60 protein-coding genes, 5 tRNA genes, 1 other RNA gene, 2 pseudogenes and 1 riboswitch (1 of these 69 cut by a window edge) are annotated in these 56,739 nt (G+C 39.5%); of the genes and pseudogenes, 35 read left to right on the top strand and 33 right to left on the bottom strand.

All coding sequences use genetic code 11. From position 1 onward, the window contains the following. The first annotated feature begins 60 nt into the window (after positions 1–60). Positions 61–777 (top strand): GNAT family N-acetyltransferase, encoded by a 717-nt coding sequence (locus F908_RS05050; RefSeq protein ID WP_005158428.1) that lies wholly within the window; start codon positions 61–63, stop codon positions 775–777. Between the two features lie 14 nt (positions 778–791). On the opposite strand, the gene F908_RS05045 is transcribed toward F908_RS05050, so the two are convergent. Next, on the bottom strand, positions 792–1,409 hold the full coding sequence (locus F908_RS05045) for an L-threonylcarbamoyladenylate synthase (protein ID WP_005158425.1): 618 nt from the start codon (positions 1,407–1,409) through the stop codon (positions 792–794). Between the two features lie 91 nt (positions 1,410–1,500). Beyond that, positions 1,501–2,163: an elongation factor P hydroxylase gene (locus tag F908_RS05040; RefSeq protein ID WP_005158418.1), complete on the bottom strand. Its 663-nt coding sequence runs from the start codon at positions 2,161–2,163 to the stop codon at positions 1,501–1,503. 95 nt (positions 2,164–2,258) lie between these two features. Here F908_RS05040 and F908_RS05035 point away from each other — a divergent pair, with 95 nt between their 5' ends. The 6 genes from F908_RS05035 to acpP (F908_RS05010) all read left to right on the top strand — a co-directional run bounded on the left by F908_RS05035 (position 2,259) and on the right by acpP (F908_RS05010) (position 5,745). Continuing rightward, on the top strand, positions 2,259–2,819 hold the full coding sequence (locus F908_RS05035) for a YceD family protein (RefSeq protein ID WP_005158415.1): 561 nt from the start codon (positions 2,259–2,261) through the stop codon (positions 2,817–2,819). Between the two features lie 74 nt (positions 2,820–2,893). Continuing rightward, positions 2,894–3,079, top strand: coding sequence for a 50S ribosomal protein L32 (rpmF, locus tag F908_RS05030; RefSeq protein WP_004638135.1), 186 nt, complete (start codon positions 2,894–2,896; stop codon positions 3,077–3,079). Positions 3,080–3,276: 197 nt separating this feature from the next. Further along, the gene (gene fabD / locus F908_RS05025) at positions 3,277–4,263 is read left to right on the top strand and encodes an ACP S-malonyltransferase (protein ID WP_005158395.1); all 987 of its coding nucleotides are present in this window, start codon (positions 3,277–3,279) and stop codon (positions 4,261–4,263) included. Continuing rightward, a complete protein-coding gene (fabG, locus tag F908_RS05020; protein WP_005158393.1) occupies positions 4,260–4,994 on the top strand; it encodes a 3-oxoacyl-ACP reductase FabG in 735 nt (244 codons plus the stop codon). Before fabD ends, fabG begins: the two co-directional genes overlap by 4 nt. 86 nt (positions 4,995–5,080) lie before the next feature. Next, a complete protein-coding gene (gene acpP, locus F908_RS05015) occupies positions 5,081–5,317 on the top strand; it encodes an acyl carrier protein (RefSeq protein WP_005158388.1) in 237 nt (78 codons plus the stop codon). 185 nt (positions 5,318–5,502) lie between these two features. Beyond that, complete coding sequence (gene acpP / locus F908_RS05010; protein ID WP_005158385.1) at positions 5,503–5,745, top strand: acyl carrier protein; 243 nt, start codon at positions 5,503–5,505, stop codon at positions 5,743–5,745. A 162-nt stretch (positions 5,746–5,907) separates the two neighbouring features. Here the strand turns inward: acpP (F908_RS05010) and F908_RS05005 are convergent, their stop codons facing one another. After that, positions 5,908–6,456, bottom strand: coding sequence for a TetR/AcrR family transcriptional regulator (locus tag F908_RS05005; protein WP_005158381.1), 549 nt, complete (start codon positions 6,454–6,456; stop codon positions 5,908–5,910). A 76-nt stretch (positions 6,457–6,532) separates the two neighbouring features. On the opposite strand from F908_RS05005, the gene F908_RS05000 reads away from it, so the two are divergent. Beyond that, complete coding sequence (locus tag F908_RS05000) at positions 6,533–7,129, top strand: glutathione S-transferase family protein (protein ID WP_005158378.1); 597 nt, start codon at positions 6,533–6,535, stop codon at positions 7,127–7,129. Between the two features lie 10 nt (positions 7,130–7,139). Next, complete coding sequence (locus F908_RS04995; RefSeq protein ID WP_026315751.1) at positions 7,140–7,832, top strand: SDR family oxidoreductase; 693 nt, start codon at positions 7,140–7,142, stop codon at positions 7,830–7,832. A 57-nt stretch (positions 7,833–7,889) separates the two neighbouring features. On the opposite strand, the gene F908_RS04990 is transcribed toward F908_RS04995, so the two are convergent. Continuing rightward, positions 7,890–8,657: a hydroxymethylpyrimidine/phosphomethylpyrimidine kinase gene (locus tag F908_RS04990; RefSeq protein WP_026315750.1), complete on the bottom strand. Its 768-nt coding sequence runs from the start codon at positions 8,655–8,657 to the stop codon at positions 7,890–7,892. 93 nt (positions 8,658–8,750) lie between these two features. Between F908_RS04990 and F908_RS04985 the strand changes: the two genes are divergently transcribed. Beyond that, positions 8,751–9,425, top strand: coding sequence for an HAD-IA family hydrolase (locus F908_RS04985; RefSeq protein WP_005158364.1), 675 nt, complete (start codon positions 8,751–8,753; stop codon positions 9,423–9,425). A gap of 47 nt (positions 9,426–9,472) precedes the next feature. On the opposite strand, the gene ribB is transcribed toward F908_RS04985, so the two are convergent. The 12 genes from ribB to F908_RS04925 form a co-directional block, all read right to left on the bottom strand. Beyond that, positions 9,473–10,132 carry a 3,4-dihydroxy-2-butanone-4-phosphate synthase gene (ribB, locus tag F908_RS04980; protein ID WP_005158362.1) on the bottom strand — a complete coding sequence of 220 codons (660 nt, stop codon included), beginning with the start codon at positions 10,130–10,132 and terminating at the stop codon, positions 9,473–9,475. 98 nt (positions 10,133–10,230) lie between these two features. After that, a riboswitch (FMN riboswitch) is annotated at positions 10,231–10,386 on the bottom strand. 219 nt (positions 10,387–10,605) lie between these two features. Then, a complete protein-coding gene (panD, locus tag F908_RS04975) occupies positions 10,606–10,986 on the bottom strand; it encodes an aspartate 1-decarboxylase (RefSeq protein ID WP_004655255.1) in 381 nt (126 codons plus the stop codon). 146 nt (positions 10,987–11,132) lie between these two features. After that, entirely contained in the window at positions 11,133–11,714 is a 582-nt protein-coding gene (gene pth, locus F908_RS04970) for an aminoacyl-tRNA hydrolase (RefSeq protein WP_005158359.1), read from the bottom strand. Positions 11,715–11,733: 19 nt separating this feature from the next. Then, on the bottom strand, positions 11,734–12,030 hold the full coding sequence (rplY, locus tag F908_RS04965) for a 50S ribosomal protein L25 (protein ID WP_004663523.1): 297 nt from the start codon (positions 12,028–12,030) through the stop codon (positions 11,734–11,736). Positions 12,031–12,127: 97 nt separating this feature from the next. Then, the gene (locus tag F908_RS04960) at positions 12,128–13,081 is read right to left on the bottom strand and encodes a ribose-phosphate pyrophosphokinase (protein ID WP_004663520.1); all 954 of its coding nucleotides are present in this window, start codon (positions 13,079–13,081) and stop codon (positions 12,128–12,130) included. Between the two features lie 37 nt (positions 13,082–13,118). Next, a tRNA-Gln gene (locus F908_RS04955) sits at positions 13,119–13,193 on the bottom strand. Positions 13,194–13,278: 85 nt separating this feature from the next. Next, a tRNA-Gln gene (locus F908_RS04950) sits at positions 13,279–13,353 on the bottom strand. Positions 13,354–13,371: 18 nt separating this feature from the next. Beyond that, positions 13,372–13,446: transfer RNA gene (locus F908_RS04945), tRNA-Gln, on the bottom strand. Positions 13,447–13,471: 25 nt separating this feature from the next. Further along, positions 13,472–13,546 (bottom strand) — tRNA-Gln (locus F908_RS04940). Then, positions 13,545–14,378, bottom strand: a complete 834-nt coding sequence (gene ispE / locus F908_RS04935) for a 4-(cytidine 5'-diphospho)-2-C-methyl-D-erythritol kinase (RefSeq protein ID WP_005158355.1) — start codon at positions 14,376–14,378, stop codon at positions 13,545–13,547. The genes F908_RS04940 and ispE overlap by 2 nt, the downstream gene beginning before the upstream one ends. A gap of 13 nt (positions 14,379–14,391) precedes the next feature. Beyond that, entirely contained in the window at positions 14,392–14,973 is a 582-nt protein-coding gene (gene lolB / locus F908_RS04930) for a lipoprotein insertase outer membrane protein LolB (protein WP_005158352.1), read from the bottom strand. Positions 14,974–14,977: 4 nt separating this feature from the next. Then, positions 14,978–16,696 carry a tetratricopeptide repeat protein gene (locus F908_RS04925; RefSeq protein ID WP_005158349.1) on the bottom strand — a complete coding sequence of 573 codons (1,719 nt, stop codon included), beginning with the start codon at positions 16,694–16,696 and terminating at the stop codon, positions 14,978–14,980. A 79-nt stretch (positions 16,697–16,775) separates the two neighbouring features. Between F908_RS04925 and hemA the strand changes: the two genes are divergently transcribed. Next, positions 16,776–18,059 (top strand): glutamyl-tRNA reductase, encoded by a 1,284-nt coding sequence (hemA, locus tag F908_RS04920; RefSeq protein ID WP_005158348.1) that lies wholly within the window; start codon positions 16,776–16,778, stop codon positions 18,057–18,059. Positions 18,060–18,065: 6 nt separating this feature from the next. Here hemA and F908_RS04915 read toward each other — a convergent pair whose 3' ends face one another. Both F908_RS04915 and F908_RS04910 read right to left on the bottom strand, forming a co-directional pair. Further along, positions 18,066–19,952, bottom strand: coding sequence for a DNA primase (locus tag F908_RS04915; protein ID WP_005158345.1), 1,887 nt, complete (start codon positions 19,950–19,952; stop codon positions 18,066–18,068). A 129-nt stretch (positions 19,953–20,081) separates the two neighbouring features. Next, the gene (locus F908_RS04910) at positions 20,082–21,161 is read right to left on the bottom strand and encodes an outer membrane protein assembly factor BamD (protein ID WP_004663507.1); all 1,080 of its coding nucleotides are present in this window, start codon (positions 21,159–21,161) and stop codon (positions 20,082–20,084) included. 71 nt (positions 21,162–21,232) lie between these two features. Between F908_RS04910 and rluD the strand changes: the two genes are divergently transcribed. The 3 genes from rluD (at position 21,233) to F908_RS04895 (ending at position 23,764) form a co-directional block, all read left to right on the top strand. Beyond that, entirely contained in the window at positions 21,233–22,282 is a 1,050-nt protein-coding gene (gene rluD, locus F908_RS04905) for a 23S rRNA pseudouridine(1911/1915/1917) synthase RluD (RefSeq protein ID WP_004663505.1), read from the top strand. An 86-nt stretch (positions 22,283–22,368) separates the two neighbouring features. Next, entirely contained in the window at positions 22,369–23,109 is a 741-nt protein-coding gene (gene pgeF / locus F908_RS04900) for a peptidoglycan editing factor PgeF (protein ID WP_005158340.1), read from the top strand. A gap of 82 nt (positions 23,110–23,191) precedes the next feature. After that, positions 23,192–23,764, top strand: coding sequence for a flavodoxin family protein (locus tag F908_RS04895; RefSeq protein ID WP_005158337.1), 573 nt, complete (start codon positions 23,192–23,194; stop codon positions 23,762–23,764). 40 nt (positions 23,765–23,804) lie between these two features. On the opposite strand, the gene smpB is transcribed toward F908_RS04895, so the two are convergent. Further along, positions 23,805–24,281 carry an SsrA-binding protein SmpB gene (gene smpB / locus F908_RS04890; RefSeq protein WP_004663490.1) on the bottom strand — a complete coding sequence of 159 codons (477 nt, stop codon included), beginning with the start codon at positions 24,279–24,281 and terminating at the stop codon, positions 23,805–23,807. A 128-nt stretch (positions 24,282–24,409) separates the two neighbouring features. Between smpB and coaD the strand changes: the two genes are divergently transcribed. The 4 genes from coaD (at position 24,410) to F908_RS04875 (ending at position 25,684) form a co-directional block, all read left to right on the top strand. Then, entirely contained in the window at positions 24,410–24,901 is a 492-nt protein-coding gene (gene coaD / locus F908_RS04885; protein ID WP_005158335.1) for a pantetheine-phosphate adenylyltransferase, read from the top strand. Further along, entirely contained in the window at positions 24,902–25,177 is a 276-nt protein-coding gene (locus tag F908_RS04880; protein ID WP_005158333.1) for a YfhL family 4Fe-4S dicluster ferredoxin, read from the top strand. Positions 25,178–25,190: 13 nt separating this feature from the next. Beyond that, positions 25,191–25,546: RNase P RNA component class A (rnpB, locus tag F908_RS15255), an RNA gene on the top strand. A 61-nt stretch (positions 25,547–25,607) separates the two neighbouring features. After that, positions 25,608–25,684 (top strand) — tRNA-Met (locus tag F908_RS04875). Positions 25,685–25,904: 220 nt separating this feature from the next. Here the strand turns inward: F908_RS04875 and F908_RS04870 are convergent. Both F908_RS04870 and F908_RS04865 read right to left on the bottom strand, forming a co-directional pair. Further along, positions 25,905–26,936: a hypothetical protein gene (locus F908_RS04870; RefSeq protein WP_005158331.1), complete on the bottom strand. Its 1,032-nt coding sequence runs from the start codon at positions 26,934–26,936 to the stop codon at positions 25,905–25,907. Then, positions 26,929–28,554, bottom strand: a complete 1,626-nt coding sequence (locus F908_RS04865) for an NAD+ synthase (RefSeq protein ID WP_005158329.1) — start codon at positions 28,552–28,554, stop codon at positions 26,929–26,931. Before F908_RS04865 ends, F908_RS04870 begins: the two co-directional genes overlap by 8 nt. A gap of 699 nt (positions 28,555–29,253) precedes the next feature. Between F908_RS04865 and F908_RS16070 the strand changes: the two genes are divergently transcribed. Further along, positions 29,254–29,418 (top strand): hypothetical protein, encoded by a 165-nt coding sequence (locus F908_RS16070; protein WP_005158326.1) that lies wholly within the window; start codon positions 29,254–29,256, stop codon positions 29,416–29,418. 55 nt (positions 29,419–29,473) lie between these two features. Here the strand turns inward: F908_RS16070 and F908_RS04860 are convergent, their stop codons facing one another. From F908_RS04860 to F908_RS04850, 3 genes are read right to left on the bottom strand one after another with little or no spacing between them, the layout of a single operon-like run. Then, positions 29,474–29,998 (bottom strand): hypothetical protein, encoded by a 525-nt coding sequence (locus F908_RS04860; RefSeq protein ID WP_005158317.1) that lies wholly within the window; start codon positions 29,996–29,998, stop codon positions 29,474–29,476. A 60-nt stretch (positions 29,999–30,058) separates the two neighbouring features. After that, positions 30,059–30,511, bottom strand: a complete 453-nt coding sequence (gene hemJ, locus F908_RS04855; RefSeq protein WP_005158314.1) for a protoporphyrinogen oxidase HemJ — start codon at positions 30,509–30,511, stop codon at positions 30,059–30,061. A gap of 18 nt (positions 30,512–30,529) precedes the next feature. Beyond that, positions 30,530–31,759, bottom strand: a complete 1,230-nt coding sequence (locus tag F908_RS04850; protein WP_005158311.1) for a beta-ketoacyl synthase N-terminal-like domain-containing protein — start codon at positions 31,757–31,759, stop codon at positions 30,530–30,532. Between the two features lie 289 nt (positions 31,760–32,048). On the opposite strand from F908_RS04850, the gene F908_RS04845 reads away from it, so the two are divergent. The 12 genes and pseudogenes from F908_RS04845 to rimI all read left to right on the top strand — a co-directional run bounded on the left by F908_RS04845 (position 32,049) and on the right by rimI (position 43,458). Beyond that, on the top strand, positions 32,049–33,398 hold the full coding sequence (locus tag F908_RS04845; RefSeq protein WP_005158309.1) for an EcsC family protein: 1,350 nt from the start codon (positions 32,049–32,051) through the stop codon (positions 33,396–33,398). 170 nt (positions 33,399–33,568) lie between these two features. After that, positions 33,569–33,943: a 30S ribosomal protein S12 gene (rpsL, locus tag F908_RS04840; protein WP_004638184.1), complete on the top strand. Its 375-nt coding sequence runs from the start codon at positions 33,569–33,571 to the stop codon at positions 33,941–33,943. 160 nt (positions 33,944–34,103) lie between these two features. Continuing rightward, positions 34,104–34,574: a 30S ribosomal protein S7 gene (gene rpsG / locus F908_RS04835; RefSeq protein WP_004638185.1), complete on the top strand. Its 471-nt coding sequence runs from the start codon at positions 34,104–34,106 to the stop codon at positions 34,572–34,574. Between the two features lie 178 nt (positions 34,575–34,752). Further along, positions 34,753–36,891, top strand: coding sequence for an elongation factor G (gene fusA, locus F908_RS04830; RefSeq protein ID WP_005158306.1), 2,139 nt, complete (start codon positions 34,753–34,755; stop codon positions 36,889–36,891). Between the two features lie 93 nt (positions 36,892–36,984). Further along, positions 36,985–38,175 (top strand): elongation factor Tu, encoded by a 1,191-nt coding sequence (tuf, locus tag F908_RS04825; RefSeq protein ID WP_004680739.1) that lies wholly within the window; start codon positions 36,985–36,987, stop codon positions 38,173–38,175. A 203-nt stretch (positions 38,176–38,378) separates the two neighbouring features. Next, the gene (locus F908_RS04820; RefSeq protein ID WP_005158303.1) at positions 38,379–39,260 is read left to right on the top strand and encodes a metal-dependent hydrolase; all 882 of its coding nucleotides are present in this window, start codon (positions 38,379–38,381) and stop codon (positions 39,258–39,260) included. A gap of 210 nt (positions 39,261–39,470) precedes the next feature. Further along, a pseudogene (locus F908_RS15895) lies at positions 39,471–39,611 on the top strand (metal-dependent hydrolase); the annotation flags it as partial. 81 nt (positions 39,612–39,692) lie between these two features. Then, positions 39,693–40,121, top strand: a complete 429-nt coding sequence (tnpA, locus tag F908_RS04815) for an IS66-like element accessory protein TnpA (protein WP_005157149.1) — start codon at positions 39,693–39,695, stop codon at positions 40,119–40,121. Continuing rightward, positions 40,118–40,453: an IS66 family insertion sequence element accessory protein TnpB gene (gene tnpB / locus F908_RS04810; protein WP_005157151.1), complete on the top strand. Its 336-nt coding sequence runs from the start codon at positions 40,118–40,120 to the stop codon at positions 40,451–40,453. The genes tnpA and tnpB overlap by 4 nt, the downstream gene beginning before the upstream one ends. 74 nt (positions 40,454–40,527) lie before the next feature. Next, a complete protein-coding gene (gene tnpC / locus F908_RS04805) occupies positions 40,528–42,114 on the top strand; it encodes an IS66 family transposase (RefSeq protein WP_005158297.1) in 1,587 nt (528 codons plus the stop codon). A 7-nt stretch (positions 42,115–42,121) separates the two neighbouring features. Beyond that, positions 42,122–42,895 (top strand): annotated as a pseudogene (locus F908_RS04800) (metal-dependent hydrolase); the annotation flags it as partial. 101 nt (positions 42,896–42,996) lie between these two features. Next, a complete protein-coding gene (rimI, locus tag F908_RS04795) occupies positions 42,997–43,458 on the top strand; it encodes a ribosomal protein S18-alanine N-acetyltransferase (protein WP_005158290.1) in 462 nt (153 codons plus the stop codon). Here rimI and F908_RS04790 read toward each other — a convergent pair. The 3 genes from F908_RS04790 to trxB form a co-directional block, all read right to left on the bottom strand. Then, a complete protein-coding gene (locus F908_RS04790; protein ID WP_005158286.1) occupies positions 43,444–44,259 on the bottom strand; it encodes an arginyltransferase in 816 nt (271 codons plus the stop codon). The genes rimI and F908_RS04790 overlap by 15 nt on opposite strands. A 26-nt stretch (positions 44,260–44,285) precedes the next feature. Continuing rightward, positions 44,286–45,017 (bottom strand): leucyl/phenylalanyl-tRNA--protein transferase, encoded by a 732-nt coding sequence (gene aat, locus F908_RS04785; protein WP_005158283.1) that lies wholly within the window; start codon positions 45,015–45,017, stop codon positions 44,286–44,288. Positions 45,018–45,110: 93 nt separating this feature from the next. Further along, positions 45,111–46,061, bottom strand: coding sequence for a thioredoxin-disulfide reductase (trxB, locus tag F908_RS04780; protein WP_005158280.1), 951 nt, complete (start codon positions 46,059–46,061; stop codon positions 45,111–45,113). Between the two features lie 281 nt (positions 46,062–46,342). Between trxB and F908_RS04775 the strand changes: the two genes are divergently transcribed. Beyond that, entirely contained in the window at positions 46,343–49,426 is a 3,084-nt protein-coding gene (locus F908_RS04775; protein ID WP_005158277.1) for a DNA translocase FtsK, read from the top strand. Between the two features lie 128 nt (positions 49,427–49,554). Further along, positions 49,555–50,172: a threonine export protein RhtC gene (gene rhtC, locus F908_RS04770; protein WP_004663452.1), complete on the top strand. Its 618-nt coding sequence runs from the start codon at positions 49,555–49,557 to the stop codon at positions 50,170–50,172. A 43-nt stretch (positions 50,173–50,215) separates the two neighbouring features. Here the strand turns inward: rhtC and F908_RS04765 are convergent, their stop codons facing one another. The 6 genes from F908_RS04765 to F908_RS04740 all read right to left on the bottom strand — a co-directional run bounded on the left by F908_RS04765 (position 50,216) and on the right by F908_RS04740 (position 54,620). Continuing rightward, the gene (locus tag F908_RS04765) at positions 50,216–50,503 is read right to left on the bottom strand and encodes a PA4642 family protein (RefSeq protein ID WP_005158274.1); all 288 of its coding nucleotides are present in this window, start codon (positions 50,501–50,503) and stop codon (positions 50,216–50,218) included. A 125-nt stretch (positions 50,504–50,628) separates the two neighbouring features. Further along, positions 50,629–50,901, bottom strand: a complete 273-nt coding sequence (gene minE / locus F908_RS04760; protein WP_004663449.1) for a cell division topological specificity factor MinE — start codon at positions 50,899–50,901, stop codon at positions 50,629–50,631. 2 nt (positions 50,902–50,903) lie between these two features. After that, the gene (gene minD, locus F908_RS04755) at positions 50,904–51,716 is read right to left on the bottom strand and encodes a septum site-determining protein MinD (protein ID WP_005158270.1); all 813 of its coding nucleotides are present in this window, start codon (positions 51,714–51,716) and stop codon (positions 50,904–50,906) included. Positions 51,717–51,781: 65 nt separating this feature from the next. Then, on the bottom strand, positions 51,782–52,501 hold the full coding sequence (gene minC, locus F908_RS04750; protein WP_005158267.1) for a septum site-determining protein MinC: 720 nt from the start codon (positions 52,499–52,501) through the stop codon (positions 51,782–51,784). Positions 52,502–52,619: 118 nt separating this feature from the next. Beyond that, positions 52,620–53,678 (bottom strand): hypothetical protein, encoded by a 1,059-nt coding sequence (locus tag F908_RS04745; protein WP_005158264.1) that lies wholly within the window; start codon positions 53,676–53,678, stop codon positions 52,620–52,622. Between the two features lie 24 nt (positions 53,679–53,702). Then, complete coding sequence (locus F908_RS04740; RefSeq protein ID WP_005158260.1) at positions 53,703–54,620, bottom strand: acyltransferase; 918 nt, start codon at positions 54,618–54,620, stop codon at positions 53,703–53,705. Between the two features lie 390 nt (positions 54,621–55,010). Between F908_RS04740 and F908_RS04735 the strand changes: the two genes are divergently transcribed. Together F908_RS04735 and rep are read left to right on the top strand one after the other, a co-directional pair. Beyond that, positions 55,011–55,676, top strand: a complete 666-nt coding sequence (locus tag F908_RS04735; RefSeq protein ID WP_005158256.1) for a YiaD family glycine zipper/OmpA-like lipoprotein — start codon at positions 55,011–55,013, stop codon at positions 55,674–55,676. A 182-nt stretch (positions 55,677–55,858) separates the two neighbouring features. Then, positions 55,859–56,739 carry the beginning of a DNA helicase Rep gene (gene rep / locus F908_RS04730; RefSeq protein WP_005158248.1) on the top strand. It continues 1,159 nt past the right edge of the window, so the window shows 881 of its 2,040 coding nt (coding positions 1–881); it begins with the start codon at positions 55,859–55,861; its stop codon lies beyond the right edge, outside the window.

Raw genomic sequence — 56,739 nt, 5'->3', positions numbered from 1 at the left:
TATAAAAATCTTATGCTTAAATCGATCATTCAACATCGCATTTCTAAACTATAAGTCACCATGAAAAATTATTTAAAAACACAACAGAATCAGTTCGGACAAACGATAGGTTTTTCGCTTGAAGAAAATGTGACAGCTTCACCCGTGCAGGGAAATATATTTGGACAATACGTTCAGTTGGTTGATGTAGCTGATGGCATAACAGATCAGGCGGCAGGGCAGTTATGGGAAGCGGTATCCACAGAACCCGATGAACAATGCTGGACTTATCTGCCTTATTCAGCTCCACAGAGCCAACATAGTTTAAAAGATTCATTAGACAACTTATTCGGCTTTAAAGATTCCACTCATTTTCTAATTCAAGTTGCTGAAGAGATACAAGGTTGGGTTGCATTGTTAAATCCGAGGCTTGGGCATGGCGTGATTGAGATTGGTAATGTTTATTTTTCACATAAAATGAAAAAATCAAAGGCGTCAACTGAAACAATTTTCTTACTCCTAGAACAATGTTTTGCACATGGTTTTAGACGTATTGAATGGAAATGTGATGATTGTAATGCGCCGTCTAAAGCTGCCGCTTTACGCTTCGGTTTTCAGTATGAAGGCGTGTTTCGCCAAGATCGGATCATAAAAGGACGAAATCGAAATACTGCATGGTTTTCGATTGTTGATGATGAGTGGTCGGAATTAAAAAATGCTTATCAGCAATGGTTAAATCCAGACAATTTTGATTGGCAGGGTATTCAGAAACAGAAGTTGTCTGATTTTTTTGATTGAATAAGGATCAGTGCTTATTCAAAAGCACTGACATCGCCAACGCCACAACGGATAATCACAGGATTTTCTCCAGATAAATCCACGATACTGGTGGTGGACAAGGTACCGAAGCCGCTGTCAATAAACACATCAATGCGTTTACCGAGCTGATTTTCAATATCATAAGGATCATCAAGCGGATCTTTTTGATCAGGCAAGATCAATGTACTGGTGAGTAACGGTTCGCCAAGTTCTTGTAATAAAGCTTGTGCAACAGGATTACTTGGAATACGCAGACCAATTGTTTTTTTCTTTGGGTGCATTAAGCGTTTTGGCACTTCACTGGTAGCAGGTAAAATAAATGTGGTAATAGCAGGGGTATTGGCTTTTAACAGTCTGTACATCGCATTATCGACTTTTGCATAAGTTGCAATATCAGATAAATCACAACACATAATTGCATATTGATGTTTAGGACCTAAGCCACGAATCTGAGCTATTCGCTCCATCGCACTTTTATTCCCAATCTGACAACCAATCGCATAGGCTGCATCAGTTGGATAAACCACCACATCACCCGCACGAATACGTTCAACCGCCTGAGTGATTAAGCGAGCCTGTGGATTTTCAGGATGAATATGTAAATGTAACATTATTATTGTAACTCCCTGATCTTTATGGCTGAATTAAGTATGAAACTTGTTCTAGTAAAGATGCAAGTCCTAGATGTGTTAATTTTGTCATTCAATCAAGTAATTCACGTTTAAATTCATTTAGTTGTAATGGTAATTCATTACGGGTACAAACACAGATATAGTGAATAAAAAGTGCAGCATCTCGTGGCAAAGTGGCTTCACCTGAAAAATAACGTTGTACTTGAGCAAAAACATTATCTTTAAATTGTGTCCCATTGCCGCTATCACCGGTTAGGTTATCTAAAGAGACACGAAACTTTCGACCAAAGGCTGTTGCAAATAACCATTCAATGGCTTGAGGCTTAATTTCAACTTGTTCAAATAAAGCTTGCTGTTCTGCAGTACGACCATCGGGTGCATACCAATAACCTAAATCAGGTAAAAGGCGACGTTTTTCACCTGAAATACTCCAATGACTAATTTCATGCAAGGCACTGTTAAAGAAACCATGTGCAAATTGGATTTTTGCAGGCTGTTGATTTATCGCTGGGAAATATTCTGGTTCAAAATCACCTTTAACAAGCATGACATTATGGTGGGAAAACCAGTGATTAAAGTGTAAAATAAGCCAATCAACCTGTTCTGGTTCTGTTGTTAACGTTTTCCAAGATGAGCGTTGCACTTGATCTGGTGTTAACATAGGAGCAGTGATTGAATGGGGGCTAACAAGTGATGAAGTTGTTACTTCAAGTTGCGGCTGCAACAGATGCATTGCTGTGTTACCACGAGTTCTGTCTAAAGAAGTGCAAAATTGTATCTTAATCTTTGACAGAGTACCGATGAATTTGTAGAATTGCCGCCTTAATTATGTCAGCAAATACTTTTCCAAGCCAAATCGAGCCATTTAAATGGGCTGAACAGGGCTTTACATGGTCAGGAACACTGCCATTGTCTCGCTTTGCTCGTATTGCTCGAGAAGCTGTTGGTTCAATTGATGATCAATTGATCAACATAGACTGTAAGCTATCAATGGATATCTATCATCGTATTGTATGGTTAGATGGACATACTGAAGCAAAAGTTCCAATGGTGTGCCAACGTTGTTTGGGACCTGTTGAAATTGAATTGGTTTCAGACTTTCATTTAGCTTTAATTGATGATGAGTCACTGATAGAGCGATTGGATGAGGATGCTGATTTCATCGTTTTAGGTGAAAGTGAATCTTCGAAGAAAGGTGATTTTGATGCACCTGCATTAGTTGATTTACTCGCATTACTAGAAGATGAACTGTTATTGTTGATGCCTTTATCTCCTAAGCATGATGCTTGTGAGCATAAGCACCAACCTACCATTCAGGACGTTGTCGAAGAGAAACGGGATAATCCGTTTGATGTTTTGGCAAGTTTGAAGGGTAAACTTAACTCATAATTTGTGTTATAATGTTGAGTTAAGACAACTGAATTTGTTCTGATCCATTTTTTCGATCTTTGTAAGGAGCCATCATGGCCGTTCAGCAAAACCGTAAAAGTCGCTCTCGCCGTGACATGCGCCGTTCACATGACGCTTTAACCGAGAATGCATTATCTGTAGACCAAACTACGGGTGAAACTCATCGTCGTCACCACGTGACTAAAGATGGTATTTACCGTGGTCGTCAATTATTCGCTAAAGCAGCTGATGCTGAATAATTGAGTTATATGCATTAAGCGTTAGCTTAAAGTATAGAAAAAATGGGAGCGAAAGCTCCCTTTTTTGTTGTTTTTCGCAATTAAAAAACGAATTAATAAATGGTAAATTGCCGCATCGGAAAAGAGTCTGTTGTCATTCTCATGTAAAATCATGGGTGTTGATGAAATTGGCGATAGACCATTTTAAGGATTTTTATATGTCGACTAAACGACTTGAGCAGGCTGCTCAAGCAACAAAAACAGTATTTGTTTTTCCTGGTCAGGGTTCACAAAAAGTAGGCATGTTGGCTGAACTTGCAGAGCAGTTTAGTGTCGTTCAAGATACATTTGCAGAAGCATCTTCAGCGTTTGGCTTCGATCTTTGGCATATTGCCCAAAGTGGTGAAGGTTTAGATCAAACTGAGAATACGCAACCTGTATTACTGACTGCGAGCATTGCATTATGGCGTGTTTGGTTAGAACTCGGTGGTATTGCTCCCAAATACTTGGCTGGGCACTCTTTAGGAGAATACAGCGCGCTTGTTGCAGCAGAAGCAATGACTTTAGCCGATGCGGTTAAATTGGTACATGTACGTGGAAAATTGATGCAGAGCGCTGTTCCTCAAGGTGAAGGTGCAATGGCTGCAATTCTTGGCTTGGCAGATGAGAAAGTCATTGAGCTTTGTAAGAATGCATCTGCTACGGGTCAAGGTTCAGTTGACGCTGCAAATTACAATGCACAGGGTCAGGTTGTTATTGCGGGCAGTGCTGCTCTAGTTCAGCAAGTCATGGCTGAAGCCAAAGAACAATCAGGTAAAGCGATTGCATTGCCTGTTTCTGTACCGTCACATTGTACTTTAATGAAACCAGCCGCAGAAAAGTTTGCTGAAGCTTTGGAACAAACTGCCATTGAGCTACCACGCCTTCCTGTAATACAAAATGTCAACGCGGAAATTGCGACAGATGTTGCTCAGTTACGTCAGGCATTAACGGCTCAGTTATACCAGTCAGTTCAATGGACACGTACCATGCAGTATCTACAAGATCAAGGTATCCAGTACGTGGTTGAATGTGGACCAGGTACAGTACTCAGCAATCTTGCCAAGCGATTACCGAACATAGAAAAAGCATTTGCGATTGATAGCAAAGCACGTATGGAAGATGCCCTAAACGCAGTGTTAGTGGCAGAAGGAAAAATTGCATGACACAACAACGAAAAGTTGCGTTAGTGACAGGAGCAAGCCGAGGTATTGGCGCAGCAATTGCACAGCAACTCATTCAAGACGGTTTTTTTGTAGTTGGTACCGCGACTTCTGAATCAGGCGCGCAAAAACTCACAGAAAGTTTTGCTGAACATGGAGCAGGTGCTGTACTCGATGTTCGTGATGGCACAGCGATTGATGCACTGGTTTCAGACATTGAACAAAAATATGGTTCAGTGTTGGTATTGGTCAACAATGCAGGCATTACCAAAGATAATTTGCTACTTCGTATGTCTGAAGATGATTGGGATGACATTCTCAATATTCACCTGAAAGCTGTTTATCGCTTGTCTAAGCGTGTGCTTAAAGGTATGACGAAAGCACGTTTTGGTCGCATTATTAATATTAGTTCAGTGGTTGCACATTTTGCTAACCCTGGACAAGCCAACTACTCGGCAGCAAAAGCAGGGATTGAAGCATTCGGTCGTAGCTTAGCCAAAGAGATGGGTAGTCGTCAGATTACAGTGAACAGTGTTGCACCTGGTTTCATTGCCACTGAAATGACTGATCAGTTAAGCGAAGATGTTCGTAAAAAAATGAGTGATCAAGTAGCTTTAAATCGTCTAGGTGAACCTCAAGATATTGCGAATGCAGTGAGTTTCCTTGCTGGCGATAAGGCTAGTTACATTACTGGTACAGTTTTACACGTAAATGGTGGTTTATACATGGCCTAAGTGGCGATGTATAAACTTTTAAAAAATTTTATATTCAATTAAACTAGTGGCAAATTAAAACGCCACAAGCAATGAGGAGAATTCCTGTGAGCGATATCGAACAACGTATCAAACATGCAGTAGCTGAACAATTAGGTATTCGTGCTGAAGAGATTAAAAACGAAGCATCTTTCATGGATGATTTGGGTGCTGACTCTTTAGATCTAGTTGAATTAGTTATGTCTTTTGAAAATGATTTTGATATCACCATCCCTGATGAAGATTCAAATGAAATCACGACTGTTCAATCTGCAATTGATTATGTAAGTAAAAAACTTGGCTAATCATTTTGTATGACCAAAAGCCACCGCAAGGTGGCTTTTTTATATGCTCAACTTTCGCTTGAGAGGATTTATACATATTTTTACAAGAAAAAGTAAACTCTGAATATGAAAAGAGTTTATTTAGGCGTATAAAATTTATGCTATTTAAAATAATTTATGGAACCATAACAACAAAAGGGAATTTTATGAATATAGCAAAACGTGTTAAAGAGATCATTATTGAGCAACTTCGTGTAGATGAAGACACGGTTTTGCCTAATGCATCTTTTACAGATGATTTAGGCGCTGACTCATTAGCTGTAGTTGAGCTTATTATGGCTTTGGAAGGAGAATTTGGTATTCAAATTCCATATGAAGAGGCAGAGAAAATTATCACAGTTCGATCTGCAATTGATTATATGGCGAATATTGTGGGAGAAGATGCGTAAATTGCATAATGCTTTGAGCTGATCGAAAGCAGCATGGAGTCGTTTTTGTGGTTCTCTATGAAGAATTAACTTAAAAATATACATAGATTTACAAGACGTATTTAAGATGATAATTGCGTCAAGTCAAGCAAGAAGGCGCACTATGCGCCTTTTTTATAGAATTCAAATATTACTTAATAATTGTTTAGGTAGTTTATCCATCAATTGTAAAAAAGGTGTTGGGCTTTGTAATGCTCTAGATAAGATTAAAGCCCCTTGAATGCGTATCACGGTATCTTGTGCCCGTTCTAAAGCTTGATCCTCTGTCATTCCTGCATCTTGTAAAACGAGTGCAATGTTTTCAATCAATCTTAAAAAGACAGGTTGGATTTGAGGTAAGAAGATTTGGTGAGCTTCACTCAAGGTCAAAACTGCCAAAATACATGCCACATGACCATTTTCATACACCTGCTTCAATGAATTTGTTAAAGCTTCTAAACGTTCAATGGGTAGGGTACTGCTTTGTAGATGAATAAAAATATTGTCTTCGCGCCATTGTTCTAAATAGCTCAAAACTTCTTGTGCCATTTGTTGTTTTCCATTTGGAAAATGATGGTACAAACTGGCTTTACCTAAACCTGTACGTTCTGAGATTTTAGATAAAGATGCACCTTCATAGCCATATTCTCTAAAAATACTTAACAAAGATCGAATCAATGTTGGTTTATCCATAAAAAATTACTCAGATTACTTGTTTTTGTACCGATCGTTCGGTACAGTGAAACTATAACCACAAAAGAAGATGACAATGAAACTTTATAATACTGTAATCTCAGGAAATTGTTACAAAATCAGATTATTACTTTCATTTTTGAATTTGGACTATGAACAAATCTCCGTAAATTTACTTCATCAAGAACAAAAAACGGCAGAGTTTCTAAAGCTCAATCCTTTAGGGCAGATTCCTGTTTTAGAGGATCAGGGGAGATATATCCATGATTCACAGGCAATTTTATGCTATCTAGCCAAAACATATGATGCTCATCAGCTTTGGTTTCCACAAGAAACAATCACAATGACACGTATTTTAGAGTGGCTGTTTTTTGCCAATCAAAGAATTGCTTCTAGTTTATCGGCAGCTCGGGCATTTTATTTGATCAAGAAACCGAACATTGATATCGAGCATGCCACTGTGATGTCACATGCATCATTAGCAGTGGTGAATCAACATTTAAAAACAAGACATTGGTTGGTTGGTGAATCAGCTACGATTGCAGACATTGCCTGTTATCCCTACATCGCTTTAGCGCATCAAGGAAACATTGAATTAGACCCATATCCAGATGTCCAAGCTTGGCTAGCACGTTTCCAACAATTACCGCATTTTATTGAATTAGAGGAATAATAAGTTGATGATGAAAAAAATGGTTATCACTGGAGCAAGTCAAGGGATTGGGCAAGCAATTGCCCAGAAATTCTTAGATCAGCATTATGAGGTGCATAATATTTCTCGCCATGTACCACAATATACCCATGCTCATTTACATCATTGGCAAGCGGATATGTTGCAATATAAGCAACTTAAAAGTGTTATGGAGCAGATCGGACGATTTGATATTCTGATTAATAATGCAGGTTATATGAATACACTTACAGCAAGTTCATATACGTGGGATGAATTGTATAACATTATGAATGTGAATTTGATTCATACCATGCAATTGAGTATAGATGTGGCTGAGAATGTGTTTAAAACACAGCAATCTGGGCGAATCATTAGTATTGCATCAATTGCAGGGCAAATTGGGCATCCTGATATTTGGTATGGAATTTCAAAAGCAGGGTTGATAAATGGGATGCGTAGTTTAGCTCGAAGTCATGCCCAGTATCATATTCAAACCTTTAGCATCGCACCTGGTCCTGTTGAAACTCAGATGATGCAAAAGATTCCGATTGAGAGACAGAAACGTTTAAAAGAAGCCACTTTGAATCAGCAATTTTGCCAAGCACAAGAAATTGCAGATATGGCATTTTGGTTAGCAGATGCTGCCCCCACTTGTTTAAGTGGTGAAGTTTTTGATTTGAATAATGGTGTGAACTATCGTTAGTGTAGCTTGAGCAAATGAATAGAAATCTGCATATTTCTATTCATTTCCACTAAAGTATTAAAAGCGTTTTGGAACCTTTTGCCCATTGGGTACAGGTGTCTCAGCCTGTTTTAATACGCCAAATAACCATGTTTCAGCATGTTGAACGGCAATTTTGAGTGAATCACCCTGAGCTAATCGCCCCGCAGTAAAACTTGCCAAAGAACAGCCAGAGCCATGATATTGCCCCTCTAGGCGTGGGCAACGGCTTTCCGCAATCATTTTGCCATCAGCATAAAGGACATTGCGAATATGATCAGGTGTATCTTCATGTCCACCTTTCACTAGTACAGCTTTTGCGCCCATTTCAAATAATTTTTGAGTGGCTTGCTCAATATCATCAATACCTGTTAAGGCTCTTAATTCAACGGTATTGGGGGTGATCACGGTTGCCAATGGAATTAATTCAACAAATGCTTTGACTAAAGTGGCTTGGTCACCCAATGAACCCCCGCTATTTGCCACTAAAACTGGATCAAGCACATATAGATAATCTGGATACCCACGTAAAAACTCAGCTAAGGCTGCGATATTATCTGTCGTGCCTAACATGCCAGATTTCACACATTTAATCGGTAAATCACCCACCACCGCATTGGCTTGAGCAAGTAGTAACTCTTTTGACGTGGCTTCAAAACCAAACACTTGTTGCGAGTTTTGAATGGTCAATGCTGTGCAGGCAATGGCTGCATGTGCGCCACTTTGCCCAATAGCCTCAATATCTGCTTGTAAGCCAGCACCACCTGATGGATCTAAACCTGAAAAACATAGTACGGTAGGACGCACAGCCATTTCCTTTTATTCTCTCATTTAAGCTAGTATATGGGAGTTTCGAGAAACTCTCGACTATGTTATGTAAGGCTTTAAGAGATTGAACGAATGACGATCAAAAATATTCTGATTGATTTAGATGGGACTTTAACTGACCCTAAAGCGGGTATTCATCGCTCAATTCGTTATGCTTTAGAAAAACTGGGCCACCCTTTAGCGGATGGAGTTGATTTAGATTGGACGATTGGACCTCCGTTGAAAGCTTCTTTGGCAAAGTTATTAAATACTCAGGATGATGATTTTGCTGAACAAGCGTTACTTGCTTATCGTGAGCGTTTTTCAGTGACGGGTTTATTTGAAAATGAAGTTTATGCAACAGTGGTAGAAACGTTGCAACAGTTACAACTACAAGGTTATCGATTATTTTTAGCGACGGCGAAGCCAACAGTTTATGCGAAACGTATCCTTGCCCATTTTGGTTTGGATCAATTTTTTACTGAAATGTATGGCAGTGAATTAACAGGTGAACGTACCAATAAAGTAGATCTAATAGCTTATATTCTTGAAAAAGAGCAATTGGATGCGCAGCAATGCATTATGGTGGGAGACCGACAATATGATGTGATTGGTGCACGTGCCAATAGTATTGAAACCATTGCTGTAAATTATGGTTACGGCACAGCAGAAGAACTCGCTCAAATACAACCGATTGCTCAAATCGCACAATTTAGCCAATTGCTTAATACGGTGAATCAACTGAATTTAGAACGAAAAGTATCATAATCATGAACGCAATAAAGCCTCGAATGATCGAGGCTTTTTTTGTTTCATTAAATATTATGTTTTAAGCGATATTGAACCAATTCTTCGATACTAATTACGGTAAGGCCATGTGTTTGAGCATAAGCTAGAACTTGAATACCTGATGCCATAGAGCCATCAGGATTAGTCAGTTCACATAATACGCCAGATGGTTTTAAACCAGCCAAACGGGCTAAATCTATTGTTCCTTCAGTATGTCCTCTGCGAGTTAATACGCCACCATTACGTGCACGTAATGGGAACACATGACCTGGTCGACTGAGGTCACTTGCAATAGCGCCATCTTTAGTGGCAGCTAAAATTGTTGTTACGCGATCTTTAGCAGAAACACCGGTGGTCACACCTTGTGCAGCTTCGATCGTTACCGTGAATGCTGTTTTAAATTGGCTAGAATTGTCGACCACCATTGGTGGGAGTGCTAGATGATCGGCCAACTCTTCTGTCAGACATAAGCACACAATACCAGAACCATCACGAATCATTCGTGCCATGGTTTCGACAGTGAGTGTTTCAGCAGCAATAATAAGATCAGCTTCATTTTCACGATCGAAATCATCCATTACCAATACTGGTTTGCCTTGGCGGATGTCTTCTAAAGCTTGTTGAATACGTTGTTCAGCAGGGGAAAGGACTGAAAAGAAAAGTTCGGGTTGAATTAAACTCGACATAATGAAACGCTCTCGTAAATAGGATACGGTTGAACATTTCAGGACTGATGTAAAAAATAAGCGTACACCAAAACAACGCGAAAAGCGTATTTCAGTGGTTTCGTCTTCTTTCATCCGGACTATACCGTCGGCTTTGGTCTCTCACCAAATCTGCGAGTATATAAATATATACAGGCTCGTGGGCTGATTAGGTCACTTGATTGCAAGGCCCAACTTACCACCGGTGGGGAATTACACCCCGCCCTGAAGCGATGTGCTTTGATTATAGCTAGTTTTTTGAGAGGAAAGGGAACTATTTATGAAATGGATCGTTCTATTGAAATATGAATTTAAGCAAATGAAGTTTCGGTTTTGTCGTGGAGAAGTCATTGTTTTTGAATTGTTTTGATGAGTTCTATTCAGCAATTAGTATCGACTTAGCCATAAAAAAAGCCAGTTCATATTGACTGGCTTTTTAGAAATCTTTTAAATATTTATGCAATTTGTACAGGAATACAGTTTGCCGTGTGATTGACTGTATTGTCCGGATTTGCATAAACCAAACGTGGTTTGTGAAGGTTTGCTTCTACTTCAGTGAAATCACCAAAAGTTGCAATAATGACTAAATCACCGACATCAGCTTGGTGTGCTGCGCCACCATTCACTGAAATAATACCTGAGTCATCTTCACCACGAATTGCATAAGTTGTGAAGCGTTTGCCGTTGGTTACGTTCCATACGTGGATTTCTTCGTATTCACGAATCCCTGCTAAGTCCATTAATACACCATCAATTGCACAAGAACCTTCATAATGAAGTTCTGCATGAGTGACAACTGCACGGTGAATTTTACATTTTAATAAACGAGATAGCATGGCTAGCGTCTCCTGAGTAAGACCTAAGATGAATATCTTATTGGTTGACTTGTCACGTTTCCCGCTGGCGATAGGCGGTTTGATGCGCATTTTGCGCTTAAAAATGCAATATGGCAAGCGTGATTGATCAACAATTCAGTTTAAATTTAAGCGGGTTTGTATGCATTAATTTGATTCATTGCCTGTGAAACTTGTCCATCGACAAGCATTTTCACTTTTGATAAAGCATGATCAATCGCAGCATCCATTAAAGCTTGTTCACTGCTAGGAGCTTTGCCAAGCACATGACCAGAAACACGTTCTTTAGAACCAGGATGTCCAATTCCTATACGTAAGCGATGGAAATTAGCACCAATATGTGGAACGATGTCGCGAAGACCATTATGTCCGCCATGTCCACCACCTGATTTTAAACGAATAATACCAGGATCCATATCGAGTTCATCATGAGCAACAAGAATTGCTTCAGGTGCAACTTGATAAAATTTGGCAAATGGTACGACACTTTGACCAGAACGGTTCATGAAAGTGGTAGGTAAGAGTAAACGTACGTCATGACCATCAATTTGACCACGACCGCTGTATCCATGAAATTTTGGATCAGCCTTTAAAGAAATACCATAACGATCTGCAAGCTGTTCTACGAACCAGAAACCTGCATTATGGCGGGTTTGGGCATATTCCTTACCAGGATTACCCAAACCAACAATTAGCGAAATATTTGACACTAATTTACGCCTTTAACACTTATGCGCGTTTGAAGTCAGCGTGCATAGGTGTGTTTTTAGCTGGGTGACGTTGTAACGCTTGGATTTTAACGTTTTCAACTTTATCACCGATTTTGATTTCGATAACTTCTTCGAAGAAAGCATTGTTTTCTAAAGCTTTAACGATTTCACGAAGCTCTAAAGTAACAGCTACAGGCTCAGCGCTACCACCATAGATGATTGCTGGGATTTGAGCAGCGTGGCGAAGGCGGCGGCTCGAACCTTTCCCTTGTTGTGCTACTTCACGTGCTTGAGCGTTTAATACGAAGTTTGCCATGGGCATATCCTCATTGAGTTTGAGTAACTAAACTTGCGACCAGTTTAGTGATAGAAAAACCCTAGCGAGCTAGGGTTTAAGAAAAAAAGCTGGGCTATTATAGATAACTATCGAACATAGCGCTAATAGATTCTTCGTTATTGATACGACGAATTGTTTCAGCAACCATGCTTGCAACAGAAACTTGGCGAATTTTACCTAAGTTTGCTGCTTCATCTGAAAGAGGAATCGTGTCAGTAACAACGAGTTCATCAATAACAGAGTTACGAAGGTTATCAATCGCTTTACCTGATAAAACAGGGTGAGTCGCATAAGCAATCACTCGACGAGCACCAAATTGTTTCAGTGCATCCGCAGCTTTGCAAAGCGTACCTGCTGTATCGACCATGTCATCAACAATGACACAGTCACGATCTTTTACATCACCAATCAAATGCATCACTTGTGACTCATTTGCTTTTTGGCGACGTTTATCAATGATAGCTAAATCGATATCGCCTAACTGTTTTGCAACAGCACGTGCACGAACAACACCACCTACGTCAGGAGATACAACCATTAAGTTGTCATGTTGTTGTTGACGTAAATCAGCTAACAACGCTGGCGTACCATAGATGTTATCAACTGGGATATCGAAGAAACCTTGAATTTGGTCTGCGTGTAAGTCGATCATTACCACACGGTCAATACCTACAGTTGTCAGCATGTCTGCAACAACTTTTGCAGTAATTGGAACACGAGCAGAACGTGGACGACGATCTTGACGTGCATAACCGAAATACGGAATGACTGCAGTGATACGACCAGCACTTGCACGACGCAAAGCATCAGCCATGACCAAGATTTCCATCAGGTTATCGTTGGTAGGCGCACAAGTAGATTGAACGATAAAAACGTCTTTACCACGAACATTTTCAGTAATTTCAACTGAAATTTCACCATCAGAAAACTTACTTACAGAAGCAGCACCGAGAGGGATATGTAAATGGCTTACGACTTTTTGGGCGAAATGTGGATGAGCACTTCCACTAAAAACGACAAGATTGGGCATGAAGCACCCTTGGCGGTTGGCTTATAATGAATTTGGATGGCAGGGGCGGCTGGATTCGAACCAACGGATGGCGAGATCAAAACCCGCTGCCTTACCACTTGGCGACGCCCCTAATGCGGCAGAACTTTAATCGTTTTGCATGATAATGTCAATATGATTGAACAGGTATCAATATAAAACAAGTCTGTCTAAAGATATGGCAGGGGCGGCTGGATTCGAACCAACGGATGGCGAGATCAAAACCCGCTGCCTTACCACTTGGCGACGCCCCTAAATTTGATGATATGTAATGGCAGGGGCGGCTGGATTCGAACCAACGGATGGCGAGATCAAAACCCGCTGCCTTACCACTTGGCGACGCCCCTATTACATACATCTACAGGTGAAAATTGGCAGGGGCGGCTGGATTCGAACCAACGGATGGCGAGATCAAAACCCGCTGCCTTACCACTTGGCGACGCCCCTAACGTGTAACTTTGAAATGTCTTAAAGGTGATTCTGCTAAACTGTTGACCAAGTAAGCTTTACAAGGTGCGTTTTGCAAAATCTTCTTCGTATCCATTTCACTGGTTACTTCAGTAAAAACACAAGCACCTGTACCTGTAAGCTTTGCTAGACCAAATTGATCTAAATATTGCATCGCTTCTTCAACTTCAGGGTATAACTGTCGAGCCAGAGGTTCGAAGTTATTTCCAAAGCTAGAAGGTTCTAACTGATAGGCGCAAAATGTAGTGATCTTAGAATCTCTTGTCAATGTTTTTTGTGAAAAAAGTGCTTGAGTGCTGATAAAACAATCAGGTTTTAAAATTATGAATTGTTTTTGAGCTAAGTCTATGAATGATAAATGTTCACCTATGCCTTCTGCCCATGCATTTCGACCAAAAATAAAGATAGGCACATCTGCACCCAGTTGCACACCATAATCAGCTAATTGCTGTTCATTTAAACCGCATTGCCACAGTTGATTGAGTACAATGAGTGTAGTGGCTGCATTAGATGAACCGCCGCCAAGACCAGCACCCATCGGAATATTTTTCTCGATTTGAATATTTAACCCACATGGTTCTTTTGCATGGGGTTTGAGTAATTGTGCTGCACGATAGATTAAGTTTTGTTCAAGAGTAACCTCATTTAAGCCTTCAATATGAATCATTCCATCCGCAATTGGCTCAAAAGTCATCCAATCATATAAATCAATCAGTTGAAAAATAGTTTGTAATTCATGATAACCATTGTCTCTACGACCAGTGATGTGCAGAAATAAATTCAATTTAGCAGGGGAAGGTACTCTAATCATAAAAGAATCTAATCTATCGGTTTTGAATCACCATTGTAATACGGTTTTCTTTATCGTCAGCAAGTGCTTGCTTCAACAAAAGTTTATTTGGAAGGATTTGCTTATCGTTATAGCTGAAATCAACAGTCCAGCCATCTTCAATGAGCTGTTTCAAGCGATTTTGTTCGTCTTTGCTCGCTTGAGCATTTTGTGTCGCAGGCTTCGCTTGTACCCAGTAGGCAAGGTGCATAATCGGTGCCTGCCAACCTGTTGCTTTTTCTAATAATTCTTCAGGTGTAGCTGCCGTAATCAGACCTGTTTTGGCGCTATTTAAGGTGACTTGACCTGGTTTGCCTTCAATTTGGGTTTTCCCAACACCTAAAATTCCAGTCAGTTCAATATCAAATTGATCTTGTTGTTGAACCCATGTAAAAAAAGCACTGCCAGACTGTTGAGGTGTACGTACACCTATTTTACCTTGTAAGCTAAAGTTATTTTCATCTTGCACTTGTGGTGAAGCAATGATCTTATTTGGTTGGCTTAGATGTTGGCAGCCTGTTAATACTAAGACACTACTGCTACATATCGCGACACATAATTTTGAAAACAAGCGCATGTATTTAACTCTTTTTTACAGTGATAGGTAAGATTAAGCTATCAAGTTGTTGTAATTGTGGGGCATTTGCATGTTTTTGTTTCAATTGCTGTAACACCTCACTAAATTGTGTGAGTGCGCCTTGCATATACAGCGCTTTAGCATAGCGAACTCCAATATTGATATTTTGGCTAATTGAATAGGCTTGTCCCAAGACTTTGGTTGCGGTATCAAAATCATTTTGTAGAAAAGCGATATAGCCCAATGTATCAAGAATAGAGGCTTGTTCAGGTGCAAAGTTGAGCGCTAGTTCTGCATATTTGCGCGCTTCTTTTAGGCGACGATTTTGCAATGCTAAGGTATAGGCATAAGCGTTTAAATAGGTCGGGCTATTGGGTTCAATAATTAAAAGTTGCTTCAAAGTTTTATCTAATTTATCCCGATCGGTATAAGGATCCAGCAATAATACTTCTGCATAAATCAGTTCAGGATCATCGGGTAAGCTCTTAATCGCTTCATCTAGCAATACTAAAGCTGCTTTTTTATTATCCATCTTTTTTAAAATATCAGCTTGAGCTTGATAGAGGAAACTTGCATGTTGTGGATAATTCACCCGTTCTTGTGTCAGAAAGCGTAAAGCATCATTTAATTGCCCTTGCTTTTCGAAAATAGTGACCATATTGCGTCGAGACACAATATATAAGCTGCCATCCACGAGTCGATAGTATGCTTTTGCTGTTTCATAATGCTGTTTGCGCTGTGCATTGATTGCAAGATAGTAATAAGCTTCATTCTGATATTTTGCTGAAGAACGCAATTCAACTAAATATTGTTCAGCTTTTTCGTATTTTTTTAAATCAATACTGGTTAAGCCAGCAATAAATAAAGCTTCTTCAGTTTTTGGATAATCTTTGATAATACTTTCAAGCTTATCTAATGCTTGCTGTTGTTGATTGATTTGAATGTAATAGCGAGCTTCAGCTAATCGTATATCAATATTGGTTTTATTTTTTCGACTGGCTTGTGCAAACCACTTTTGTGTTTCAGCATCGTCGCGTAAAGCCATTAATAGATTGGCTTTCATCAGAATGAAACTGGTCGATTTTGAACGTTTACGTAAGGCTTTATTGATATTATTTAATGCTTGCTCATATAAGCCATCTTGCGCTTCTAATCCAGCGATTAAAGCCAAGATAGATGGGTTTTCACGTTCTTTACTGGTACGTAAGGCATTTAATAAAATTTCACGATCTTGTGCTTGTTCGGGTGCAATCCCTGCCAAAATTTGTTCGAGATCAGCAGTTGGGTCAATATTTAAGATCTTATCTAATGTTTTAGCTGCCAATTCATATTCATGAGTTTTCAGGGCAATATGTGATAAGTAAAATAAAGCAGGAACATCTTTGGGTTCTTGTTCTACCCAATGTGTTGCAATATCTAATGCAGATTGAAAATCGTTATATTCTAAGGCGACATCTAAAGCACGCTGTTTGATTGTGGTTGAATTACTTCGAATTGCCAGCACTGTATAATTGTGTAATGCAGTTGCAATATCATCATAAGCAAGAGAAAATTCAGCAACCATACTTTGTTGTAATGCGTTGTCAAAGCTTTTATCTGCATACATGTCGTGTATTGCTTGTGCAGAGACATACGAGCTCATGCTACCTAACAACAAGATTGTGGTAGAATACCGTCGAATCGTCTTGCCGCTAAAAAGGGTACGGCGATATAGCTGACGCAATTTTTATTGATCCAAAGTAATGCTTTTTATGACACCGATGTTGCACAATAACATAAATTTAGCGAAATGATGATCTGATATGTCTTTCTTTGCATTGGGTGTCAACCATCAAACAGCTTCTGTTGAACTTCGTGAACAAATCGCTTTCAATGCAGAGCGATTAGCTGCGCTATTGCTTGAACAAAATAAACATTCAGCTTTGAATGATTTAGTTGTTGTATCAACTTGTAATCGCACTGAAGTTTATGCCATGACAGAAGATGCTGATAGTGTTCTGACTTGGTTAGCCCAAGTGAATAATATTGATGTAAAACAGTTAGTTCATCATGTTTATCGTTACGAAAATGCCCAAGCTGTTACACATTTGATGCGTGTTGCAAGTGGTTTAGACTCTTTGATGTTGGGTGAGCCACAAATTTTAGGGCAAGTCAAAAGTGCTTTGGCTTTATCTAAAGATGCACAAACTGTGTCGCCAGAACTGAATAGTGTTTTTGAATACGCTTTTTATGCAGCGAAACGTGTTCGTTCAGAAACCTCTGTAGGTAGCCATGCTGTTTCAATGGGTTATGCAGTTGCTCAGTTAGCATTGCAAGTCTTTAGTCGCCCTGAAAAGTTAACGGTTATGGTAGTTGCCGCAGGTGAAATGAATAGTTTGGTTGCTAAGCATTTAGCGGAAATGGGTGTGGCAAAAATTCTAATTTGTAACCGTAGCCGTGAGCGTGCTGATTTACTGGCACAAGAAATTGCTCATCAAGTTGAGGTTGAAATTATTCCTTTTGCTGAACTTGCCCAGAATTTATATAGAGCAGATGTTGTCTCGAGCTGTACAGGAAGTTTACATCAAGTTATTCAATATTCAGATGTTAAAGCCGCACTTAAAAAACGTCGCTATCAGCAAATGTTGATGGTCGATTTGGCTGTTCCACGTGATATTGATCCGAAAGTTGAATCATTAGATAACGTATATTTATATGGTGTGGATGATTTACAAAGTGTGATTGATGAAAATTTAGCGCAACGTCGTCAGGCGGCTGTTGAGGCTGAAATTATGGTGAATCAATTGGCTACTCAATTGATGACCCAACAAAAAGTGAAAGAGGCGAGTAGCACCATTCAAGCTTATCGTCAGCACAGTGAAGAAGTCAGCCAAAAAGAGTTGGCACATGCATTAGAGTTATTGCAACATGGTCATGCCGCAGAACAGGTGATGCGGGAGTTTGCTCATCGCCTATCACAGAAACTTATGCATCCAACTTCCATTTTATTAAGAGAAGCTGCTAAAGCTGAAAATCCAGATTATTTTGAATGGTTACAGCAACATCTACAGGATGTGTTTGAGCATGAGCGTAAACCGAGACAGTAACTTAGCTTAGGACAATAACTTCAAGCTAATCTGTTTTGTTAACTCATTTAATTGTTGACGTAAATTGCGTGATTCGATGAGTGAGATAGGTGATCTCAGTTTTAATTTTAAATATTTTTCTTGTAGATTTAATGAAAAGTCCTTAGCCAATTTATCAGCAATCTCAGGTGCTTGAGTTAATGACTCAATATTGGTTCTTTGCATAACATCGGCAATCTCATGACTATAACGACTACATGCACCGAGTACGTAATAGGTTGCTAATTCCTGATCATCCGGTAAATCATCAAAGATAATGTTGAGCACTGCTAAAACTTTAGCCAGCAGCTCAGTTTGGTCAATCACTGCAAGTAATTCTTCAAAATGAATATAGAGAAATGGGTGATGCATTAAAATTGCGATTGCAAAATCTTCATCTTTGGTTTGAATATTAAAAGATAAAGAGGCATCGTGGCTGATTTGAGGGGTAAAACGTTTGCCTAGACCGAGTTTCTCACGGAAAGATTGACTCAGCAGATAACGGAATGAACCATGCTTAGGTAGTAACTCTGTTAATTCACGTAGTTCTCCCATGACTAAACTTTTACCTTCTGGCGTGCTAACGTCATGTTGCCCTGTTAAATGGGCAAACACAAAGTCAGATAAAAGCGGTGCCTGTCGTAATAATTTTTGGAAGTTTTCTAAGCCTTCACGACGAATCAATGAGTCTGGATCATGTTCATTCGGAAGCACAAAGAATTTTAATTCACGACCATCATTGAGTAAGGGGAGCGCAATTTCTAAGGTGCGTCGTGCTGCTTTTTGTCCAGCAGCATCCCCATCAAAGGCAATGGTAATACGAGAATTTTGTTTAAATAGGGTAGTTAAATGATCCGCATTACTGGCTGTTCCCAGTGTTGCGACAGCACCATTGATACCATATTGCTGTAAGGCAATCACGTCCATATAGCCTTCGACCATTAACCAATCGTTGGCTTTGAGTTTACGACCCTCATACAAACCATAAAGCAATTGATTCTTGTGGAATACCTCTGAATCTGGTGAGTTAATATATTTAGGTTTAATTTCATCATTGAGCGCACGACCACCGAAACCAACCACGCGGCCTTTATGATCACGGATCGGAAAAATTACCCGCTCACGTAATAAATCAAAATCTCGACCACTATCACTAGAACGAATCAGACCCAGCTGTTTCAAACCTTCAATATCTTGTGGGAAGGCTTTTTCTAAATGTTGCCAATCCTCTGGTGCATAACCCAAACGCCAAAATTGAATCGTTTGTGCCGATAAGCCACGCTGTTTGAAATAATTTTGTGCTTTTTGACTCATTGGGAGTTGACGTTCATAAAACTGAGCAACGTTTTCCAATAAGTCATAGAGATTACCTTCTTGAACTTGTTCATCCATATAAAAGGATGGATCAAATTGAGCAAAAGGATCATCCATAACACGATCTATATCGACAAAATGCCCATCTATAAATTCGTCTGCTACAGAAATAGGTGCTGGATTTTCAGCGACTGACGTGTTTGTTGGTTGAGCCGCTGCAATTTGTTGAGGACTACGTTTATAAGAAAGTTTTTTATTGTCTTGATTATCTTTCGGTAATTCGATGCCTGTCTGATTAGACAAGTCTTTCATTACATCGACAAAGTTACGACTATCAATGTCCATGAGGAAGCGAATCGCATTTCCATTCGCTTGACACCCAAAGCAATGATAATACTGCTTATCTCTATATACATGGAATGATGGAGATTTTTCCTGATGGAATGGACAACAGCCCGAGTAAGTACGCCCAGTCTTTTTTAACTTCACACGTTGACCGATTAAATCGACGATATCAGTTCGATCTAAGATTTGATCAATCGTATGTTGTGGAATTGCCATGTGCATTTAACCATTTTGGACTGAGAGATAACATCTTCGTTGAAGTCAGTGTGTCAGAATTCATTGTTGCATAAAATGAAAAACAGGCAAGGGTAGACTTGCCTGTTTTATGGTTTTGATGAGTGCAAATTAATTTGCAGCATCAGCTCCCGAAGTTTCTTTGGTCTCAGGCTTATCTAATAGCCCGAAGCTTAAACGGTTCATCCAACTTGGTTTATCGGTTGGTTCTTCAATAGGAGCAGAATCGATTTCTTCAGTTGTCGGTTTATCTAATAAACCAAGGCTCAAACGATTTGTTAAGCTGCGTTGCTCAGTTTCACCATTGGTTTGTTCTTTTACTTGTACCGTTTTAGATTCGCGGCCAAGCAAGCCTAAAGTGGCACGATTGACCCAACTACCTTCTTTACGAGCAGCACGAAGATTTACTTCACCATTTGCCTTAACTAAATTTGGATAGTTCAGTTTTAAGAGATCAATATATTGTTGAGACGTCGCTTGATCGCCTAATTTTTGGTAGCTATAAGCTAATGTTGCAAGTGCTTCAGGTGTTTGTGGTGTTTGAGGATAGTGTTCAATTACCCATTGTGCGCGTTCAGCAGCAGCCAACCATGCTTTACGTTGAATATTGAAACGTGCGGCATTCATTTCACTTTCAGCCAATTCTTGACCGATAAATTTCATACGTTGTGCAGCATCTACTGAATATTGGCTACTTGGGAAACGACGAATCAAATCTACAAAGTTTTGATAAGCAACTTTAACGTAGCTCACATCACGATGTGATTGTTGTAATGACGTATAACGAATCAAACTGTCGTAATTCATTTCCATATTGGCTACACCTCGAACATAGTAGGCGTAATCAACATTTGGATGTTGTGGATTTAAACGAATGAAACGATCTGCCAGTGCAATCGTACCTTCATAATCTTTTTGTTTAAATTTGGCGTAGAGGAGTTCAAGTTGTGCTTGTTGAGTGTATTGTCCAGTTGGATAATACGTATCTATCGCTTCAAGTGATTTAACAGCATCAGTATATTGATTACGTTCAAGTGATTTTTGTGCTTTTTCAAAATAGACTTGTTCACTTGACTGTGGACCTTTATCAACCACTTCTTTTTTGCTTGGATTACTGCTACAACCAACAAATACAGACGCTACGCCTAAAGATAAAGCCAATATGGTAATTTTATAATGGGGTAGCGACATAAAAATTCCTCTGCTTTTGGGACAATAAGCTACAATGGTGCTATTAAACCATTTTTGTATCGATCATCAAAATGACTTCAACACAATCTTCCAATTCAAACCTTTCCGAGACAGATTTCTTACTTGAAGATTCTGTCGATGCAGATAATCATAATTCTGATGCAACTGCAACACGTTTATCGTTGCAAATTCAACTCGATGAAGAGTATCTAGGTCAGCGTATTGATCAGGTTGCTGCATTGGTTTGGAGCGAGTTCTCTCGTGAAAAGCTCAAGCAATGGATGAAAGACGGGCATCTGTTGGTAAATGGTAACATTGTAAAACCTAAATATCGTTGCGAAGGCAATGAATTGCTTACGCTGAATGTTGAGTTAGAAGCCCAAACATCTAGCCAACCTGAAAACATTCCCCTCAATATTGTCTATGAAGACGATGATATTATTGTGATTAATAAAGAAGTTGGCATGGTGGTTCATCCAGGTGCTGGCAATCCTACAGGTACTTTGGTCAATGCCTTGCTTTATCATGCACCGAAACTGGCTGAGCTTTCACGTGCAGGTTTAGTACATCGTATTGATAAGGACACCAGCGGTTTATTGGTTGTTGCAAAAACATTGGAAGCCCAATTTTCTCTCAGTAAACAACTTGCGAAAAAAACCGTTTATCGTGTTTATGATTTAGTTGCATATGGAAATATTATTGCTGGTGGCACGATTGATGAGCCAATTAAACGTCACCCAGTCGATCGTGTCAAAATGGCGATCTTACCGGGTGGACGTGATGCAGTAACTCATTACAATGTGAAAGAGCGTTTCCGCGACTTTACTCGTATTCAGGCTCAACTTGAAACTGGGCGTACTCATCAAATTCGTGTGCATTTTAGTTATCTTGGACATGGTTTGGTAGGTGATCCTGTTTATGTCAATCGTGTACGGTTCCCTGCTGGTGCATCAGAAGTCTTAATTGACATGCTACGCAGTTTTAAACGCCAAGCTTTACATGCAGCTAAATTAGGTTTAGTGCATCCGCGTACTGGTGAAGAAATGATGTTTGAAGCACCATGGCCAGAGGATTTCACTCAATTGGTTGAAGTACTTCGCCAAGAGAATGAAGCTTATTAAAAAAGTTCTCTTTAAATAAAGGGAGATGTGTTCAGCTTCTCCCGTTCAAAAGCTAAGGAATATATTCTGGTAAGAGGACGGATTTTATGGAATTTGTACAAGGTTTGCCCAAAGGAATATATGTTGGGCAAACAGGTATTCAGCATCCTCAAACGATTGTAACTCAGAATGAAAATCTATCAGGATTTAATCTGGCTTTGCACGTGAATGATGATGCACAACGTGTTCAGCAACATCGAATGCTATTATTGAATGAGTTGTCTGCATTTGGTGTAGATAAAATCACGTGGATGACACAAACGCATAGCAGCATTTGTCATACGATTAACGAGCAAATTCCATTTATTGCACTTGAAGGTGATGGCTTAGTCACACAGCGCACAGGTCATGCTTTAATGATGATGACTGCTGATTGTTTGCCTATTGTTTTGGGTAATAACGAAGGTACAGAAGTCGCCAATCTACACGCAGGTTGGCGTGGTTTGGCTAATCGAATTGTCGAAAATACCGTGACGGAAATGAAATCTCAGCCAACTTGGGCGTGGTTAGGCGCCGCGATCAGCCAACCTTGCTTTGAAGTCGGGACTGAAGTAAAAGCCATTTTCTGTGAGAAATATCCTGAATTAGCCGTTGCTTTTATTTCAGGTCAAACTGAAGGTAAATATCAGGCTGATTTATATGCAATTGCCCGATTTATTTTAAACAGTTTAGGTGTGGAAACAGTATTGGGTGGTGATCAATGTTCGTATCAACAAGACCAAGATTACTTTTCTTATCGTCGTGATGCAAAAACTGGACGAATGGCAACATTTGTATTTATGCAATAAATCTATCCTTTGCACTATTGATTCGCCTTGTATTCGTTAAAAATGTTAAACTTGATTCAATTCATTGGTTTTTAAATTCTCCATGTCTGTTATTGAGCAAATTACTCCCCAAATCAAAGTTTGTGTGATTTACCATAGTCCTTATGGGCACACAGCTAAGGTTGCGCAATATATCGCACAAGGTGCTGAACAAGCGGGAGCCGAAGTGCATCTACTTTCTGTGGCTGCACCGCAATGGGATTTATTGGATCAGGCCGATGTGATCGTGATGGGTTGTCCAACCTATATGGGGAGTCTTACATCAGCATTGAAACAGTTCATGGAGGATTCTTCTAAACGCTGGTTGGCACGTACATGGCAGGGGAAATTGGCTGCTGGTTTTACTAACGGTGGTGGTCTCAGCGGAGACAAATTGGCGGTATTACAGCAAATTAATTTATTTGCGATGCAACATGGCATGTTATGGGCTGGTTTGCCATTTATGCCAACAGGAAGAAGTCCATTGGATATCAACCGAATGTCGAGCTTTCTGGGTTTAATGACACAGTCCGATAACGCTAGCGTTGAAATTACACCGCCCGAAGGGGATTTAGAAACTGCACGCAAGTTTGGCAAATATTTGGCTGAGCTAAGATTAAAACATATTGCTGTTTAATCTGAGCGATAAAAAACCTCCAATAAATGGAGGTTTTTTATTATTTATGCAACATTCTCGCTTTATCTCTTTGCCAATCACGATCTTTTTCAGTTGCACGTTTGTCGTGTAATTGCTTCCCTTTAACAAGTGCGATTTCTAGTTTAACCAAATGACCTTTCCAATAGCATGCTAAAGGTACACATGAATAGCCTTTTTGGTTGACGGCACCCAAAAGTTTTTCTAGTTCGCGACGAGAAAGTAATAACTTACGTGTTCGTGTCGATTCAGGAACCACATGCGTTGATGCCGATAATAATGGCTGGATTTGTGAACCGAATAAGAAGGCTTCACCATTTTTAAAAATGACATAACTTTCGGACAGCGTCATACGACCTGCACGTAAAGACTTAACCTCCCAACCTTGGAGGGACATGCCTGCTTCAAATTTTTCTTCGATAAAGTAATCGTGACGTGCTCTTTTATTTTGAGCAATCGTGCCACCATTATGTTTTTTTACTACTGTTGCTTGCGCCATAATTCAAACTTCCACAATTACATATATTGTGCCGTAAAACGCAATCTTTTTCCATCGTTTAGCAATTTCGCGTTTAGAGCTAAATTTGTTAAAATATGTACCTTATCTCATTAACTAGAGTACAACGCATGTCTAAAACACGTGTGATTTATCCGGGGACTTTCGATCCAATTACCAACGGGCACGTTGATTTGGTTGCAAGAGCATCAAAAATGTTTGATGAAGTGGTGGTTGCAATTGCAATTGGTCATCATAAAAATCCAGTGTTTAGTTTAGAAGAGCGTGTAGAATTAGCAAAAGCTTCATTAAGCCATTTGTCTAATGTAGAGTTTGTTGGTTTTGATGGTTTATTGGTCAATTTCTTTCGAGAACAACGTGCAACAGCGGTACTGCGTGGTTTAAGAGCAATTTCAGATTTTGAATATGAATTTCAGTTGGCAAATATGAACCGCCAACTTGATCCTCATTTCGAATCAGTATTTTTAACCCCATCAGAGCAATATTCATTTATTTCATCAACATTAGTAAGAGAAATTGCTCGATTGAAAGGTGATGTGAATAAGTTTGTGCCCGCTGTTGTTGTTGAGGCATTTGAACGTAAACATGAGCAAGGTTGGTAGATGTCTCTTTATATTACTGATGAATGCATTAACTGTGATGTTTGTGAACCAGTATGCCCCAATGAAGCCATTTATATGGGGGAATTGATTTATGAAATTAACCCTGCACTTTGTACAGAGTGTATTGGGCATCATGATCAGCCACAGTGTCAGTTATTTTGTCCAGTTGATTGTATTCCGCTTGATCCTCAGCATGTCGAGTCACAAGATGAGTTGATGGCAAAATATAAAAAATTAACTGCACAAAAAATGCGAGCAATTAACTTCGATCTTTGATAAGATGCGCCACGAAGTGGGCTGGACGGTCGCTGCTGTGGAGGTCTCCGTGACTGAAACAGGGGAGGAAAGTCCGGGCTTCATAGGGCAAGGTGCCAGGTAACGCCTGGGCGGCGAAAGTCGACGGCAAGTGCAGCAGAGAGTAGACCGCCTCATTCGTGAGGTAAGGGTGAAAGGGTGCGGTAAGAGCGCACCGCGTGTCTGGTAACAGTTCACGGCAAGGTAAACCCCACCAGAAGCAAGACCAAATAGGAATCCTGAGGCACGGCCCGTGCTGGATTCGGGTAGGTCGCTTGAGCGTATGAGTGATTGTACGCCTAGAGGAATGATCGTCCTCGACAGAACCCGGCTTATAGGCCCACTTCTCAAATTTTTTGAAATTGTGCTTGACGTGTGTATTGAAAGTTAAGATAATGCGCCCACAGTTTTCGGCTATGTAGCTCAGTTGGTTAGAGCACCGCACTCATAATGCGGGGGTCACAAGTTCAAGTCTCGTCATAGCCACCATTTTATAGACCACGCTCCTGCGTGGTTTTTTTTATGTGTTTTTATTAGCTACTCAACTGATCTGATATCAATTGAATATTATTTATAGATTCAAGATAAAAAAAAGAATAGCCATCAGATTTTCTGATGGCTTCAGTTGATTAGCTTCAATGTGATTGAATTAGAAAATTAAAGAGATATATTGATTTGGTCTCGATATATCTCAGCAGAAAAATAATAATTATAAATGCTTTTCAATTGTCGCTAGAGTTTGATGACTTTCATAAAAAGGTTTTATGATCATGGTAATGATAGGTTCTAATACACCATGTTCATCTAAGGCTACAACGACTTTAGGATAAAAACGTACAGCTTCATTTTGAAGATCTGACTCTTCAATTCCGATCGCAGCAAATACATCCTCTAAGTTTTCGTCTTCATAAAAATCGTAAAAAACTTTTACGCCGTATAGGATGAGATCCTGAATATAGGAAGATTGGCGTAGCTCTTTCCAGTATTCATAAATCATGACAAAGAATTCTTCAACATCCAGAGGTGTGACTTGTTTGGTGTATTCAGACAAAGGTTTAGCTTTGTTATCTTCCCAAATATTACGCGCCAAACTTTCTAAGTCATCGTTTGAAAGTAAGCTTAAATCGGCAAGTTGTTCTTGGATAAAGCGAGCAATACTTTCTTCAATTTTCTGTTCAATGCGTTGTTGTTGACGATGTGAAAAAGTCTTTAGTTTCTGTTGCCACTGATATTTGCTTTCAGAAATTTGTTCTTCGTCAGATTGTGAAAATAATTTTGGTAATTTATTTTGTAAAGTTGTGGTTGCAATATATTGGCATAATTGCTGAATTGAAGGGCTTTCTTTCAAGAAGTGGTTTAAATAATGTCGAATATTTTCTAATTCGAGAAATTTAGATAACCACATTTCAAATTGGCGATCTGAAAAAACATCTTCTAAATGTGCTGAAGACTGTAAAGAAAAAACATGCAAGCGTTGAGCAATTTCACCAATAAACTCTAATAGTCCAGCACCAAGCTGCATTTCAAAGGCATAACGCTTAACAACGGCTTGGATTTGTTCAAGCTCTATTACTTCTTTCAGTTTGATATTTGGTGCATGTTGTAGAAACAACTGAATAAACTGCTGAAAGAACTCAGCAGAAAGCTGTGTAGTAAGTTGATTTTTATAAAATGCCACTTGCTCAAGCATAAGTGCTTGAGCAAGTAATTGTGACTTTTCAGAAACAATTTTTTCAGTCATTCGCGGTCCATCCATTGACGATAGGGTAGCGTCGTTCGCGACTGAAAGCACGTGAACTAATCCGTGGGCCAATTGCACCCTGACGACGCTTATATTCATTACGATCAACTAAGCGTATTACTTTTTCAACCACTTCAGCTTCGTAGCCTTTTGCAATTATGTCTGCTTGGCTAAGATCTTCTTCGATATAAGCGTATAGAATTGCATCAAGTACATCATAAGCAGGTAAAGAGTCTTGGTCTGTTTGATCAGGACGCAGCTCTGCTGAAGGTGGGCGAGTAATGACACGCTCAGGGATCACAGGTGTTTCACTTAATGTATTACGGTATTTTGCTAATTCGAAGACGATGGTTTTATAGACATCTTTTAATACAGAGAAGCCACCGACCATATCACCATACAGTGTGCAATAACCGACTGAAATTTCAGACTTGTTACCTGTTGAAAGTACAAGGTTGCCAAACTTATTTGATAAACCCATGAGCAGCGTACCACGGGTACGCGCTTGTAAGTTTTCTTCCGTTGCATCCGCTGGTGTGTTGCCAAAAAACGGGAATAAGGTCTGCATGAAGCTATTTACGATTGGGTGAATCTCTGCAATACCGAAAGTTACGCCCATGCGACGTGCTTGTTCTGTTGCATCTTCTACACTCATTTGAGAGGTATAAGTATAAGGCATCATTACGGCTTGTACTTTATCAGCACCAATCGCATCAACAGCAATAGCAAGTGTCAAGGCTGAATCGATTCCACCCGATAAGCCCAAGATCACACCAGGGAAACCCGAGCGTTGTACGTAGTCACGTGTTGCCATGACCAATGCTTGATAGATTTCGGCAAAAGTATCTAAAGTTGGGATGGCATTAGCAGTTTTAAACTGTTTTTGCTCTGCATCATATTCAGTCACATAAACAGATTCTTGAAAACTTGGTGCTTGTAATGCAAGTTCGCCATTTTTATTACTAACAAAACTTGAACCATCAAAAATAAGATCGTCTTGTCCACCCACTTGATTGACATAAACAATATTCAGATTCAGTTGTTTTGCGAGTTCATTTAATGTTTGGATGCGATGCTGCGGTTTACCGACTTCATACGGAGAAGCATTTAAGACAAGCACAGTTTCAACATTCAGTTGGCTAAGTTGTTTGACGGTATGCAGTGACCAAACATCTTCACAAATCAGTACACCAAACTTATGACCTAAATACTCAAAAACGAGATGTTGATGGCCATCTTGGAAATAACGTTTTTCGTCAAAGACGCCATAATTTGGTAAGTTCTGTTTGTTGTATATTCCTAAAACTTGCCCATCTTTAATCACTGCGGCTGAGTTGTAACGGTGACCATCTTCAGTTTGATGTACGAAACCGAATACCATGACGATATCTTTTACTTCACTTAATTGAGCGAACGCTTTTTGAGTGCGTTTTTGTAAATTTGGGCGAAGTAATAAGTCTTCAGCTGGGTAACCTAGCGTAGAAAGTTCAGGGAAGATGATCAGATCAGCCTGTTGTTGTTTCGCTAAATTTGCTTGCTCAACCATCTTTTGAGTATTTGCGTCAATATTGCCAATATGCGGAGAAAATTGAGCAAGGGCAATTTTAAAATTTTTCATTCAAACCTAATCCTAAGTCTTAACAAGTGCTGATATACAAGTTCTTGATTTGTGTAAGTATAATTTTAAAGAACGTTGTATATCATAGCGCCAAGTATTCTATATCTTAAAGAAAAATGACAAGGTGTCTAATATATACTAATTGCACATTTTTCTGCGTAAAAATAACAAGTTTTTCTGTCTTAAAGAGCAACATTTTTAAATGGTTGCGTAGTGATGGTGCATGACTATGAATAAACTTAGCATTGTCATTTATTCTTTTTTTTCGTGTCACTTTCGCATACCGAAATGACAGTTCAATGACATGAATAGAAACACTCTTTTAGCTTATTTCGGTAATGGGATAAAAAAATACAAAAAATTAGAGTTTTCGTAAAATTTAAATCTATCAAAAACATAATTTTATTGAATTGAATCTTTTTTGACCGTTCGTCGGGAATCCTTTTGCTACACTTGAGTGTACAAATGTCCACTGCTATTATCCTAATTAATGTGAACATCTGTACACTAGATGTAACAGTAAAAATATGCATTTCGCATATAAAAAGAGGAAATAGAAATGTCAGTTGTATTTTTTCCAGTAATTGCGTTTGGTTTAGCTGTTGTAGTTGGTCGTATTGGTACTTTAATGTTCCAAGAGCAAGTACAAGAGTCAGAGTAAGTTTGATTAATTAAACTTTTGATGAGAGGTAATAAGTTATGATGATTCCAACAATCTTATATCCAGTAATTGCTTTTGGATTGGCAATTGGTGTGGGACGTATCGGTACAATTGTTAAAGATGCGATGCGTGTAGATTTTACGACTGAAATGGATGATAGTCATGAACTTAGCTCAGAGAGCACTAAAAACACAGCAGCATAGAATTGCTAATGATGTTTCAAGCTGAAAAACCCTGTAAATAAACGACAGGGTTTTTTTATTGATTCAAAATAATATTTGGAATCTTCTTTAAAAAAATATCTCGTGCAATATCACCTTGTTGTTCAATGTTGTAACTGGTGAAAGTCTTGGTTTGAATAAATTGATAATGATAGGGATTATACTTTTTAAAACTAAGATAGTAGCCTGTCTGTAACAACATTCCTTTTAAGATGACATTGGTTTTTTGTTGAAATTGCAAGATGTGGGCGAGTTCATGAATAAAAATTGCCTGAAGGTCTAATGAGCAATTTGAATAATCCTGATAAAAATGTTGTTTATGTACAAATAGATTGCCGTTTGGTGCCATAAAAATATTAACAGGCTGCCAAGGGAGATAAGGGATATTGAAAATCTTAACTTCTGCATAGTTAATCAAGTCACCAAATACGGGGCGTGCCATGGCGATTTCGCCCGACGTCATTCCACGATATTGGAACTCATTCATTTTAAGATAAAAGATTAGGTTTGCAATGAAGCCTGCCTTTAATCTTTGTATATATGTTTGAAATGATTTGATCATTTGAACTATAGATAGGAAAAGTGAGGGTGATCAGAATATTTTAGAATAAAAAAACCTCAGTTAGAACTGAGGTTTTACGACCACTAAGATGACCACGGCAAATAAGATCAAGGTTGGCATTTCATTAAAAAAACGCCAGAACTTGTGCGATTTATAGTGCGCATTACCAATTAGCTTTTTGCGGTAATAACCACAGACAAAGTGGTAAATCACCAATAATCCAACCAGACCGACTTTGAGATAGAACCATAAGGCTTCATGATAATGTCGGGTCGCATCCCCCCAGTCAACGAGAAAGTGGGCGGTAATTAATGTGGCAATCATCGATGGCCACATAATTCCACGATACAACTTGCGTTCCATCACTTCAAAGCGTTGATGACTAACGGTATCTTCGCTCATGGCATGATAAACATAAAGACGTGGTAAGTAGAACAATGCAGCGAACCAGCAAACCACAGCAATAATATGTAATGCTTTTACCCACAAGAAAGCATCAGAAGGTGCATCCATCGATAATCCTACGCAGGATTATGCATCCCACTTCTTGAAAATAAGGCAAGCGTTTACGCCGCCAAAACCAAAACTGTTACTCATTACAGTATTCAGTTTTGCATCACGTTTTTCAAGTACAATATCGAAACCTTGTGCACCTTCATCAAGCTCAGTCACGTTGATATTCGGTGCAATAAAGTCATTTTGCATCATCAATACAGAATAGATTGCTTCTTGAACACCCGCAGCACCTAAGCTGTGACCCGTCATTGATTTAGTTGAACTAAGTGGAGGAACCTGACCCTCACCAAAAGCACGTTCCATTGCCTTAAGTTCAGTCACGTCACCTGCTGGTGTTGAAGTCCCGTGAGTATTGACATAATCAATATGCTCAACACCGTGTTGTTTTGCTTCATCAAGTGCCATGAGGATACAGCGCGTAGCACCTTCACCAGATGGAGCAACCATGTCTGCACCGTCACTGTTGGCAGCATAAGCGACTACTTCTGCCAAAATGTTCGCACCACGAGCTTGAGCATGCTCAAGTGATTCAAGAACCACAAAGCCACCACCACCCGCGATCACGAAACCGTCACGGTCAGCTGAATAAGGACGAGATGCAGTTTCAGGAGTATCATTATATTTAGAACACAATGCACCCATAGCATCAAAAAGTAAGCTTTGCGACCAGTGATCTTCTTCACCGCCACCAGCAAGCATCAGATCTTGCTTACCCAATTGAATTAAGTTGTAAGCATAACCAATTGCATCAGCAGAAGTTGCACAGGCACTGGTAATCGAGTGTGCAATACCTTGTAGTTTTAGTGCAACACCCACATTGGCAGTAATGGTATTACTCATATTACGGGGAACAAAGAAAGGGCCAATTTTACGTGCGCCTTTTTCTTCTAATAGCTTAACCATCTCTGCAACTGATGCAGTTGAGTTACCGCCGCTACCACCTGCAATACCATAACGAGGGTTATTTGCTAGATCTTCTTGTTTTAGACCCGCATGTTCTACCGCTGCAATCGCTGCGTTATAAGCATACATTGCACATACACCCATAAAACGCTTGATTTTACGATCAATACCATCAAAATCCTGTTCAGCAGCAGCGCTGACATGACTTTTAAAATTTAATTCGGCATAAGTTGGATTAAAACGTGTTCCTGAGATTCCATTTTTTAAAGAATGAGTGACATCTTCTAAAGAGTTACCGATACATGAGTTAATGCCCATACCAGTGATTACAACACGTTTCATTTACAGATCCCTTTTATGGTAATACGAAGCCTTGTGCATATCGCTATAAGTACAAATCAGGAGAAAATAACGATTTAAATGGCTTATGAGTGAATGACACCATCATAGCAGAAAGGTTTTTTATTTCTTATGGCAAATTTTATGCCTATTTCTAGTTGTGTAAATATTCGTAAATATAAATGTAGTTGAGACAAAAGGTAATGAAAGAACACAGATAAAAGTTGAGATAAATTTGCATTCAACCTAGTATTTACCTAGAGATGCACAGATTATAGAACAGAGGTACTTGATGACAAAATCTAAAAACAAGCAATCTTCAGGTTTATTTACCCAAGCCTTTGGAGTGGCTAAAAAGCTCAGTTCAGAAATACAAAAACTTCAAACTGCTCCTAAAACATTAGTAACTGGATCTACAGATTCATCTAATGTGATCGAAGGGAAGGCGCGTTTTAAAAGCCCATTTGAGATTGAGCAATACGAAAGCCCACAACATATGTTACGTCAACAGTTACCTAAATTGTCCCATCAACTTTTGGGTCGTCATTACACAAAAGTAAATAATGTTGCATCTTTCATTTCACCTGACATGGGCGAAAAAGTTTCTGATTATTTATTTCAGTGGTTGAATGAATTTAGTTCCAATACTTCACTTACAGAAAAGATTCTGGAAGAAGCAGGGGTAAAAGATATTACCGAACTCACTCAAGATACGGGGCGTTCTCAACGTTTAAGTCAGGCATTAATCGAACAAAATAAATTATTAGCCGCTGCGCAAGGCGTTATCACGGGTGCTACAGGAGTTTGGGGTGCAGCTGTTGATATTCCTGCCTCGATTGTTCTAGCACTAAGAACAATTTATCAAACGGGTCGCTCTCATGGCTTTGATTTGGCCGATGAGGCAGATCAAGAAGTGGTTGCCTTTATTTTTAAAGAAATTGATTTGGGTATTATTGCTGAAAAACAAACAGTATTGATTGCATTAAAAGCGTTGAAGTCGATGTTAGAAACCCATGACTTACAACAGTTTCAGCAGTTGCTTGGATCGAGCAACGATGTTGAACTTGTAAAGAAATGGTTAGTTGATGAGGAAGGACAGTTTAAATGGGGGTGGTTAAATCATATCCTTCAAGCATCTGTGATTGGTAAATTAACGCCAGTTGCTGGTGCTGCTTTAGGTGGCTTTTATAGTTGGCGTTTACTCGAAGATGTTGGACACAAGGCACAATCTGTTTTCGGGGCAGCACGTTTTTATTTGAATGAATATCCGAATGAAGATATTTCACCCTTAGAAGCCTATTACAAAGCGGAAGTATTATTGAGAAAGCCAAATTCACGATTGTTAAATGCAACAGAGACTACGACAAATGCAATAAGTAGTGTTGATGAAAGCAAAAATGATGTGATTACCAATGTTTCAGTGCAATCTAAAGATCATGTTGCTAAAGAAATTCAGACGAATGAAAACGTTGAGCAGGGTATTCAACAGCTTGCATCGGAGCATGTGGTCAAGCACGAACATACTGAACAGCAACCTGCTTCGAAAGAGCAATCAAATGAATTACTCAGTTCTGATGAAGCTGAACTATCTACTGAACCGAAAACAATTGATATTGAACCTACATCAACGAAACATAGTTAATTATTTGTTGGTATGATTTAGACATCAATAAAACAACAAAATTATAGAAATGGTCAGCAGTTGCTTTATCTTGCATTGTTGACCATTTTTACTTCTTGGCTTACAATTGTGTGCCCTTAAAAAGAGGTGTTTTTCTTTTTAAGGTTGTTTAATCACGGGAGAATTGCCAAATGGCAACAACAAATCAGTTGATCCGTAAGGGTCGTACAACTTTGATTGAAAAATCAAAAGTTCCTGCGTTGAAGGCTTGTCCACAACGTCGTGGTGTATGTACACGTGTATATACGACTACTCCTAAAAAACCTAACTCAGCAATGCGTAAGGTTTGCCGTGTTCGCTTAACTTCTGGTTTTGAAGTATCAAGCTATATCGGTGGTGAAGGTCATAACTTACAAGAGCACAGTGTTGTTCTAATCCGTGGTGGTCGTGTTAAAGACTTACCAGGTGTACGTTACCATACCGTTCGTGGTTCTTTAGACTGTGCTGGCGTGAAAGATCGTAACCAGTCACGTTCTAAATACGGTGCTAAACGTCCTAAGAAGTAATTCTAGGCAACCAGCCCAAACAACCCTTTAGCGTTTCGCTTGTTTGAATTCTTCATAGATTTGTAATTCAAGCGACGTATAGTAAGGCCAGCGTAGCGTACATGGCACTTGTACAAACTGCTGGATCATCCTGAAGTGTCATAATATTAGGTGTATTAAAATGCCAAGACGTCGCGTAGTCGCTGCTCGTGAGATCCTTCCAGATCCAAAATTTAGCAGCCAAACAATCGCTAAATTCATGAACCACGTAATGCAAGATGGTAAAAAATCTGTAGCTGAAGGTATCGTTTACGGTGCTTTAGAGCGTGTTCAAGAAAAAAACAAAGTAGACCCAGTTGAATTTTTCGAGACTACTCTTGAAAAAGTTCGTCCTATGGTTGAAGTAAAAGCACGCCGTGTTGGTGGTGCTACTTATCAAGTACCTATGGAAGTACGCCCATCCCGTCGTACTGCCTTGGCTATGCGTTGGTTAGTAGATGCTGCTGCTAAGCGTTCTGAAAAAACGATGGCTTTACGTCTTGCTGGTGAGTTGCTTGATGCAGCTGAAGGTAAAGGTGCAGCGATCAAAAAACGTGAAGACGTGCATCGTATGGCTGAAGCCAACAAAGCCTTCTCTCACTACCGTTTCTAAACGGATAAAACAGTCCCTAATCAGGAGAATATTCATGCGTACAGCAGCTCGATTCAACATCGCTCTTTATCAAAGTGGGAGCTTTGCGGGTATTTAAGTTGCCTGCTTGGATATTCGTGCGCATCAATTTAATTGATGCGTCCTGTTTTAAAGATAACATTTAGGAATGTAAGACATCATGGCTCGCCAAACCCCGATTACTCGTTACCGTAACATTGGTATTTCTGCGCACATTGACGCAGGTAAAACAACTACAACTGAACGTATCTTGTTCTACACAGGTGTATCTCACAAAATTGGTGAAGTACACGATGGTGCAGCAACAATGGACTGGATGGAACAAGAGCAAGAGCGTGGTATTACCATTACTTCTGCTGCTACGACTTGTTTCTGGTCTGGTATGGGCAACCAATTCGAACAACACCGTATCAACGTAATTGATACACCGGGACACGTTGACTTCACAATTGAAGTTGAGCGTTCTATGCGTGTTCTTGATGGTGCGTGCATGGTTTACTGTGCTGTTGGTGGTGTTCAACCTCAGTCTGAAACTGTATGGCGTCAAGCTAACAAATATAAAGTGCCTCGTTTAGCATTCGTGAACAAGATGGACCGTACTGGTGCAAACTTCTTCCGTGCTGTAGAGCAAGTTAAAACTCGTTTAGGCGGTAACCCTGTACCTATCGTTGTACCAATCGGTGCAGAAGATACATTTGCAGGTGTTGTAGATCTTATCGAAATGAAAGCGATTATCTGGGATGAACCATCTCAAGGTATGAAGTTTGAATATGGTGAGATTCCTGCTGACCTAGTTGATACTGCTAACGAATGGCGTACTAACATGGTTGAAGCGGCTGCTGAAGCTTCTGAAGAGTTAATGGACAAGTACCTTGAAGAGGGTGATCTTTCTAAAGAAGACATCGTTGCAGGTTTACGTGCTCGTACATTAGCATCTGAAATCCAAGTGATGCTTTGTGGTTCAGCGTTCAAAAACAAAGGTGTTCAACGTATGTTGGATGCTGTGATTGAATTCTTACCATCGCCAACAGAAGTTAAAGCGATCGAAGGTATTCTTGACGATAAAGCTGAAACTAAAGCATCTCGTGAAGCATCTGACGAAGCTCCGTTCTCTGCGCTTGCGTTCAAAATCATGAACGACAAATTCGTAGGTAACTTAACTTTCGTACGTGTTTATTCTGGTGTTCTTAAACAAGGTGACCCAGTATATAACCCAGTTAAGTCTAAGCGTGAACGTATCGGTCGTATCGTGCAAATGCATGCGAATGAGCGTCAAGATCTTGATGAAATCCGTGCAGGTGATATCGCAGCGTGTGTAGGTCTTAAAGACGTTACTACGGGTGATACATTATGTGATGAGAAAAACATCATTACACTTGAGCGTATGGAATTCCCTGAGCCAGTAATTTCATTGGCTGTTGAACCAAAAACTAAAGCTGACCAAGAAAAAATGTCAATTGCTTTAGGCCGTTTGGCGAAAGAAGATCCATCGTTCCGTGTACGTACTGACGAAGAATCTGGTCAAACAATTATTGCTGGTATGGGTGAGCTTCACCTTGACATCATCGTTGACCGTATGAAACGTGAGTTCGGTGTTGAAGCGAATATCGGTAAACCAATGGTTGCTTATCGTGAAACGATTAAGAAAACTATTGAGCAAGAAGGTAAATTCGTACGTCAAACAGGTGGTAAAGGTAAATTCGGTCATGTATATGTTCGTTTAGAGCCACTTGATGTTGAAACTGCTGGTAAAGAATACGAATTCGCTGAAGAAGTTGTTGGTGGTGTAGTGCCAAAAGAATTCTTCGGTGCAGTTGATAAAGGTATTCAAGAACGTATGAAGAATGGTGTCTTGGCTGGTTACCCAGTTGTAGGCGTTAAAGCTGTTCTTTTTGACGGTTCTTACCACGATGTCGACTCTGATGAATTGTCGTTCAAAATGGCTGGTTCTTATGCGTTCCGTGATGGTTTCATGAAAGCAGATCCAATTCTTCTTGAACCTATCATGAAAGTTGAAGTAGAAACTCCAGAAGACTACATGGGCGATATCATGGGTGACTTAAACCGTCGTCGTGGTATGGTTCAAGGTATGGACGATCTTCCTGGTGGAACTAAAGCAATTAAAGCAGAAGTTCCATTGGCTGAGATGTTTGGTTACGCGACTCAAATGCGTTCTATGTCTCAAGGTCGTGCGACATACTCTATGGAATTTGCTAAATATGCTGAAACTCCACGTAACGTGGCTGAAGGCATCATCGCCAAGTTCCAAGCTGGCGGTAAAAAAGGTGACGACGAGTAATCTTTCGATTACTATATTACCCAACTAAAATTTAGTTAAAAAACCAAGTGCTCATGGGCGACCCTCATGAGCAGTTTATAAAGGAAGATCATCATGGCTAAAGCCAAGTTTGAACGTAATAAACCACACGTAAACGTGGGTACAATTGGTCACGTTGACCATGGTAAAACAACTTTAACTGCTGCGATTGCAACTATCTGTGCAAAAACTTACGGCGGTGAAGCGAAAGATTACTCACAAATCGACTCAGCTCCTGAAGAAAAAGCACGTGGTATTACAATTAATACTTCACACGTAGAATACGATTCTCCAATCCGTCACTACGCTCACGTAGACTGCCCGGGCCACGCCGATTATGTTAAAAACATGATTACGGGTGCTGCTCAGATGGACGGCGCGATCCTTGTGTGTGCTGCGACTGATGGTCCAATGCCACAAACTCGTGAACACATCCTTCTTTCACGTCAGGTTGGTGTACCTTACATCATCGTATTCTTAAACAAGTGTGACCTTGTTGATGATGAAGAATTACTTGAATTAGTAGAAATGGAAGTTCGTGAACTTCTTTCTACTTATGACTTCCCAGGTGATGACACTCCAATCATCCGTGGTTCAGCGCTTCAAGCATTGAACGGCAATGATGGCGAATATGGTGAGAAATCAGTTCTTGCACTTGTTGAAGCGCTTGACTCTTACATCCCAGAACCAGAGCGTGCAATCGATAAAGCATTCTTGATGCCGATCGAAGACGTATTCTCTATCTCTGGTCGTGGTACAGTAGTAACTGGTCGTGTAGAAGCTGGTATCATCAAAGTTGGTGAGTCTGTTGAAATCGTTGGTATCCGTGATACTCAAACGACTACAGTTACTGGCGTTGAAATGTTCCGTAAACTTCTTGACGAAGGTCGTGCGGGCGAGAACTGTGGTGTTCTTCTACGTGGTACTAAGCGTGAAGACGTACAACGTGGTCAAGTACTTGCTAAACCAGGTACAATCAAGCCACACACTAAATTCGATGCAGAAGTATATGTACTTTCTAAAGAAGAAGGTGGTCGTCATACTCCATTCCTTAACGGTTACCGTCCACAGTTCTACTTCCGTACAACTGACGTAACTGGCGCGATCAAATTACAAGATGGCGTAGAAATGGTAATGCCTGGTGACAACGTAGAAATGTCAGTAGAGTTAATCCACCCGATCGCAATGGACCCAGGTCTACGTTTTGCGATCCGTGAAGGTGGTCGTACTGTAGGTGCTGGTGTTGTTGCTAAAGTAACTGCATAATCGCTTAGAGTGATCAAAAAAACACCCCTTTGGGGTGTTTTTTTATGTCTATTGTTCGACAATCTATCCTTAATTGTGTCCTAAACTGATACCTTGCTGTCCTAAACTGCACTTAATTCATCGCAATAAAACCGTAATATAAAACACAAGAAAATGAACAAAAGTACTAAATGGAAATTTTCCATTTAAAAGGAGTCAACAGCATGAATGCTAAAGTAAATATTTCAAATCGTGCAGGTGCAAGTTTCCCAGTACGTCGTATGAATTTTGATTTTGATGAAGTACCTGAATACTGGATGAGTGGCTCAGCAGGTCTTACACATTTTATGACTGCATTATCTGCTTTATTTCCAGATGGTGAGAAATTATTTATTGATTCAGTTCGTGCTGTGCGTTATCACCCAGCGATGAAAGAGAATGAAGAGCTGCAAAAAGAGATTAGTGCGTTTATTGGTCAAGAAGCAATGCACACTCAAGAGCATGTAAATTTTAATGCTTCTGCACAAAAGTATGGTCATGATGTTAGATCTTTAGAGCAGATTACGGGACGTTATATCCAATTTGCGCTTAAGAATTTTTCAAAAATCGTCAAACCGTTTGGTATGACAAGAGAGATGGTTGATCTAACGGCAACAACAGCGCTGGAGCATTTTACTGCAACGATTGCTTCCGAATTATTACGCAATAAACACATCCAAGATTTAATGACAAATGACACCATGTCATATATGTGGTTCTGGCATGCAGTTGAAGAAAATGAACATAAAGCAGTGGCTTACGAAGTCTATGAGTCAGTATTTGGAACTGGATTGAAAGCATATAGTTTACGTACTACAGCACTTGTATTTGCTATGGCTTTAATTTTTATTCTTCAATCTTATTTTACCTTACGTCTACTTCAACAAGATAAAAAACTAAATCTGAAAGAATTAGGCATGATTTACAAATATGCTTATAGTCCATCAAAAGGGATTATTACAGGTATGGCAGGTGAAATGTTGGCTTACTTTAGACCGCGTTTTCATCCAAATGATTTAGATACCGTACAATTACTTAAAGATTGGAAAGCGAAATTAGGTTTTTAAATTAAATCATCCATTAGCTAAACCTATGTAAAAAGAGCAATAAAATTGCTCTTTTTTTATTTTGAATAGACTTTTTAAAATCATACTGACATGTCCTAAAATGATGCTTTTCTGACCTTATCTGCACTTATTTAATGCGTTCAAAGAAGCCTATAAATAAAGCATAGATAATTTTTAATCAAATATATCCATTGGCTAGGAGAATAAGGTATGAATGCTAAGGTCAATATTTCAAACCGCGCTGGCGCTAGTTTTCCTGTACGCCGAATGGATTTTGAGTTTGGCGAAGTTCCACGGTATTGGGCAAATGGAGATGCTGCTTTAACTCATTTTATGACTGCACTTTCAGCGTAAGCCTCCAGTGAATCACCACTATTTTTAGTGGATCAATCCCCCGATAGTGTCCACTAACCAATAAGTGGACACCTATTTATGGATTTAAAGACAGTTATAGACAGTGCACCAACGCAAAAAAAGCCTCGCCGAACTTTCACAGCCGAATTCAAACATCAGCTTATTCAACAATGCCAGCAGCCAGACACATCAGTGGCTAACGTGGCAATGCAACATCAGATCAATGCTAATCTACTGCATAAATGGATTCGCCAGTCCGAATCAATGCCCCCTCCATTAAAAAACCTGCCTATCCCACAGACCGACTTTCTTCCTGTCATTGTTCACTCGATGCCAGTCAAACAAGAGACATCTCCATCACCTGTGCCTGAGAAGAAAGCTCCTGCTCATATCAGGATTCCACTGCATGAGGGACCAGGTTCCGAAAGAGATCAAATGATTGAAATCGAATGGCCTGTGGAATCAACAACTGAATTACTATTTCTGCTGCAAGGTTTGATCAAATGATCCGCATTGATGAAATCTGGCTCTCTACCCAACCCATGGATATGCGAGCAGGTACAGATACTGCACTTGCTCAAGTCCTGAAAGCCTTTGGTGGTGTTAAACCCCATTGCGCCTATCTGTTCTGTAATAAACGAGGCCATCGTATGAAAGTGTTGGTACATGATGGTCTAGGGATTTGGCTGTGTGCCCGACGATTGGAACAAGGGAAGTTCCACTGGGCGCAGGTTCATCAGGGTGAAACAATGAGTATCAATGCGGAACAATTACAGGCATTAATTCAAGGTTTAGCTTGGCAGAGAATTGGGCAACAGCACGTGGTCACAATGATCTAAACCAGATACCTTTATTTTACCATCCTCCAAACGACCTATTTCATCCCTAACCTGATCTCAGGCATACTGCGGTCATGAATATGCTGCCTCATTTAAGCCAACTGACCCATGAACAATTGCTGGAATTTACCCAGCAGTTGGCAATGCAGAATCAGCAACTTGTAGAAGATAAACAACAACTCGAACAATCCAATCAACACCTCGATGCCAAAGTTCAGCACCTATCTGTACTCACACAAAAATACGAGCATGAACTTGCGCTGTTTAAACGGCATAAATTTGCTCAGAAGAATGAACACCTCACTGCCAAACAAATCAGCTTGTTAGATGAAGCAGTTGAAGAAGATATCGCAGCCGTTGATTTAGAACTGGAACGACTGAATGCGGATCAACCCAAATCGGCTGAAACCAAAGCAATAAAACCGAAACGCCGACCGCTGCCAGATCATCTAGCCATCATTCGTATAGAGCATGAGCCTGCATCGACACAATGCAGTTGTGGCTGCACGCTTCGTCGTATTGGTGAAGACCTGAGCGAGAAACTCAATTTCAGACCAGCACAGTTCTACAAGGAACAGCATATCCGTGGCAAATGGGTCTGTGATCAGTGTAATACCTTGATTCAAGAACCGATGCCTGCTTATGTGATTGATAAAGGCATTGCTACACCTGAATTGCTCAGCCATGTGCTGGTTTCAAAATATGCGGATCATTTACCTTTATATCGTCAACGTCTGATCTATCAGCGTGTCGGGGTTGATCTTGCTTGCTCAACCTTATCGGAATGGGTTGGTCAATGTGGTGTACAGTTAGAACCACTAGCAGAAGCCTTAAAACAGATCATATTACAACAACAGGTGATTCATGCAGATGAAACACCAGTGACCGTGATGCAGATTGCCGAGAAGAAACCCAAGAAAGGTTATGTCTGGGCCTATGCCACCACACAGTACAACTCTATTCAGGCGGTGATCTATGACTTTCAACCGAGTCGATCAGGTCAACATGCCGAAGATTTCCTAAAAGGCTGGCAAGGTCAACTGATCTGTGATGATTATAGTGGTTATAAGGCACGTTTTGCCTCAGGTCAGATGATTGAAGTGGGTTGTATGGCCCATGCCCGTCGTAAATTCCATGAGCTGCATGTGACGGGTAAAAGTCTCATTGCCGAACAAGCTCTGCAATTGATTCAACAGCTTTACCAAATTGAGGCAGAATTACGAGAGATACCAGACTGTAGTGCCGAACAACGCCACCAGCGAAGGCAGCAGGACAGTCAACCGATCATGCGTCAACTGTATGTCTGGCTGAAAGAATATCAAGATAAAGTACCAAAGAGTTCGCCTACAGCGAAAGCAATCAATTACAGCCTAAAACGCTGGTCTGCCTTAAGCCGTTATCTGGATGATGGCAATTTGCCAATAGACAATAATTGGATAGAAAACCAGATGCGTCCGTGGGCATTAGGCAGAAAAAACTGGCTATTTGCAGGATCACTGCGTAGTGGTCAACGGGCAGCGAACATCATGACTTTAATCCAGTCAGCCAAGCTGAATGGTCTTGATCCGTATGCCTATCTCAGTGATGTGTTGAAAAGGCTGCCAACACATAAAATGAAAGATATCGAAGCGCTGCTGCCGCATAACTGGAAGCCTGCTTGAGTTCAAGTGGGCTTCACTGGATGCTTACCTTTCAGCACTGTTTCCAGAGGGTGAACAATTTTTTGTGAATAGTACCCGTGCAGTTAGAAATGATCCAAAACTTGCTGATCCTCGATTACAAAAAGAAATTAGTGCTTTTATTGGACAAGAGGCAATGCATTCAAAGGAACACTTGGCCTTTAATGCAGCTGCGCAAGCTTATGGTTATGATGTGCGCAAATTGGAGGCACAAACAGGTAAAGTGATTCAGTATGGCGTTGCTATAAGTACTAAATTATTAAAACCATTTGGTTTTACAAAAGAGATGATTGGTTTAACGGGTACTTGTGCCTTGGAGCATTTTACATCAACGATTGCTGAAGAATTATTGAGTAATCCAGACATTCAAGCCATGTTTATGGATGAGACCATGTACCATTTATGTATGTGGCATGCAGTTGAAGAAAATGAGCATAAAGCGGTGGCATTTGACGTTTATGAAGCGATGTATGGGCAAGGATTTAAAGCGTATTTTATGCGTTCATTAGCTTTAGTGATTGCAATGGGTTTAATTTTTATTACCCAGTCATATTTCACTGCGACTCTTTTAAAAATTGATGGCAGACTTACATGGCGAGATACCAAATATATGCTCAAGTTCATGTATGGCTATAAAGGTTTTATGACACGTCAAATTCCAACGTTATTGACATTTTTAAGACCAAAATTCCATCCGAATGATGATGACACCACTGAACTGTTAAATAAATGGCGTGCTGAACTGGGTTTTAACCTGAATTAAGCATAAACAGAAAATGGGCAAGAAAAATTGCCCATTTTCTTATTCAAATTTTGTATTAAATTGCTGATAATCTGCATCAGTATTTTATAGGGTAAAAGTCTGTGATTCGATTGATGCAAGAGAGCGATGTAGAGAGTGTTGTTGCAATTGAGCGCTTAGTACAAACACATCCTTGGTCGAAGCAACAATTTCAAGAGTCTTTAGCTTCCTATCAGTGCACGGTCTATGAGCAGTCGAATCAGGTTGTTGGGTTCTGTATTTTACAGCCTGTTCTAGATGAGGCCAATTTATTACTGATGGCGATTCATCCAAGCCAACAGGGCAAAGGTCTTGGATATGAGTTGTTAGATTATTCAATTCAACTTTTAAAAAATAATCCGATTCAAATTTTTTTAGAAGTACGTGAAAGCAATCTTGCTGCAATTCGTTTGTATGAAAAAACGGATTTTCATCAAACAGACTTACGAAAAAATTATTATCCAAATTTAGATGGTACAAAAGAGCATGCTGTGATTATGGTCAAAACATGCACTGATGATTTTGCTGCTTTATTTAATAATTAAGTTATCCCACTCCGATGGTAGTGTCGTCATTAATGAATTTCCAAGTTGATGAATCTCTTTTTCTGAGAGTGGGCGGTTAAGGCGACGCCATTGTCCATCTAATAATAATTCCAGTGGCGTATATTGTGATTTATAGTTCATTTTAGCTGAGTGAGGCACCCAATAACCTAAATATAGATAATCTAAATTTAAAGTGCTGACATATTCAATTTGTTTAAGAATCGCAAAAACACCAAGTGAACGACGTTGTTCTTGAGGATCAAAAAAAGTATATACAGCAGAGAGACCATCATCCAGTAAGTCACAAGTAGAAACGGCAATAAGTTTCTGATCATCCCAAAGTTCGATGAAAAAACTTTCTGTACAACTGTGAACGAGGAATTTTTCAAACTGATCTAATGTTGCTGGATACATATCACCATCTGCATGACGCTCGTTAATATAACGCTCATACAAATCATAATGCTGTTGAGTGGCTTGCGAAGTTGGCAAAATACTCATTTTTAAATCTTGATTACGTTTCCATGCCTTCTTCTGGCTACTATTCATTTTAAATTCTTGAATTGGAACGCGACAAGATAAACATTGGCGACATAAATGGCATTCTGGTCGATAGACAAAATCGCCACTACGTCGAAAACCGACACGCGAAAGTTCAGACAATGTCACCACATCAATACGGTGAATTGGATCTAAAAATACCATTCGAGCTGATTTGTTATCGAGATAACTGCAGTCGTGTGGCGGTGTTATATAGTACTGTAAGTCATTTAAAAGGGACTTGGGTTGGTATGATTTCATTAATCTCCCTCCAAGGTGTTAATCCATTAACCGTCTAATTTTGCAAAAACTGCTATTGTTTTACTTGAAAATACACGTTCTTGATAACTTTTCCAATTGATAGAGGGGGCAATAATTACATCTTGTAACGATTTTAGATATGTCTGGCGAGAAATTGTACTGGCTCCCAGACTCAGGAGATGATCGTTAACCAGTTGGCAGTCGATCCACGGCAACTGATTTTCCTGTCCAATCAGCATCAGGGTGTAGAAAGCCATCTTGGACACATCAGTTTCGGTGCTAAACATCGATTCACCAAAACAGCCTTTACCTATCGTTACGCCATATAGTCCACCAACTAATTTTTCTTGTTGCCAGACCTCGATGCTGTAGGCATAACCCGCCTTAAATAGAGAACAATAGCCTTCGATTATATCTTCACTAATCCATGTTTCATTTGTGTAGCTACGGGGGAGTGAACATGAGCGTATTACATCTTCAAAAGCATGATTCACTGTAATCCGATAATCATGTTTTTTCATATTTCGAATTAATGATTTACTGGGTTTATATGCATGTGGCTCAATAATGCAGCGTGGTTCAGGACTCCACCAACAAATTGGTTCATCTTCGTTAAACCAAGGGAAGAGACCATGTGTATAGGCTTCAAATAAAGTCGATGGAGATAGGTCAGCACCAATGCAGATGAAACCATGACCCTCGGGATCAGCTTCCACAGGATTTGGAAAAATATATTGGGATAGGGGTAGTGGTTGCATAACAAATGAGTTTAGTCAGGATAATTTTAAACTAACTGAACTGGAGAGCGTTGACAATCCATTGGACTGTCAACGTTAGATGAGGAGGTGTAATTAATTCAGGTTGTCGAGATATTTTTCTGCATCCAGTGCAGCCATACAGCCTGAACCTGCCGAAGTAATGGCTTGGCGATAAACGCTATCCGCCACGTCACCTGCGGCAAATACACCCTCAATAGAAGCTGCAGTTGCATTACCCGAAGTACCACTTTGAACCTGAATATAACCATCACGTAGGTTTAATTGACCATCAAACATTCCTGTATTCGGTTTATGACCAATAGCAACAAATAAACCTTGGACAGCGATATCTTGAGTATTGGCGTCTTGTGTGGATTTGATGCGTACAGCCGTTACTCCAGTGTTGTCACCAAGTACCTCATCTACTTGATGATTCCAAATAATACTGATCTTACCTTCTTTCTCTTTTGCAAAGAGATGATCTTGTAAGATCTTTTCAGAACGCAAGCTATCGCGGCGATGAACCAAAGTAACGTGAGCAGCGATATTCGATAAATAAAGCGCTTCCTCAACAGCCGTATTACCACCGCCTACAACCATCACATTTTGGTTTTTATAGAAGAAACCATCACAAGTCGCACAAGCACTTACACCTTGACCCATAAATGCAGCTTCAGATTCAAGACCTAAATATTGTGCTGTTGCGCCTGTAGCAATAATCAGCGCATCACACGTGTATTCTTCCATATCGCCTTTTAACACAAATGGGCGAGTTTTAAGGTCTACTTCGTTGATGTGATCATAGACAATTTCTGTACCGAAACGTTCTGCATGAGCTTGCATACGCTCCATTAACACAGGACCAGTTAATCCTTCAGGGTCACCAGGCCAGTTATCAACTTCAGTGGTCGTTGTTAATTGACCACCTAATTGCAAGCCTGCAATCAGTGTCGGTTTAAGGTTGGCACGCGCTGCATAAACTGCCGCGCTATAACCTGCAGGACCAGAACCCAAAATAATTAACCGTGAGTGACGAGCGCTCATTAAAGAACATCCTTTTTATATTGAAACTTTTAAAATTATACGTGAATCCACAGGGGAGTGGGTTGGATAATATTGATATACTTAATCGAATTGAGCTATATCATGGAGAGCATTTACTGATATTTCATCAATGTTTGCAACAACAATGGATGTTAACAACAACAGTAAACAATCGTGCATCTTTTTTGTAAGAACGAGTGCATAATATAAAACTTATTGATCAAGGTCAGTTAGACCTTAATCGATACCTACAAATAACAAATTGGGTTACAGGACTGTATATGGCTGCGGTGTCAAGTGTTTATGCACAACGCTTTTTAATGACATTATTTTTGATTTCTTTTGGCATTTATCTATTTCTTGCCACAGTAACCTACACACCTTTTGATCCAGGTTGGATGCATATTTCCAGTGATACACAACAGGTCTCAAATGCAAGTGGTGTTGCAGGTGCTTGGATTGCAGACTTGTTATTCGGTTTTTTAGGATGGGCAAGTTTGTTCATTCCTTTATTTCTATTTATCGAAGCAATTCAAGTATGGTGGCCTAGAAGTTTTTTAAATCGCCCATTCCGTTATGCAGCACAGTTCTTCTTGATTCTGTCCATTTCTAGTTTGTTGTATCTACATTGGAATGTTCCAGCAGATACTTTAGAAAATGCAGCAGGTGGTATTATTGGTTATGAGTTGGGTCAGAGCCTTTCTCAGCTTTTAACCATTTATGGTGCAACATTTTTTTTATTTGCTTTCAGTATTTTATTATTCACTTTAGCTTTTGGTATTCAATGGAATAAAACTTGGGCAACATTAAAAAATACGCCAGCATATTTACAAGATTTGTTCTATAAAAATATACCTCAACACGAATCTGCTTATGATTTGACTGAACAATTAGCCTCAACAGAAACACCAACTATAAAGCAAAAAGCTCCACCCCAAGCGGCGGATTCAAATATTGTAGAGGCGAATGATACAGCCCAAAGTACACAGCACAGCATTGCAGCTAAAACAGCATCGACAGACAATGCACATCATCAATTATTAGCCGAAAAACTATTTGCTGATGTTGTTGCCAAAGAGCAGCAAAGTGTTCAATCACAAGAAGTATTATCAACAGAAGACTTTGAGCAAACTTTAAAACAAGCACATCAACTTGCAGCCGATAGTCAGCGTTTAATTCAAACAGGTGAAGTATGGCGTGCATTACAACATGATGATGCGAGCCATAAACAAGAAATTGATGCACTTTTGCGAGCGGCAGATGATGCTATAAATCCTTCATCTCAATATGTACACGCAGCAACGGAAGTTTCTTCTGTAGAGCAACGTCCTCATCAGAGTCCAGTCGATTGGAATGATGACCAAATATTCGATGAATTATTGGCTGCTGTTCCTAATAGTAAAACGGCTACGGATGTACATAAGCCATTTATTCAAGAAACGCGATCAACGGCAAAAAATGAAAGTGATGAAATTGGCTTTGATATTGAGTTAGATTCAATAGACGTTCAATCTGTACCGCAAGCAACGGTAGTTCAGTCGCATCATACGATCAAAAACATGATCGCTGACGATAAGCAAAGTATTTTGGATGAAGGCTTTGATGAATTTGAAGATTTGTTCATTGAAGACAAACAACAGCAATCTGTATTGCAAACTCCGAGCTATGCGCAGTCTTCGGCTTTTGTAAAAGCACCTATTGAGATTGAAACACCTAAAGAGAGTTTATCAAAAGAAGCATTTATTGAAGCATGGCAAGAAACTGCGGGTAAAGTTGAAGAAAATTTTGATATCGAAGATGATTTTGATTTAGACGCGCCGTTAACAGACTCATTTGGTCGCCCAATGTCTCGTGCGATGCAAGTGGCTCAAAAACGTCGTGATTTACCAACTTTGCCAGGTTTAGAATTATTGGACGAAGTAGATCCGAATAAAAAGGTGAACTTTACAGCTGAACAATTAGCTCGTTTGTCTGAACTGCTAGAAATTAAATTGCAAGAGTTTAACGTCAAAGCTCAAGTGGTGGAGGCTCAACCTGGGCCTGTCGTGACACGTTTTGAACTAGATCTTGCACCAGGTGTAAAAGCATCTAAAGTGACCAATATTTCGCGTGACTTAGCACGTTCAATGTCAATGGCATCTGTTCGTGTGGTTGAGGTGATTGCTGGAAAACCTTATATCGGCATTGAAGTCCCAAATAGCAGCCGTGAAATGGTTCGACTGATTGAGTTGTTAAAGACACCTGCATTTGAAGACCCAGCGGGTTTACTTTCGATGGCGATGGGTAAAGACATTTCAGGTAATCCTGTGATTACTGATTTGGGCAAAGCGCCACATATGTTAGTTGCGGGAACAACTGGTTCAGGTAAGTCAGTAGCTGTTAACTCAATGATTTTATCAATGTTGTTAAAATACACGCCTGATCAATTGCGTTTAATTCTAATTGACCCAAAACAGCTTGAATTAGCTAACTACAATGATATTCCACATTTATTAACACCTGTTGTTACTGATATGAAAGATGCTGTAAGCGCATTGAATTGGTGTGTAAATGAAATGGAGCGTCGTTATAAGCTAATGTCTTTTCTAAAAATTCGTAAATTGGCTGACTATAACCGCAAAGTGGAAGAAGCGATTGCCAATGGTGACGATTTGATTGATCCAACTTGGAAAGCCAGTGATTCAGTTGTAGGGGAGCGTGCACCACGATTAGCTCCTTTACCATCGATTGTGATTGTTGCAGATGAATTCGCTGACATGATTATGCAAGTTGGTAAAAAAGCTGAGGAGATGATTACTCGGCTTGCACAGAAATCTCGTGCGGCAGGTATTCATTTACTACTTGCAACACAACGTCCATCAGTTGACGTCATCACAGGCTTGATTAAAGCGAATATCCCAACACGTGTTGCATTACGTGTAAATAGTAAAATTGACTCTCGAACAATCCTTGATGCAGGCGGGGCAGAAGATCTATTAGGGCACGGTGACATGCTATTCTTAGGGCCAGGTAAAATCGAACCTGAGCGTGTGCATGGTGCGTTTATTAGTGATGATGAGGTGAACCGCATCTGTGACGCTTGGCGTGAACGTGGTGAGCCTGATTATGTTGATGAAATCTTAACCCCATTTGATGAAGAACCGACCTCACGTGGTTTTGAAGATGGTGATGGTGATCCTAATCGTGATGCACTTTATGATCAGTGTGTTTCTTTTGTACTTGAAACGCGCAAGGCTTCAACATCATCATTACAACGTAAATTTAGTTTGGGGTATAACCGAGCTGCACGAATTATTGATCAAATGGAAGAGAACGGGATCGTAAGTTCAATGGGGGCTAACGGCAAACGTGATATTCTCGTTTAATAAGAATATTCAACTAATAAAGCCCCTCTTTAGGGGCTTTATTGTTATAGGTTTATCAATTTTATATAGTAATAATCACGTTTTTTATTTAAGCTTATTGTTTGAAAATACAAGCTAAAGGGTGAGCCATGTTTGTTGCATTATGTACACTCATTTTTATTCATTTTTGTGCGCTTATCACTCCAGGACCTGATTTCTTCTTAGTCTCTCAAACTGCTGTCAGCCGTTCTCGTAAGGATGCGGTATTGGTTGCATTTGGTATTTGCTTGGGGGCAATGGTCTGGTCACTTTTAGCATTGATGGGACTGAATATTATTTTTGAAAAGATGGCTTGGCTAAAACAAGGCCTTTTAGTCGCTGGTGGTTTATATTTATGTTGGTTGGGATACCAAATGCTTCGTTCAGCTTTTTCAAAAGGTGAGCAAAGTATCAAACAGATAGTATTACCTCAGTCGCCTTATTTGTTTTTTATGAAAGGTTTACTCACTAACTTATCGAATCCTAAAGCAGTGATTTATTTTGGCAGTGTATTTTCATTATTCTTAGCCAATCCTTTATTTGATCAGCATCACTCTTTGCTTTTTATTATTATTGCGATAGAGACCTTGCTGTGGTTCTTAGTGGTAGCGTTTGTATTCTCATTGCCTACATTCAGAACAGCATATCAAAATTTTGCAAAATGGATTGATGGTATTTCTGGTGGTATTTTTACCTTACTGGGCGTTTATTTGATTGGTAGTCGATAAAATAAAGAGATAAAAAAGCCTGCTTTAAGCAGGCTTTTTTATCTTAAGCAAATTTTGCTAATACTTCTAAGAAGCCGTCTTTTTGACGTGGAAATTGAGCGATCACGTCATGAATACGCTGTCCTTCAGGATTAGTCGCATTTAAATCACGACCATCAGCTAAAAATTTGGTGATCAAGCGCTCATAGTCGAAGGGACGCATATGTTTGAAAGCATGATAGAGCACATGGAAGTCAGCATTAACATCTGCTGGTGGAAGTTGGTTGAGGTAGGCAAAAACACGCTCATCTGACCATTCTTCATTGAAAGTTGCTGGCTGTGATAATGCCATGACAATCTCCTCAGTCTTAAAATAATAAAGGCAAAATACGGGACTGAATAATTAACAAAGCATGGCCTTGTTCAGTCGCAATGTATTTTGCCTTTATTTGCGAAAAATCGCTAATGAAAAAACTTCTATCGATCTTCAGGTAAATTGATATTCATTTCTAACATTTCGATATTTGCTTCTGAACGAACTTGCATTTGAATGTGCTGTTCATCTACACCACGAACGTAACGACTGACCACTTGCATGATTTCTTTTTTCATTTGGTCAATTTTGTCTTGGCTTAAGCGACGACCTAAACCTTGTTCAGATGCAACAATAACTTTTAAGCGATCTTTGGCAGTTTGTGCACTTGATGGTTTTTCATCACTGCTAAAAAGTTTACTCCAGAATCCAGCCATAATTACGCTCCAAATAGTCTAGCTAACCAACCTTTTGGCTGTACTGCAATGTGTCGATAAGGACGATCTTCGCCTAGGAAACGAGCGACTAAATCATCATAGGCTTGCCCAGCTTTAGTTCCATCATAAAGAATTACGGGCTTACCTTCGTTCGATGCTTGAAGTACGCTTGGACACTCAGGAATAACACCCAAAGTCGGAACACGTAAAATATCTTTTGAAATATCATCAATCGTTAACATTTCTTGTTTGTCAGCACGTTCAGGGTTGAAACGTGTGATACAGAGATGTTTACGGATACGGCCTTCGTTGTGTTCAACTTTTTTAGTTTTACTATCAAGCATACCAATAATACGATCAGAGTCACGTACTGATGAAATTTCTGGGTTTGTCACAATGATTGCTTCATCAGCATGATACATTGCCAAGATCGCGCCACGCTCAATACCCGCAGGTGAGTCACAGATGATGTAATCAAACTCTTGAGATAGTTCATCAATGACACGTGCAACACCTTCATCGCTCAAAGCGTCTTTATCACGTGTTTGAGATGCTGGAAGGATGTATAGGTTTTCGATTTCTTTATCACGAATCAGGGCTTGTTGTAAGCGAGCTTCATTATTGATGACATTGACAAAGTCATAAACGACACGGCGTTCACAGCCCATGATCAAATCGAGATTACGTAAACCTACATCGAAATCAATCACAACAGTTTTATGACCACGTAGGGCTAAACCTGTTGCAAAAGATGCGCTTGTTGTAGTTTTACCTACACCACCTTTGCCTGACGTTACGACAACAATTTTGGCCACCGAATCCACTCCTATTTATGGTCATACGGCCCTAAAAGGGCTTTTTGGGTGTTTAACAAGTTAAATTAAAACTGTAAGGCTTCAAATTCAAGCTCTTGCTTGTTATTTAAATAAATATGTACGGGTTTTTTGATCATATCTTTAGGAATATCATCTGCGACACAATATGTCCCTGCGATCGAGATTAACTCTGCTTCTAGTGAATGACAAAAAATTCGAGCTGAAGTGTGCCCACCTGCGCCTGCAATGACTCTACCACGAGCATTGCCATAAATGTGAATATTTCCAGACGCAATGACTTCAGAGCCACTATTCATACCCGCATTCAAGATAATATCACCTTGCTCCTGTACCAAACATTGTCCAGTACGCAAAATCTCATCATGATACGAGGTGATATGCGTAGTCGGTGTTTGTTTTTGTGGTGTTTGTATTTCTGGAGTTTCAGTATTTTTTTCAGGTGCTTGAGCAACGACTTGCTCTTTTGATGCTTTGATACGCTGTAAAGGTTGATCAGCAGGCAGTACAGGAAATTGAATCGCCCGAGCTTCATCACCTAAAATTCCATCAATTACCGCCATTGGCTGTAACCCAAGATCAATCAGCAATTGAATTAAGGCAATCAGTTCTTGTTCAACGGTACTGTCAATAATGACTAATGTTCCAAGATAAGAACCTTCATTGAGGGTGCTTGTAAGTTGCTGGCGGATCGCATTATGGTCATTTGTGTCGAATGTTAATCGACTAAAATTCACCATTCTGCCCGTAATCCGTATATCAGCCATAATTTATCCTTAAGGGCTTTTTTAAGCACTCTATTGTGTTAAAGCATGTTGTAAATAAAAGCAAATGCTAGAACAAATTACAGGAATTCTCTAGCTAGATTGGTAAATTTTCTTGTAATCATTCTGCTTTTTTATCCAATTGATCATATTCACGTAAAGTTTGCTGCCATTGTTTGACTTTGACTTGTTTTCGTATGGCTGCAAGACTTTCAAATACCACTGATTCGACCAATTCTTCTAAGTATTTATTATCAATATTCAATTCACTGACTTTTTCTGCAATAAATAAATAATTCTGATTGGGTTGATTTACAGATCCGTTAGTAAACGGCTCAATTAAACCTGCACTGATATTTTCACCCAAACGTTGCCCTATACTTTGAATTTGCTGTTCAATTCGCCCACCTACGATTGGGATTAGACGTAATAATTGAGTTAGCTCAGGCGTATCTTCAATGGCTTGATTAACAATAATCCCTACTTTTTGCGTAATGATCGGTTGTTGTGCTTGTAACGTTTTTGCTAAAGATTCTTGCAATACAGAAGAAAGGGCAATGGTAAATAATTGACGATGATGATCCACTAACTCATGAATAATATCTTTATGACTTGAACTGGTTTCTAGCTCCTGTCGGACGCCATCTATAACTGTAATCACCACACGATCTGACAATTCTTCCATAACGACACTGTAATAAAAAAGTGCCTTAATTCGAATATTATCTGGAACGACTTTATAACCTAGTTCATGTAAACGATAGGCAATGATACCTGCGCGGAATAAACGTAGAAAACGTAAATGGGGAATAATCGCTAAGATTTCATACCAATGAATAAATGGAAAAAACCACCAACGAGCATGGTGTTTATTCACAATCGCAATTGCCCATCGTACGGCAAGTTCAGTGATTAAAAAAATAATAAACCATGCTTCGGTGATAATCACCCAAGGGTGCAGATAGCTACGATAGAATTCAAGTACACCGGCTAAATGGATCGAATTAAAAAACCATTCGCCAATATTACTCATTAAAAAAAAGTTCATGCCTAAGCAGAACAAATTAAAAACAATAATAAACACCATGAAAATGTCATAAACCAGAAACAGTTTAAAAAACTTACTGTTTGGATTTACAAGGTTATATTTAGAGTTTTGTTTTAAGTCCTGCTGAGTCATGTGGTGAGTCAATTCCTAATCAGACTATTGATAATATTTAGATTTCATTTGTGAAATCAGTTGGTCTTTCTCTGTCCAAATTTGGTCGACCCATTGCTGGAAGCGTTCGCGGTAGATTGGATCATCTTCATAATTTCCACCCAGTACCCAATCTGGAATTTCTATTTTACGTAAATCCACAGCAATACGTGAAACATTGCCTAGCCAGAAATCACCATAATCAGGTGCACCATCAGGATAGACAATGGTCATATCAACCAAAGCATCAATCTTATCGCCTAAGATGTTTAAAGCCAATGCCAAGCCACCTGCTTTTGGCTTAAGTAAGTTTTGGTAGGGTGATTGCTGTTTTGCTTGTTTTTCTGCGGTAAAGCGAGTGCCTTCAAGATAATTGAGTAGTGTAAAAGGCTGACTTAAGAGCTGTTCACAGGCTTTACGTGCTTCTAACATATCGCGATGTTTCAGTTCTGGGTTTTTAGCCACTTGTTCCTTTGAGTGACGTTTCATCATTGGGAAACCCAAGATCTTAAAGGCTTGCCCAACAAAAGGAATAAAGATGAGTTCCCACTTGGTAAAGAAGCGGGTGAGTGGCATACGTGTGAGACCAAAATATTGATTTACTGTGGTGTCAACCCAACTTTGATGATTACAAATCATTATATAACGACCTTGTAAATTCAGATCGAGCTTTTCATCAATACTAATTTCCCATTTAAGATTTGGTAAGAGTTTTTCAATCAGTTGATTATTTACGCCAATCCAACTATTCGCCAACTGAATATTGGTTTCATCTACCTTTTTTGATTTTTTAAATAATTTTGTAAAACCAAGAGCAAGAACAGGAGGACCATGTAAAAAAGTACTTCCTGTGATTACAGAACCAACAGTAAGTCCTTTAGTTACCCTTTCTAATAACGATACTTTTTTATTTGTGGTAGACATAAATCAAACCTTGGGTGCTAATTTTCGATAAAACAATGCTTTTAACTATAAACAACAGATATTTAAATACAACTGTATATTTTTAAATATTCACAATTTTCATATATTCCAGTACTTATAGATACAAAATCTGGGAAATTAAAATTTTTACCATAGAAGACTTAGATGATTACTTAATTTTTAATAATGTGACTTATTTCTCATAAGTGTATTTTTTATGCAAAATAATAAACAGTGGAGAGAATGTGAGTATAAGATCAAGAAAAGTGCATCAAAATATTACAAAAATATAAATAAACTGTTTGTTATTAACAAAATATCAATGGTCTGGCTTGATTTTCTCATTCATTATTTGTTCAGACAACAAAATACATAGACAGGAGCTACGCAATGCGTGCATTAGTAATTTCAACATTGGTAGGGGCTGGATTGGTACTTTCTGGTTGCCAAACAATGAGCGGACAAGGTAATGATATCGGCGGTGTTTCATACGACAAAGCTGCTTTAGGTACATTAATTGGTGCGGCGGCTGGTTACGGTGTTTCTAAAGGTATTAACAACGGTAGCAGCAGCCAAAACAACCGTGCAATTGCAATCGGTGCGATTCTTGGTGGTGCAAGTGGTTTATATCTCGATAACAAAGAGAAAAAATTACGTGAGCAAATGGCAGGTACAGGTGTTGATGTAGGTCGTAATCCAGATGGTTCTGTTCAATTGATCATGCCGGGTAGCATCACGTTTGATACCAATAAATCAAACATCAAACCAAACTTCTACGGTACTTTAAACAAAGTGGCGCAAACTTTAGCTGAAGATAACAAGAGCGCAATCTTAGTTACTGGCTACACAGACAATACTGGTAATGATTCAATCAATATCCCATTGTCTCAAGCACGTGCTCAATCAGTTAAAAACTATTTAGCAAGCCAAGGTGTTTCAAGCAGCCGTATTGATGCACAAGGTTTAGGTTCTTCTAATCCTATCGCTTCAAATGCAACTGCTGCTGGTAAAGAACAAAACCGCCGTGTAGAAATTAGCATTTATGCAAAACAGTAATTATTACTGATTTAAAAAAACCACCTTCGGGTGGTTTTTTATTATGTCGAACAGCTTGCGACAAGCTGTGGCGTGTCATTTGTATAAGGCATCATAATTTATACATATCCCAAGATTTACTATTGGGATTCTAAAACAGAGATGTCTATAATCATGCTCGAAAACTTGAGAGGTATTACGAGATGTCATCTGCCAGTCAACTCAATGACAAGCAACTTGAAGCGATGAAATATGTTCAAGGGCCATTGTTGGTGCTCGCAGGTGCGGGTTCAGGTAAAACCTCAGTGATTACACGAAAAGTTGCTTTCTTAGTACAGCAATGTGGTATTCCAGCACATCGTATTACTGCCATGACCTTTACCAATAAAGCCGCACGTGAGATGAAGGAGCGTGTCGCTAAGTTATTGTCACGTGAAGAAGCAAAAGGACTCTCAGTTTCGACTTTCCATACTTTTGGCTTAAATTTATTGCGTTTAGAATTAAAAAACTTACCTCTTAAAGCCAATTTTTCGATTTTAGATGCAGACGACTGCAAACGAATTCTGATGGACTTAATGCAGCGCGATAATCTGTCGGGCGCAGAAAGTAAAGAACTCATCGCCAAAGCAATGAAGAAAATTTCTGATTGGAAAAATGACTTAGTTTTACCAGAGCAAGCCCATTCAATGTGTGAAACAGTTGATGATGTACAGTTAGCACATTTATATCAACTCTATGAGCGTAATCTGCGCGCTTATAATGCCGTTGATTTTGATGATTTGATTGTGATGCCAACACGTTTGCTGCAAGAGAATGCTGAAGTCAGAGACAAATGGCAAAATCGGGTTCGCTATTTACTGGTAGATGAATATCAGGATACCAATACTGCACAATATACCCTTGTAAAACTTCTTGTTGGTGTGATGGGGCAATTCACTGCCGTAGGTGATGATGATCAATCTATTTATGCATGGCGTGGTGCAAAGCCTGAGAATATGGCTTTATTAAAAGAAGATTTCCATAATTTAAAAGTCATTAAACTTGAGCAAAATTACCGGTCAACCAGTCGTATTTTAAAAGCGGC

Source organism: Acinetobacter sp. NIPH 284, from assembly GCF_000369425.1.
In the GTDB taxonomy this organism is placed as follows: Bacteria; Pseudomonadota; Gammaproteobacteria; order Pseudomonadales; family Moraxellaceae; genus Acinetobacter.
The sequence above is the reverse complement of the archived record's forward strand: the minus strand, read 5'-3'. Positions and strand labels throughout refer to the sequence as shown.

Bases quoted from the DNA above. Each gene is read 5' to 3' on its own strand.
- F908_RS05050 (WP_005158428.1), top strand. From the start codon at position 61: ATGAAAAATTATTTAAAAACACAACAGAATCAGTTCGGACAAACGATA.
- F908_RS05045 (WP_005158425.1), bottom strand. From the start codon at position 1,409: ATGTTACATTTACATATTCATCCTGAAAATCCACAGGCTCGCTTAATC.
- F908_RS05040 (WP_005158418.1), bottom strand. From the start codon at position 2,163: ATGCATCTGTTGCAGCCGCAACTTGAAGTAACAACTTCATCACTTGTT.
- F908_RS05035 (WP_005158415.1), top strand. From the start codon at position 2,259: ATGTCAGCAAATACTTTTCCAAGCCAAATCGAGCCATTTAAATGGGCT.
- rpmF (WP_004638135.1), top strand. From the start codon at position 2,894: ATGGCCGTTCAGCAAAACCGTAAAAGTCGCTCTCGCCGTGACATGCGC.
- fabD (WP_005158395.1), top strand. From the start codon at position 3,277: ATGTCGACTAAACGACTTGAGCAGGCTGCTCAAGCAACAAAAACAGTA.
- fabG (WP_005158393.1), top strand. From the start codon at position 4,260: ATGACACAACAACGAAAAGTTGCGTTAGTGACAGGAGCAAGCCGAGGT.
- acpP (WP_005158385.1), top strand. From the start codon at position 5,503: ATGAATATAGCAAAACGTGTTAAAGAGATCATTATTGAGCAACTTCGT.
- F908_RS05005 (WP_005158381.1), bottom strand. From the start codon at position 6,456: ATGGATAAACCAACATTGATTCGATCTTTGTTAAGTATTTTTAGAGAA.
- F908_RS05000 (WP_005158378.1), top strand. From the start codon at position 6,533: ATGAAACTTTATAATACTGTAATCTCAGGAAATTGTTACAAAATCAGA.
- F908_RS04995 (WP_026315751.1), top strand. From the start codon at position 7,140: ATGAAAAAAATGGTTATCACTGGAGCAAGTCAAGGGATTGGGCAAGCA.
- F908_RS04985 (WP_005158364.1), top strand. From the start codon at position 8,751: ATGACGATCAAAAATATTCTGATTGATTTAGATGGGACTTTAACTGAC.
- ribB (WP_005158362.1), bottom strand. From the start codon at position 10,132: ATGTCGAGTTTAATTCAACCCGAACTTTTCTTTTCAGTCCTTTCCCCT.
- panD (WP_004655255.1), bottom strand. From the start codon at position 10,986: ATGCTATCTCGTTTATTAAAATGTAAAATTCACCGTGCAGTTGTCACT.
- rplY (WP_004663523.1), bottom strand. From the start codon at position 12,030: ATGGCAAACTTCGTATTAAACGCTCAAGCACGTGAAGTAGCACAACAA.
- F908_RS04960 (WP_004663520.1), bottom strand. From the start codon at position 13,081: ATGCCCAATCTTGTCGTTTTTAGTGGAAGTGCTCATCCACATTTCGCC.
- ispE (WP_005158355.1), bottom strand. From the start codon at position 14,378: ATGATTAGAGTACCTTCCCCTGCTAAATTGAATTTATTTCTGCACATC.
- lolB (WP_005158352.1), bottom strand. From the start codon at position 14,973: ATGCGCTTGTTTTCAAAATTATGTGTCGCGATATGTAGCAGTAGTGTC.
- hemA (WP_005158348.1), top strand. From the start codon at position 16,776: ATGTCTTTCTTTGCATTGGGTGTCAACCATCAAACAGCTTCTGTTGAA.
- F908_RS04915 (WP_005158345.1), bottom strand. From the start codon at position 19,952: ATGGCAATTCCACAACATACGATTGATCAAATCTTAGATCGAACTGAT.
- F908_RS04910 (WP_004663507.1), bottom strand. From the start codon at position 21,161: ATGTCGCTACCCCATTATAAAATTACCATATTGGCTTTATCTTTAGGC.
- rluD (WP_004663505.1), top strand. From the start codon at position 21,233: ATGACTTCAACACAATCTTCCAATTCAAACCTTTCCGAGACAGATTTC.
- pgeF (WP_005158340.1), top strand. From the start codon at position 22,369: ATGGAATTTGTACAAGGTTTGCCCAAAGGAATATATGTTGGGCAAACA.
- F908_RS04895 (WP_005158337.1), top strand. From the start codon at position 23,192: ATGTCTGTTATTGAGCAAATTACTCCCCAAATCAAAGTTTGTGTGATT.
- smpB (WP_004663490.1), bottom strand. From the start codon at position 24,281: ATGGCGCAAGCAACAGTAGTAAAAAAACATAATGGTGGCACGATTGCT.
- coaD (WP_005158335.1), top strand. From the start codon at position 24,410: ATGTCTAAAACACGTGTGATTTATCCGGGGACTTTCGATCCAATTACC.
- F908_RS04880 (WP_005158333.1), top strand. From the start codon at position 24,902: ATGTCTCTTTATATTACTGATGAATGCATTAACTGTGATGTTTGTGAA.
- F908_RS04870 (WP_005158331.1), bottom strand. From the start codon at position 26,936: ATGACTGAAAAAATTGTTTCTGAAAAGTCACAATTACTTGCTCAAGCA.
- F908_RS04865 (WP_005158329.1), bottom strand. From the start codon at position 28,554: ATGAAAAATTTTAAAATTGCCCTTGCTCAATTTTCTCCGCATATTGGC.
- F908_RS16070 (WP_005158326.1), top strand. From the start codon at position 29,254: ATGATGATTCCAACAATCTTATATCCAGTAATTGCTTTTGGATTGGCA.
- F908_RS04860 (WP_005158317.1), bottom strand. From the start codon at position 29,998: ATGATCAAATCATTTCAAACATATATACAAAGATTAAAGGCAGGCTTC.
- hemJ (WP_005158314.1), bottom strand. From the start codon at position 30,511: ATGGATGCACCTTCTGATGCTTTCTTGTGGGTAAAAGCATTACATATT.
- F908_RS04850 (WP_005158311.1), bottom strand. From the start codon at position 31,759: ATGAAACGTGTTGTAATCACTGGTATGGGCATTAACTCATGTATCGGT.
- F908_RS04845 (WP_005158309.1), top strand. From the start codon at position 32,049: ATGACAAAATCTAAAAACAAGCAATCTTCAGGTTTATTTACCCAAGCC.
- rpsL (WP_004638184.1), top strand. From the start codon at position 33,569: ATGGCAACAACAAATCAGTTGATCCGTAAGGGTCGTACAACTTTGATT.
- rpsG (WP_004638185.1), top strand. From the start codon at position 34,104: ATGCCAAGACGTCGCGTAGTCGCTGCTCGTGAGATCCTTCCAGATCCA.
- fusA (WP_005158306.1), top strand. From the start codon at position 34,753: ATGGCTCGCCAAACCCCGATTACTCGTTACCGTAACATTGGTATTTCT.
- tuf (WP_004680739.1), top strand. From the start codon at position 36,985: ATGGCTAAAGCCAAGTTTGAACGTAATAAACCACACGTAAACGTGGGT.
- F908_RS04820 (WP_005158303.1), top strand. From the start codon at position 38,379: ATGAATGCTAAAGTAAATATTTCAAATCGTGCAGGTGCAAGTTTCCCA.
- tnpA (WP_005157149.1), top strand. From the start codon at position 39,693: ATGGATTTAAAGACAGTTATAGACAGTGCACCAACGCAAAAAAAGCCT.
- tnpB (WP_005157151.1), top strand. From the start codon at position 40,118: ATGATCCGCATTGATGAAATCTGGCTCTCTACCCAACCCATGGATATG.
- tnpC (WP_005158297.1), top strand. From the start codon at position 40,528: ATGAATATGCTGCCTCATTTAAGCCAACTGACCCATGAACAATTGCTG.
- F908_RS04790 (WP_005158286.1), bottom strand. From the start codon at position 44,259: ATGAAATCATACCAACCCAAGTCCCTTTTAAATGACTTACAGTACTAT.
- aat (WP_005158283.1), bottom strand. From the start codon at position 45,017: ATGCAACCACTACCCCTATCCCAATATATTTTTCCAAATCCTGTGGAA.
- trxB (WP_005158280.1), bottom strand. From the start codon at position 46,061: ATGAGCGCTCGTCACTCACGGTTAATTATTTTGGGTTCTGGTCCTGCA.
- F908_RS04775 (WP_005158277.1), top strand. From the start codon at position 46,343: ATGGCTGCGGTGTCAAGTGTTTATGCACAACGCTTTTTAATGACATTA.
- rhtC (WP_004663452.1), top strand. From the start codon at position 49,555: ATGTTTGTTGCATTATGTACACTCATTTTTATTCATTTTTGTGCGCTT.
- F908_RS04765 (WP_005158274.1), bottom strand. From the start codon at position 50,503: ATGGCATTATCACAGCCAGCAACTTTCAATGAAGAATGGTCAGATGAG.
- minE (WP_004663449.1), bottom strand. From the start codon at position 50,901: ATGGCTGGATTCTGGAGTAAACTTTTTAGCAGTGATGAAAAACCATCA.
- minC (WP_005158267.1), bottom strand. From the start codon at position 52,501: ATGGCTGATATACGGATTACGGGCAGAATGGTGAATTTTAGTCGATTA.
- F908_RS04745 (WP_005158264.1), bottom strand. From the start codon at position 53,678: ATGACTCAGCAGGACTTAAAACAAAACTCTAAATATAACCTTGTAAAT.
- F908_RS04740 (WP_005158260.1), bottom strand. From the start codon at position 54,620: ATGTCTACCACAAATAAAAAAGTATCGTTATTAGAAAGGGTAACTAAA.
- F908_RS04735 (WP_005158256.1), top strand. From the start codon at position 55,011: ATGCGTGCATTAGTAATTTCAACATTGGTAGGGGCTGGATTGGTACTT.